Annotated in this window: 52 protein-coding genes and 1 pseudogene (2 of these 53 only partly in view); 44 read left to right on the top strand and 9 right to left on the bottom strand. The window is 60.6% G+C overall.

The genetic code is table 11. From position 1 onward, the window contains the following. The 19 genes and pseudogenes from QWI75_RS19780 to QWI75_RS19695 all read left to right on the top strand — a co-directional run. A protein-coding gene (locus QWI75_RS19780; protein ID WP_289271034.1) for a PilW family protein crosses the window boundary here: on the top strand, positions 1-291 show its final stretch. The gene continues 456 nt to the left of window position 1, outside the view; 291 of the gene's 747 nt are visible here — the last part of the coding sequence; its start codon lies off the left edge, out of view; its stop codon occupies positions 289-291. 27 nt (positions 292-318) lie between these two features. Beyond that, positions 319-1800, top strand: a complete 1482-nt coding sequence (locus QWI75_RS19775) for a hypothetical protein (protein ID WP_289271032.1) — start codon at positions 319-321, stop codon at positions 1798-1800. 200 nt (positions 1801-2000) lie between these two features. Then, positions 2001-3686 carry a GspE/PulE family protein gene (locus QWI75_RS19770; RefSeq protein WP_289271031.1) on the top strand — a complete coding sequence of 562 codons (1686 nt, stop codon included), beginning with the start codon at positions 2001-2003 and terminating at the stop codon, positions 3684-3686. 456 nt (positions 3687-4142) lie between these two features. Continuing rightward, complete coding sequence (locus QWI75_RS19765) at positions 4143-4616, top strand: prepilin-type N-terminal cleavage/methylation domain-containing protein (RefSeq protein ID WP_289271029.1); 474 nt, start codon at positions 4143-4145, stop codon at positions 4614-4616. Further along, the gene (locus QWI75_RS19760; RefSeq protein WP_289271027.1) at positions 4589-5146 is read left to right on the top strand and encodes a type IV pilus modification PilV family protein; all 558 of its coding nucleotides are present in this window, start codon (positions 4589-4591) and stop codon (positions 5144-5146) included. Before QWI75_RS19765 ends, QWI75_RS19760 begins: the two co-directional genes overlap by 28 nt. Positions 5147-5205: 59 nt before the next feature. Further along, positions 5206-6198 (top strand): PilW family protein, encoded by a 993-nt coding sequence (locus QWI75_RS19755; RefSeq protein ID WP_289271026.1) that lies wholly within the window; start codon positions 5206-5208, stop codon positions 6196-6198. Positions 6199-6256: 58 nt separating this feature from the next. Continuing rightward, positions 6257-6847: a pilus assembly PilX family protein gene (locus tag QWI75_RS19750; RefSeq protein WP_289271023.1), complete on the top strand. Its 591-nt coding sequence runs from the start codon at positions 6257-6259 to the stop codon at positions 6845-6847. Positions 6848-6858: 11 nt separating this feature from the next. Next, entirely contained in the window at positions 6859-7227 is a 369-nt protein-coding gene (locus QWI75_RS19745) for a hypothetical protein (RefSeq protein ID WP_289271022.1), read from the top strand. 46 nt (positions 7228-7273) lie between these two features. Beyond that, on the top strand, positions 7274-11497 hold the full coding sequence (locus QWI75_RS19740) for a pilus assembly protein (protein ID WP_289271020.1): 4224 nt from the start codon (positions 7274-7276) through the stop codon (positions 11495-11497). Between the two features lie 502 nt (positions 11498-11999). Beyond that, positions 12000-12584 carry a putative Ig domain-containing protein gene (locus QWI75_RS19735; RefSeq protein WP_289271018.1) on the top strand — a complete coding sequence of 195 codons (585 nt, stop codon included), beginning with the start codon at positions 12000-12002 and terminating at the stop codon, positions 12582-12584. A 136-nt stretch (positions 12585-12720) separates the two neighbouring features. Beyond that, positions 12721-12900 (top strand): annotated as a pseudogene (locus QWI75_RS22960) (transposase); the annotation flags it as partial. 113 nt (positions 12901-13013) lie between these two features. Then, on the top strand, positions 13014-13529 hold the full coding sequence (locus QWI75_RS19730) for an IS5 family transposase (RefSeq protein WP_289271017.1): 516 nt from the start codon (positions 13014-13016) through the stop codon (positions 13527-13529). A gap of 80 nt (positions 13530-13609) precedes the next feature. Then, positions 13610-14677: a PhoH family protein gene (locus QWI75_RS19725; protein WP_370693592.1), complete on the top strand. Its 1068-nt coding sequence runs from the start codon at positions 13610-13612 to the stop codon at positions 14675-14677. Further along, on the top strand, positions 14677-15135 hold the full coding sequence (ybeY, locus tag QWI75_RS19720) for an rRNA maturation RNase YbeY (RefSeq protein WP_289271013.1): 459 nt from the start codon (positions 14677-14679) through the stop codon (positions 15133-15135). Before QWI75_RS19725 ends, ybeY begins: the two co-directional genes overlap by 1 nt. Positions 15136-15142: 7 nt before the next feature. Then, the gene (gene ftsY, locus QWI75_RS19715) at positions 15143-16084 is read left to right on the top strand and encodes a signal recognition particle-docking protein FtsY (RefSeq protein WP_289271011.1); all 942 of its coding nucleotides are present in this window, start codon (positions 15143-15145) and stop codon (positions 16082-16084) included. Between the two features lie 123 nt (positions 16085-16207). Next, entirely contained in the window at positions 16208-16993 is a 786-nt protein-coding gene (locus QWI75_RS19710; RefSeq protein WP_289271009.1) for a response regulator, read from the top strand. A gap of 62 nt (positions 16994-17055) precedes the next feature. Beyond that, positions 17056-19284 carry a M1 family metallopeptidase gene (locus QWI75_RS19705; RefSeq protein ID WP_289271007.1) on the top strand — a complete coding sequence of 743 codons (2229 nt, stop codon included), beginning with the start codon at positions 17056-17058 and terminating at the stop codon, positions 19282-19284. Further along, entirely contained in the window at positions 19256-20410 is a 1155-nt protein-coding gene (locus tag QWI75_RS19700) for a TolB family protein (protein WP_289271005.1), read from the top strand. Before QWI75_RS19705 ends, QWI75_RS19700 begins: the two co-directional genes overlap by 29 nt. Then, the gene (locus QWI75_RS19695; RefSeq protein ID WP_289271003.1) at positions 20407-21519 is read left to right on the top strand and encodes a phosphatase PAP2 family protein; all 1113 of its coding nucleotides are present in this window, start codon (positions 20407-20409) and stop codon (positions 21517-21519) included. The genes QWI75_RS19700 and QWI75_RS19695 overlap by 4 nt, the downstream gene beginning before the upstream one ends. Positions 21520-21544: 25 nt before the next feature. Here the strand turns inward: QWI75_RS19695 and QWI75_RS19690 are convergent, their stop codons facing one another. The 4 genes from QWI75_RS19690 to QWI75_RS19675 all read right to left on the bottom strand — a co-directional run bounded on the left by QWI75_RS19690 (position 21545) and on the right by QWI75_RS19675 (position 25104). Further along, entirely contained in the window at positions 21545-23290 is a 1746-nt protein-coding gene (locus tag QWI75_RS19690; protein WP_289271001.1) for an ArnT family glycosyltransferase, read from the bottom strand. Between the two features lie 48 nt (positions 23291-23338). Beyond that, positions 23339-23647: a lipid-A-disaccharide synthase N-terminal domain-containing protein gene (locus QWI75_RS19685; RefSeq protein WP_289271000.1), complete on the bottom strand. Its 309-nt coding sequence runs from the start codon at positions 23645-23647 to the stop codon at positions 23339-23341. 9 nt (positions 23648-23656) lie between these two features. Beyond that, the gene (locus QWI75_RS19680; protein WP_289270998.1) at positions 23657-24412 is read right to left on the bottom strand and encodes a glycosyltransferase family 2 protein; all 756 of its coding nucleotides are present in this window, start codon (positions 24410-24412) and stop codon (positions 23657-23659) included. 131 nt (positions 24413-24543) lie between these two features. Then, positions 24544-25104: a hypothetical protein gene (locus tag QWI75_RS19675; protein ID WP_289270996.1), complete on the bottom strand. Its 561-nt coding sequence runs from the start codon at positions 25102-25104 to the stop codon at positions 24544-24546. Between the two features lie 249 nt (positions 25105-25353). Between QWI75_RS19675 and QWI75_RS19670 the strand changes: the two genes are divergently transcribed. From QWI75_RS19670 to QWI75_RS19645, 6 genes are all read left to right on the top strand, one after another. Further along, positions 25354-26769 carry an SAM-dependent methyltransferase gene (locus QWI75_RS19670; protein ID WP_289270994.1) on the top strand — a complete coding sequence of 472 codons (1416 nt, stop codon included), beginning with the start codon at positions 25354-25356 and terminating at the stop codon, positions 26767-26769. 221 nt (positions 26770-26990) lie between these two features. Then, complete coding sequence (tatA, locus tag QWI75_RS19665) at positions 26991-27257, top strand: twin-arginine translocase TatA/TatE family subunit (protein ID WP_289270993.1); 267 nt, start codon at positions 26991-26993, stop codon at positions 27255-27257. Positions 27258-27314: 57 nt separating this feature from the next. Continuing rightward, positions 27315-27605 carry a twin-arginine translocase TatA/TatE family subunit gene (tatA, locus tag QWI75_RS19660; protein ID WP_289270991.1) on the top strand — a complete coding sequence of 97 codons (291 nt, stop codon included), beginning with the start codon at positions 27315-27317 and terminating at the stop codon, positions 27603-27605. A gap of 338 nt (positions 27606-27943) precedes the next feature. Beyond that, positions 27944-29581 carry an alginate export family protein gene (locus QWI75_RS19655; protein WP_289270989.1) on the top strand — a complete coding sequence of 546 codons (1638 nt, stop codon included), beginning with the start codon at positions 27944-27946 and terminating at the stop codon, positions 29579-29581. Between the two features lie 278 nt (positions 29582-29859). Next, a complete protein-coding gene (locus QWI75_RS19650) occupies positions 29860-30210 on the top strand; it encodes a hypothetical protein (protein ID WP_289270987.1) in 351 nt (116 codons plus the stop codon). Further along, complete coding sequence (locus QWI75_RS19645; protein WP_289270985.1) at positions 30207-30389, top strand: hypothetical protein; 183 nt, start codon at positions 30207-30209, stop codon at positions 30387-30389. Before QWI75_RS19650 ends, QWI75_RS19645 begins: the two co-directional genes overlap by 4 nt. 148 nt (positions 30390-30537) lie before the next feature. Here the strand turns inward: QWI75_RS19645 and QWI75_RS19640 are convergent, their stop codons facing one another. After that, a complete protein-coding gene (locus QWI75_RS19640; protein WP_289270983.1) occupies positions 30538-32409 on the bottom strand; it encodes a caspase family protein in 1872 nt (623 codons plus the stop codon). Positions 32410-32561: 152 nt separating this feature from the next. Here QWI75_RS19640 and QWI75_RS19635 point away from each other — a divergent pair, with 152 nt between their 5' ends. Further along, a complete protein-coding gene (locus tag QWI75_RS19635) occupies positions 32562-33320 on the top strand; it encodes a hypothetical protein (protein ID WP_289270981.1) in 759 nt (252 codons plus the stop codon). A 108-nt stretch (positions 33321-33428) separates the two neighbouring features. Beyond that, positions 33429-33683, top strand: a complete 255-nt coding sequence (locus tag QWI75_RS19630) for a hypothetical protein (protein WP_289270979.1) — start codon at positions 33429-33431, stop codon at positions 33681-33683. A 152-nt stretch (positions 33684-33835) separates the two neighbouring features. Here QWI75_RS19630 and thrH read toward each other — a convergent pair whose 3' ends face one another. Then, positions 33836-34456 carry a bifunctional phosphoserine phosphatase/homoserine phosphotransferase ThrH gene (gene thrH, locus QWI75_RS19625; RefSeq protein ID WP_370693653.1) on the bottom strand — a complete coding sequence of 207 codons (621 nt, stop codon included), beginning with the start codon at positions 34454-34456 and terminating at the stop codon, positions 33836-33838. Between the two features lie 253 nt (positions 34457-34709). Between thrH and QWI75_RS19620 the strand changes: the two genes are divergently transcribed. Both QWI75_RS19620 and QWI75_RS19615 read left to right on the top strand, forming a co-directional pair. Beyond that, the gene (locus QWI75_RS19620) at positions 34710-35093 is read left to right on the top strand and encodes a hypothetical protein (protein WP_289270976.1); all 384 of its coding nucleotides are present in this window, start codon (positions 34710-34712) and stop codon (positions 35091-35093) included. Continuing rightward, positions 35090-36331 carry a PQQ-dependent sugar dehydrogenase gene (locus QWI75_RS19615; protein WP_289270973.1) on the top strand — a complete coding sequence of 414 codons (1242 nt, stop codon included), beginning with the start codon at positions 35090-35092 and terminating at the stop codon, positions 36329-36331. Before QWI75_RS19620 ends, QWI75_RS19615 begins: the two co-directional genes overlap by 4 nt. Before the next feature lie 27 nt (positions 36332-36358). On the opposite strand, the gene QWI75_RS19610 is transcribed toward QWI75_RS19615, so the two are convergent. Continuing rightward, a complete protein-coding gene (locus QWI75_RS19610; RefSeq protein ID WP_289270972.1) occupies positions 36359-37171 on the bottom strand; it encodes a YdcF family protein in 813 nt (270 codons plus the stop codon). Between the two features lie 164 nt (positions 37172-37335). Here QWI75_RS19610 and QWI75_RS19605 point away from each other — a divergent pair, with 164 nt between their 5' ends. Continuing rightward, positions 37336-37809: an EVE domain-containing protein gene (locus QWI75_RS19605; RefSeq protein WP_289270970.1), complete on the top strand. Its 474-nt coding sequence runs from the start codon at positions 37336-37338 to the stop codon at positions 37807-37809. A gap of 84 nt (positions 37810-37893) precedes the next feature. Here QWI75_RS19605 and QWI75_RS19600 read toward each other — a convergent pair whose 3' ends face one another. After that, on the bottom strand, positions 37894-38142 hold the full coding sequence (locus QWI75_RS19600; protein WP_289270968.1) for an ImmA/IrrE family metallo-endopeptidase: 249 nt from the start codon (positions 38140-38142) through the stop codon (positions 37894-37896). A gap of 432 nt (positions 38143-38574) precedes the next feature. Here QWI75_RS19600 and QWI75_RS19595 point away from each other — a divergent pair, with 432 nt between their 5' ends. The 3 genes from QWI75_RS19595 (at position 38575) to QWI75_RS19585 (ending at position 41951) form a co-directional block, all read left to right on the top strand. Continuing rightward, positions 38575-39663 (top strand): saccharopine dehydrogenase family protein, encoded by a 1089-nt coding sequence (locus tag QWI75_RS19595; protein WP_289270966.1) that lies wholly within the window; start codon positions 38575-38577, stop codon positions 39661-39663. A gap of 46 nt (positions 39664-39709) precedes the next feature. Next, entirely contained in the window at positions 39710-41236 is a 1527-nt protein-coding gene (gene amaB / locus QWI75_RS19590) for an L-piperidine-6-carboxylate dehydrogenase (RefSeq protein ID WP_289270964.1), read from the top strand. A 115-nt stretch (positions 41237-41351) separates the two neighbouring features. Further along, entirely contained in the window at positions 41352-41951 is a 600-nt protein-coding gene (locus tag QWI75_RS19585; RefSeq protein ID WP_289270962.1) for a VOC family protein, read from the top strand. A gap of 37 nt (positions 41952-41988) precedes the next feature. Here the strand turns inward: QWI75_RS19585 and QWI75_RS19580 are convergent, their stop codons facing one another. Continuing rightward, positions 41989-42912, bottom strand: coding sequence for a substrate-binding domain-containing protein (locus tag QWI75_RS19580; protein ID WP_289270960.1), 924 nt, complete (start codon positions 42910-42912; stop codon positions 41989-41991). Between the two features lie 362 nt (positions 42913-43274). Between QWI75_RS19580 and QWI75_RS19575 the strand changes: the two genes are divergently transcribed. The 11 genes from QWI75_RS19575 to QWI75_RS19525 all read left to right on the top strand — a co-directional run. Next, the gene (locus QWI75_RS19575) at positions 43275-44627 is read left to right on the top strand and encodes a class I SAM-dependent methyltransferase (protein WP_289270958.1); all 1353 of its coding nucleotides are present in this window, start codon (positions 43275-43277) and stop codon (positions 44625-44627) included. A 424-nt stretch (positions 44628-45051) separates the two neighbouring features. Beyond that, positions 45052-46134: a cytochrome-c peroxidase gene (locus tag QWI75_RS19570; protein WP_289270956.1), complete on the top strand. Its 1083-nt coding sequence runs from the start codon at positions 45052-45054 to the stop codon at positions 46132-46134. Between the two features lie 79 nt (positions 46135-46213). After that, on the top strand, positions 46214-47404 hold the full coding sequence (locus QWI75_RS19565) for a class I SAM-dependent rRNA methyltransferase (RefSeq protein WP_289270954.1): 1191 nt from the start codon (positions 46214-46216) through the stop codon (positions 47402-47404). 217 nt (positions 47405-47621) lie between these two features. After that, complete coding sequence (locus tag QWI75_RS19560) at positions 47622-48464, top strand: caspase family protein (RefSeq protein WP_289270952.1); 843 nt, start codon at positions 47622-47624, stop codon at positions 48462-48464. Between the two features lie 95 nt (positions 48465-48559). Next, on the top strand, positions 48560-51676 hold the full coding sequence (locus tag QWI75_RS19555; protein ID WP_289270950.1) for an alpha/beta fold hydrolase: 3117 nt from the start codon (positions 48560-48562) through the stop codon (positions 51674-51676). A gap of 647 nt (positions 51677-52323) precedes the next feature. Beyond that, positions 52324-52761, top strand: coding sequence for a response regulator (locus tag QWI75_RS19550; RefSeq protein WP_289270948.1), 438 nt, complete (start codon positions 52324-52326; stop codon positions 52759-52761). 95 nt (positions 52762-52856) lie between these two features. Beyond that, positions 52857-54455 (top strand): phage tail sheath subtilisin-like domain-containing protein, encoded by a 1599-nt coding sequence (locus QWI75_RS19545; protein ID WP_289270946.1) that lies wholly within the window; start codon positions 52857-52859, stop codon positions 54453-54455. Positions 54456-54467: 12 nt separating this feature from the next. Continuing rightward, entirely contained in the window at positions 54468-54995 is a 528-nt protein-coding gene (locus QWI75_RS19540; RefSeq protein WP_289270944.1) for a phage tail protein, read from the top strand. Between the two features lie 6 nt (positions 54996-55001). After that, positions 55002-55742 (top strand): T4 family baseplate hub assembly chaperone, encoded by a 741-nt coding sequence (locus QWI75_RS19535; RefSeq protein ID WP_289270942.1) that lies wholly within the window; start codon positions 55002-55004, stop codon positions 55740-55742. Beyond that, positions 55739-56629, top strand: coding sequence for a hypothetical protein (locus QWI75_RS19530; RefSeq protein WP_289270940.1), 891 nt, complete (start codon positions 55739-55741; stop codon positions 56627-56629). The genes QWI75_RS19535 and QWI75_RS19530 overlap by 4 nt, the downstream gene beginning before the upstream one ends. Continuing rightward, a protein-coding gene (locus QWI75_RS19525; RefSeq protein ID WP_289270938.1) for a Pvc16 family protein crosses the window boundary here: on the top strand, positions 56626-57671 show its 5' portion. The gene runs 265 nt beyond the window's last position; the window shows 1046 of its 1311 coding nt (coding positions 1-1046); its start codon is at positions 56626-56628; its stop codon lies beyond the right edge, outside the window. The genes QWI75_RS19530 and QWI75_RS19525 overlap by 4 nt, the downstream gene beginning before the upstream one ends.

Genomic DNA, 57671 nt, shown 5'->3' with positions numbered 1-57671 from the left:
GCCCAACCACTGACGGACGCCTTTCCCGCTGGAACCGACATCAGCGTTCTGAACCGTGTGCGATATTATGTCTTGCCCAACCAGGCGGGAACCGTGCGGTTGATGCGCATGGTGGATGGTGGAGCCAACGCGCTGATCGGCAATCTGAAGGCCGCGCGATTCTCCTATTTCGCACGGAGCGGGGCGCCGGCGATCGATTCAGCATCGGTTGCGCTCGTCCGTATCGAAGCTGAATCCGCCGCCACCCATCTTTCGGTGACCAAAGATATTGCGATCCGATCTCAATTATGACCTTGCCTAGAAAGGAGCAACAGCCCCATGCGGACAGATACACGACCGAACGTGAATCAGCGAAGTGGCGAGCAAGGGGTGGCCATGCTGACGGCCCTCTTCCTCGTGTTGGCGCTGGCCCTGCTGGGGCTGACGTCCTTGCACCTGGCCGGTCAGGAGTTGCAGGCCTCCTGGGCGGTGCGGGATCAGGCGGCGTTGCTGCATCTGGCCGAAGCGGGAGCGGACTTGATCATGGCGCGGATCCATGCGGCGGCAGGAACCGGGGCGGATCCCGTGGCTGCGGTTCTTGCCCGGCGGAATGAAACACCCGAGCGCGGTCCGTCGTATTTTGATGCTCAAGGGCGTTCCCAATTCGTAGGAACGGCAGACCATCCTGACCTCCTTCTCGACGCCGCCGATCCACGGCACGATGCGTGGTTGAACGATCTTGCTTCCGGAACAGGCCCTTCACTGCGGTCGCTCGGCCGAATCCTGCGACTCAAACTGTATGGCCCGCTTCGGCCCGGCTTGGTCTGTACCGTAGAGGTGACGGCGGCGAGGTCTCATGAGATTCTCTCGCCGAGCAGCAGCGTACAGGTGCAGCTCGGCGCGGTGGAAATTCCGCCTCTTCGTGCAGGCGTCCAGGCGGAGGAAATCGCCGCGAGGTCCAATCCACAATTGCCCGTGTTGGTTCACTGGGGCGATCTCAAGGTTCGAGGAAACGCGTGGATCGGAACGATGGACGAGATTCCTCAGAAAACGGTTCTGGCCCCGATTTCCGGACAATCCTATGCCGAGATGGGAACGCCTGAAGATCGGTGGCACGAAATGCGGGTTGGAGGTGAGCTGCTCTCTGTTCGTCCTTCGGTTCGCGTCGCGTCGCCGTCATCGTTATTAAATATGTATCAACGACAGGAACCGGTTCCTGGGATTGCATTCGACCAATGGAACTATGAGGCACTCAAACAGGTCGCCAAGTCCTTCGGCGCCTATTACGCGGTTGACCGTGAAGGATTGCTGTATCCGGGAGGAGTGATCGAATCGGGGCGAGGAGTAACGATTGACCAAGTTATGAGGTCTGAGTTTGTGGGTGATCATAAGGGTCTGGTCTTCGTGGACACCTTGGATCAGCAGGCTCCGCGCGCCGACAACCTGCCAACCTTCATCGTGCCCACGTCGTATGCGGAAGGCGTATTCATCGTAAACGGACATCTCCTCCTCAAGCCTGCGGCAGGAGGAAAATCGATCCCCGCACTGGCTCCGCCCGCGGCGGGGCAAACATCTCTCGTGACTCGAACGCCCGTGCAGTTGGGAGGAATTAACCTCAACGGCGTGCTTTATGCGGCGGGAAACGTGTTCGTTCACGCGACTTCTCGAGTATATGGCGCCGTGGTCGTTCAGGGAACCGTGAAGGCAGACGACTCTCCAAATAGCGTGTTGGAGGTATGGTACAACCACGACTTGCGACAGGGGTTCTACCGGGGCGTACCCGTCGTTCACGTGGCGCCAGGTACGTGGAAGACTTTATGACTGGGCAGGGACATGCAAGAGAGGACGCATTTGATGGTCGCGATGGGAGCAACATGAGCACACTACCTGAACGCCAGGGTGAGTTGAAAGTCGGCGAGGATGCGCCAAACGCATCACCGCGGGCGGATTCGGGCATCGCCGCTGATACAGTGGTTCAATCGAGCTGCAGCAGGCTATCGTGCCGGCGCGTTACGAGGGGGATGGCTTCGCGGCAAGCGTTGCTGTCAGCTATCAAACAGGCATCCGCAAGAGGTGTTGGAATAGAAGAGATGCTCGATGCGGAAATTCCGTTGGCGGAAGTCGGGCAGGCGCTCAGTGAATTCTACGGGTGCCCGTTTGTCAGTTTCGAGACGCGTCAACTCATCGCTCCAGAGCTCTTTAGAAACCTCAAATTGGACTATCTGCGTCGGCATCACTGGGTTCCCATTCGCAAGGAAGGCAACGTCGTACAGGTGGCTATGGATAACCCGGCTGACTTGAGGCGAATCCTGGACATTCGATATGCCTTCCCCGGTTGTACGGTCCAACCGGCTGTTGCGCTGCGCCGCGATATTGAACGGGTCCTTGATCGCCTGGCCGGGCAAGGTACGGAACAATCAATTCCCGATATTCTGGGGGAACTCGTCCGGGAGATCGATCAAGAGAAGAAGCCCGACTCCGGTGGCGACGCGATCGATGAAAATAACTCGGCCATCGTCCGGCTAACCAATCAGATCATTGCTGAAGCCTATCGCATGGGTGCGTCCGACATTCATCTCGAACCGTACGGTGATCGAAAAGAAACCGTGGTGCGTTTTCGAGTGGAAGGGACATGCGCGACGTTTATGAAAATCCCGGCGGCTTATCGCCGAGCCGTTGTGTCGCGGATCAAGATCATGGCCAACTTGGATATCGCCGAGCGCCGAAAACCGCAGGATGGAAAGATTCGATTTAAGAACGGGCAGGGAAATGAAATCGAATTGCGAGTCGCCACCTTACCGACGACATCCGGCAACGAAGATGTTGTCATGCGAATCCTGACCGCAAAGAGTCCCCTGCCGCTGACCGCCATGGATCTTCCAGATCCATTGATCTCATCCCTCAAGCAGGCCGTCGAAAAGCCCTATGGGATCGTGCTCTGTGTCGGACCAACTGGATCGGGGAAGACCACCACGCTCCATGCGTTGCTGGCTGAGATCAATACGGATCAACGTAAGATCTGGACCGTTGAAGATCCTGTCGAAATTACTCAGGAAGGGCTTCGTCAGCTCCAGGTTCAACCCAAAATTGGGTTGACCTTTGCCACGGCGCTCCGCGCGTTTCTGCGGGCAGACCCGGATGTCATTATGGTGGGAGAGATGCGAGACAAGGAGACAGCGGATATCGCTATCGAGGCCTCCCTGACCGGTCATTTGGTGCTCAGTACCTTGCACACAAACAGTGCAGTCGAGACCGTCACGCGGATTCTGGATATGGGATGCGATTCCTTCAATTTTGCGGATGCGGTCTTGGCCGTGCTGGCCAAGCGCCTCTGTAAAAGATTGTGTCTAGCGTGTAAGGAAGCATATGAGCCGATGGATGAGGAGCGGCAAGCATTGGTCCATGCGTATGGCCTTGAGGATTGGGTGGGTCGTATGGAACGGCATGGGGGATCCGTGTCGATATTGTGGAGGCCCCGAGGGTGTGAGGAATGCAATGGGACTGGTTTTAAGGGACGAGTAGGTTTGTATGAGCTTCTGCTGGGTTCGGATACGATGAAACGGCTTATCCAGTCCCATGCGCGAACCCACGAATTGCGTCAATGTGCCAAAGCCGAAGGGATGATAAGCCTTGTTCAGGATGGAATTGACAAGGTTCTACGGGGGGATACGACTCTTCAAGAGGTTAAAAAGGTGGCAATAAGATAAGACAGTAACGCGAGCTACTCCAATGGTCTGCAGGGCTGACCATCCAAGATCTCTTATTGAGCGTGGGTTTTCCAAGATCGGTCTCACATATCTGTAGTCTTATCCGTCCCAATACTTGCTCGATCACTGACCGCCGTGGCGCGACCCTTCCTTCGTGTTCATAGAGGAGCAGCTAGGAAAACGACTTTCTAGGCAGGTGCTATGCTTCCTTAGTGGAGGTCGCAAGCCAGTCTGTCAGGTGGAGTTCGGAATCTCTTTCTGGTGGCTCGAGAAAGGGAGTCCTTCGTACAAATTATGTCGAATTGAATGCCGAGAAATGGCCGAAGATGACCATGGCAAACAGTAAGGAACTTCTGAAAATGCAATGAGTTGAGGAGAACGTCGAAGGTTTCTCTGCGCCGGCACACGCCTTGCCAGCCATATTGAGGGCCGATCTCACCGTACGGGTGCGCGGCTATGAGCCCATTCACAATGCGGAATCAAGAAGCAGGCTTCACACTGGTCGAATTGGTCACGGTCACCGCCATTGTCGGTATTCTGACAGGGCTGGCCGTGCCTGCCTACAACCAGTGGATAACGCAGTATCAACTCAGGCAAGCCGCATCGGAGATTCAAAGTCAGATGACCCATGCTCGCTGGATTGCGATGAACCGCAACACCACCGTCCGTGTGGCGTTGAGCACGGTATCCGGCAAGGTCCAACTGAACGTAACAGATGCAACGGGGGCTCAGCAATTTCTTCCTCCATCCACCATGATGGGAACAATCAATGGCGTAACAGGTGGGCCGGTTCTATTTTCCTCCTTGGGATTGCTGGCGAGTGGGTCGAGTGCGCTCGTTCAGGTATCCAATGTCAAGAATCAAACCTATTCGGTGTGGGTCAATGCCGGTGGAAAGGCCACATGGTGCCCGAAGAGCACATGCCCGTGAGTATAACGAAGGAAGCGGGTCGGCAAATGTCTCAGCGGGAAGGCGGGTTCACATTGATAGAAGGCATGCTGGCCGCCGTGGTGTTGGCGGTAGGACTTCTCGCGCTCTCCGGCATGCAAGCCATTTCTCTGGGAAGCAATGTAGATGCGAATGAACTCACGAGGGCGACGACATTGGCTTCGGACATGATCGAACGAATCCAGTTCAACCGATTTAACGTGACGGCCTACCACGGGATTGACACGGCGGCCGCGACGCCCTGTACGCAAAGTGCGACTGCCCAACCCATGGCGCGCGGCGACTGTCTCCAATGGCAGACGATGTTGAATAACGCAGGATTGGCCGGCACGACGGGGACTGTCGTATTGGCCCCAATTCCTCCCGCTATCGATCCGCTGAATCTCAATCGGACGACTGTGCAGGTGCGAGTGAGTTGGACAGGCGGCATGGTGACATCAACGGGTCAAGGCTTGACAAAGATCAGCCGTCAAAAATCGGTCACCCTGACCACTGTAATAGCCCGGGAGTAATGCAAGTGAACGTGCGACGCGCGCAAGTGATTACCGTTACTCTCGGCGGGCAGCGTGGGATGACTTTGATCGAACTCGTCGTTGCAATTCTCATCAGCATCGTAATTCTCGCTGCCGGGTTTACGGCGCTTGTCACTACAGAGAAGGCGTCGCGTGCGAATGAGCAGACCGTGGATACGCAACAAAACGCCCGGATTGCGATGGATCTTATTGCCAGAGATATCAGGGGTGCCGGGATGGGGATGATCGGAGTCATCGGTGCGTGTCCCACCGCGGTTGTCCCCGCGGATCAGACGCCGGCCGGTGCGGATACGGGACCGGATACCATCTCCCTCGTCACCCCCACCGGCAGTGGCACCTGGACATTGGCTGGAGCGGTTGGAGCCAGTGGAGCAGGATTCAATCAACTTGTGCTTTCCAGTGGGGCGGCCGGGGCGGTAGCCAATCTGCAATCGATGGGGATGGGAAACGGATCGATTTTAAATATTGGAGGAGCTGTCAGCGGCACCGTGTCGGCGTTCGACGTCAACGCGGGCACCATCAATTTAAGCAACTCAGTGCCGCCGCCGGCAACGTTTCCTGCAGGGACGCCTGTCTATTTACTACAGTGTATTACTTACTCAATCGGAACAACTTCAGCTGCCTGTAGTGGGGGATCGAGCCCATGCCTTCTTCGAAACGGGGTCCCGGTCGTTGATGGGATCGAAAACATTCAGTTTGCCTATGGTTGCGACGGATGCGTGGCGGCAATCAACGGAGGGGTCCCAGATGGAGTGATTGACGATCAGAACGGCAACAACAGTTTCGATCAGGCCGATTTTGTGACAAACAGCCTTTGGACGACAGGAGCGAGTACCATCAAGCTTGTGCAGGTTTCGATTGTGGCAAGGCAGTTGGGGGGCGAGCAAGGGTTCGGCGAAGGTAGACAAGCTGGGCTCTATTCTCCTCCCTCCTTACAGGTGAGTGACCACACGATGAATCTGGCAGGTACACAGCAGTTTCGGAGACGTCTTTTGACGCGGACTATTGAATTACGGAACGCTCGACTCTGAGTGATTAGTGATTGTTGGTGAGGGAACGATGAATCGACCGTGCACTGGACGGGTGAAGATGTTCACAGTACTCGGCGGGCAGAATGGCGTGGCCTTCTTGACCGTCATGATGTTGCTGCTGATTCTCACTGTGCTTGGCATTGCAGCAATTACCGTCACGGGATTTGAGAATCGAGTTGCCGGGCTGTCTCGGAATGCCGAGGCTGCAACCAGCGCGATAGAGTCCTGTATCCAGACAGCGGTCAATGTCATCCAGCAGACGATTGATCAAGCCGATGTTCCCAGCACCTTCGTGCCGGACCCTGTGCCAACGACAGCGATGCGCACACAGCTTGCACAGGAAATCTTAGGACAGTCTGATAATAACCCTGATACCCCGACCACTGGTTCTGCCAATCTGGTGCAGTCGGTTGGCGGGTATACAGTCAATGGCGATATCGACCGGCTCTATATTCGTGCACCTGGTGGAGGCGCGTTGCAGTTTGCGGCTGGCTATGAGGGCATGGGAGCGGGTGCAGCCGGCGGGGGGGTTGAGATTCTGTACAGCATCGCCTGTTCCACGACCAATGCAGCAACTGGGACCACAGCCAGGACCAGCGCGGTCTATGCCTGTACGGCAACGGGTGAGAGTTGCCAGAGAAAGATTTAGGGGGCACCCTCATGAGAAATACAAGTCGGTTTGATCTATCCATACACAACCCCGGAAGGTATTGGAGCGGGTCTCTCTGGGCTCGAGTTGTTGTGGAGGTCTTCGTGTGGAGTTTGTGTGTCACATGTCTGGACGTGCGCACGACTTTTAGTAGTGAAGAAGTCGACCCCCACCGGGGTTTTATAGACGGGACTGTGACGGCGATAAGGGACAAAGCTATCTACGTCGACGAGCGGCCATATGCCGTCAAGAGTTCGGTAGAAGTTAAGGATCAGTCCGGGCAGCCGGTGGAGTACCGCAAAATCGAAGCCGGCGACCGCATCAGGTATCTGGTTCAGGATGGGATGATCGTAAAGATTATCGTCATCCAGCCAAGTTGACCTTCGCGGTTGGGGAATGGTTATGCATGGATGGGAGGGGATCACGATGGGACGTCAGATGCTTGCGACACGTGTGAGTGCCGCCCTTCTGTTCGTCATCGCTTTGGGGGCTGCACCGGAGACAAGGGCTCAATCCATGAGTGATTACACATCCGTGCCCGCTTTTATTGCGAGTGCGGTGCCGCCGAACGTGCTGATGCTCATGGATAATTCCGGGAGCATGAACGAATCGGCCTATCACATGAACAGCGAAGCCTATGACCCTGCCAAGACCTACTACGGCTACTTCGAGCCGACAAAGTGCTACAACTATGCGTCGTCTAAATTCAACGCGGGCGCCAATCGAGCGGCCAGTGATCCCCGCTGCAGCAATCCTGATCCGTGGGACGGCAACTTTCTCAACTACATGACCATGACCCGGTTCGAGATCACCAAGTGGGTCATGATGGGCGGGAAGTGCGCGCCACGGGCAGTTAATGGGACCTGCTATCCAGGGGGAAAGCTGGTAGCTGAAACGCTCGAGCGGGTGACGAGCGTGAACAACGTCACCGCCGACGGCCTCGCGCCTTATGCCGGCACGAAATGTTTTTCTCGGGATGGCGACAACCTCCTCGTCTATGACAGCGGCTGTGGAACCAATAAAGATACTTATAAGATCAACCTTGAGATTTATGCCGAACCTGCTGGGGTTTTTCAGCAGGTAGGTGCCGACAAGGCGCGTTTCGGGTTAATGGTTTTCAACAAACAGACCGGTGGTGGATCAGTTCAAGGTGGTGATGTGACGGCGCCGCTCGGCGGCAATATGACCAGCATGGTCAATGCAATTGAAAATACCAACGCGACCGAATGGACGCCATTGAGCGAATCGCTCTACGAGGCGACAAGGTACTTTGCTCAGGTTGCACCAGCTTATGCCAACTCCAACTATCCCAATAACAACCAGAACGATGATCCGTATTACTACAGGTCGCCCTGGGCCTCTCCTGATCAGTACGTAAAATGTTGCAAAAGCTTCGTGATCATTTTTACCGACGGACAGCCAACGTACGATACTTCAGTGCCGTCGACGGTGTACGACTATGCCCATTCGACCGGAGCGCACGCCCTCATCAATGTAAATGGACCAGGACACTGTGATACGCCTGCCGGCTGTACAGTCCCCCACTCAAATGCAATTCACAGCAACCATGGGGGTGGGTTGACAGACCACAGTGCCGGGGCGAGTCAAGTCGACCATCACGACAACTGCTCCTCCTACTATGGAGGGCTGAACGCGGATTCATGTGTAAGTAACGGGTCGCACTATCTGGATGACGTGGCGTACTGGGCACATACGGCGGATCTCCGTCCCTGCAACGGTGCCGCGAACGGGACGATCGCAGGCATTAATGAGACTGGAAAATGTCTGGATGGAAATCAGAACCTGATTATCTACACATTCTATGCCTTTGGAACCGGTGCGAACATCCTCAAGGATGCGGCGAAATTCGGAGGATTCGAAGACAGGAACAACAACAATGCCTTCGATCCAGGAGTCGATGTCTTCGATCGGGTGAATAACTATACTGGTGCAGCCGGAGCCGATGGGCTGCCGGATACGTACTTCGAATCCGCCAACGCGGATGATATGCGGGACAAGCTGGTCTCGACGATTAATAGTATCTTGGCTCGGAGCGCGTCGGGAACATCGGCTTCGGTGTTGGCCAACTCATCAACTGGTGAAGGGTCGCTGTACCAGGCCTACTTTTTTCCGAAGTCGATCGAGAATCCGAATGTCACGTGGGTGGGATACACACACGGCCTATGGGTCGATAGCTTCGGCAATGTTCGCGAAGACACGGTGCATGACGGCAAGCTGATCTATAATCAGGATTACATCATCAAGCCCTACTACGACGTCAATAATGGAAAGGTCAAGGCGGATCGTTATGTCGATAGTGACAACGACGGTAAGGCGGATTCACTGGTTGATACGGTTGATCTGGAGTTGGTGAACAGCATTTGGGAGGCTGGGAGACGTCTGGCCCTGAAGCCCCACACCAGTCGCAGGATACTCACATGGATCGATAAGAATGGAGACGGCATCGTTGATGGTGGAAAGGATAATGGTATTCACACTGATATCACGGCTGGCGAAGTGATCCCATTCGGGACAAACGCGACCAACAAGGCTGAATTGGCCAAATACTTGAGAGGGGAGGCCTCTCCATCGGTCTATACGACGGACAACCTCATTGACTTTGTTCTGGGATGCGAGCCTGCTACCTGTGCGGCGCAGGCAAGCCTTCGAGAGCGTCGTTTGTCGGTGAAGGACGACACGAATGCCACCGTCACCAAGGTCTGGAAGTATGGAGACCCCATTCACTCGACGCCCACGGTCGTGGCATCACCGCGGGAGCGGTATGACGTAGTCTACGGCGACGGGACCTATATAGACTTTTTCAAGCAGTATCGAAACCGGCGGCAGATGATCTATGTCGGCGCCAACGATGGGATGCTGCATGCCTTCGACGGCGGCTTCTATCATCGAGCGGATGGAGCGCACCGTGGCTGTTTCACGGCCAATCTGAACGATCTGTGCTCCTCACAAACGACCACCCCGACTCAACTCGGCGAGGAGAGATGGGCTTTCATTCCCTATCAACTCTTGCCGCATCTCAAATGGTTGGCGCAGGGAGACTATTCGCATGTCTACTATGTTGATCTAAAACCAAAAATCACCGATGCTCGTATTTTCACGCCTGATGCCGACCATCCTCAGGGCTGGGGAACCATCCTCATCGGCGGATTCCGTATGGGGGGGAGCTGTAACTGCGCAATCGGACAAAAAGGCCGGAAGATGAGTGTGACCGCGGACTTCACCGGTTCGGGTACCACAACCAGAGATTTTTACAGTGCCTATTTCGTCTTGGATATCACCAATCCGGCACAGGATCCCAAGTTGCTCTGGTCATTTTCTACCTCGGATCTCGGCATGACCACAAGTTACCCGACCGTCGTCAGGGTGAAGCCGAGTGGAGGAAGTAAGACGGATAATACAAATGCCAAGTGGTTTGTCGTATTCGGGTCTGGTCCGAATGGCGACCCATATGCTGGCGAACCGTCGGTCTATGAAGGAGGGGTCAGTCAAAAGGGAAAGATGTGGGCGGTGAATCTGGCCACAGGACCCACATCCGGGAACGTGGTGTCCTTTAATGTAAACAGTGCAAATTCAACTCAGAAAGAGTTCTTTGGAGATTTGATCTCGATGGATCGGGATCTCGATTATCGGGCCGACGTCGTATACGGGGGGTCCGTTATCGATGATGGATCCGCCCCCTGGCGCGGCAAGATGTACCGATTGACCACTGGTGATATCTCTGTATCACCCACGCCTGTGGCATTCGGCATGAGCACAGATCCTACCAAGTGGGGGAAACTGCAGGAACCGACCGAGGTCATCGATACATTCATTCTTGATGGGACGACCCCTGTAACAAAAGAAACGGGTCCGATAGTGGCTGCTCCGACGATCACACTGGACGATGCCAATAAAGTGTGGGTCTTCTTCGGAACGGGTCGATACTATAGTGCCTCGGATAAGACCGATAACAGCACCCAGTATTTCTTTGGCATCAAGGATTCTGTTCTCAGTTATGACTGTACGCAATCCTCCACGACAAATTGCTTGGATAATGATCTGGTGAATGTCAGCGGCGCGACCATCTGTACAACCTGCGCAGCCAATGGCAATGTCACGGGTGTGACAGCAACGGTTGGGGCTGGGTCTGTGACCGTCACTGATTTTGACAATTCTTCGGCCAACACGTCCTTAGTTCAGTTAGTCAAGACCAAAGACGGTTGGGTGACCACCATGCCAGACAGTCGTGAGCGGGTGCTTGCGGCTCCGGCGTTGTTGGGCGGTGTGGTGTTCTTTCCGAGTTTCACGCCGGTAAACGACATTTGCACTGGAATCGGCACCTCACAACTTTACGGCCTGTTTTATAAAACAGGCACCGCGCATAAGGACCCGATTCTCGGGGTCACCACATCGGCAGGCAATAACTATGCCAATCGGCGTGTCAGCATGGGCGAGGGCATGATGTCTCAGGCCGCCATCCATATTGGAGCGCAGGGGAGCGGTTCATCCGGCACCTCGAGCGGTACCGGTTGCCAAGGGAGAGTCTCCGTCATTATGCAGTCCAGTATGGGCGCGCTGAGTGGTCGCTGCACGACGCCGGTGAGTCCGGTGTACAGCCGCTACATTTCTTGGGTCAACAATCGAGACTAAAATGCCAGCTCCGGTCATTTCTCGAGGGCGTTGGACTCCAACATCAGCGCCCTCACGCCATCCACAATTTGTGAAGCTTCCGGATGACTCCGACGGGAAGCAGCCACCAGCAGACGCACTCCCTCGAAAAATAATTGGCATTAGTCTTGTTGGCACTTGTGTGATCGGAGCCGTCGCGTTTCTTTGGTCCAGTTTCGGCGCTCTCATTACCACCCCGTCGGCTGTGTCCAGCACAAGGACAGATAACCATCTGCCCGTTATTCGAACCGGAGGTATCCTCCCAAGTCCGTTGACAAGGGAAAACCCTTTATCATTACGGCTTGAGGCAGATGATCCGGACAATGATGCGGTGTCCTTCCGTTACCAGTGGATTATCAATGGACGTCCTCTGACCGACCAGCGGGGCCCCACCCTCGACCAAACTCTTCTGAAGGCAGGTGATACGGTAAGCGCGGAAGTCATTCCATTGGACGGGAAGGGCCAAGGACCACTGCATCGAATCATGCCAGTTGTCGTCCGCAATACTCCCCCAAGAGTGAGCCAAATGGCCCTACAGCCCGATCCCCTTCGTGCAGGTGATCAGGTCCGAGTTGTTGCCGAAGTGGCAGATCCGGATGGCGATGAAACGCGGATCTTCTATCGCTGGTGGAAGAATGATATGCCGGTTGCGGAGACCGACTCCGATGTACTTTCCCATCTGCCAATCGCGCGCGGGGACAAGGTTGTTGTGGAGGTGGTTCCACATGATGCGGAAGGCCCAGGTAAAGGGATGAGGACAGCCCCCGTGGAAGTATTAAATGGATTACCTCGTATTACTTCCACTCCCACATCGGTCATCAACGACGGACGGTATGTCTACACGTTCAGTGCGATTGATCCGGATGGAGATACCATGACCTATGCTTTGACGGTTGGACCTCCCGGCATGGTGATTGATGAACACTCCGGGCGAATAGAATGGACGCTCCGTGCCGAGGACAAGGGAATTCACCATGTGCGAATCGAAGTACGTGATGGCCATGGAGGCACCGCCTACCAAGAGTTTGACGTCACTGTTCCAGCCTTGCCTGCTATGCCAGGCGCGTAGGCTGTGCCACTGCGTGGCCTGCCGTATCGTTCCTTCCTCCCTTGCCAGCGCCGTGCTTTTAAGCCAGAAGTTATTTCAAAACCTCGGAAAAGGAGTAGAATCCGCGCCATGACGGCCTTCAAGGAAAGGAGGACACATGGCGTGGCGCCAGCTGACCGATGCGCAATGGGACCAGATTCGTCCCCATTTACCCCCGGCCCCGCGCCGACCGAAGGGCGGCCGACCGCCTGCCGACGCTCGGCGCTGCTTCGAAGGGATACTCTGGATTCTGTGGACCGGCGCACCGTGGAGCGAACTGCCCAAGCGGTATGGCAGCCCGAGCACCTGTTGGCGACGGCTGCGGCAGTGGGAAGCCAGCGGGGTCTTGCTGACGCTGTGGCGGGCCTTGCTGGCCCACTTGAATGACGCGCAGAAACTGCGCTGGAACGAGTGCTTCCTCGATGGGAGCTTCGCGCCGGCGAAAACGGGGGCGCCAACGTCGGGCCGACCAAGCGCGGCAAGGGCACAAAATGGATGGTATTGGTCGATGGCGCGGGTACTCCGTTGGGAGCATACCTGGATTCGGCGTCCCCGGCGGAGGTCCGGCTCCTCGACGCGACGCTCGACACGATCGCCGTGACACGCCCGCATCGGCCGGGGCGGCCCCGCAAGCGGCCGGAGCGGCTGATTGCGGACCGGGGATATGACAGCAATGCCGCCCGGGCCCTGTTGGTCCGTCGCGGGATTGAGCCGATCATTCCGGCCAGGGCCAATAACCAGCGGGCCACCCCTCAGGACGGGCGCAAGTTGCGCCGCTACCGGCGCCGCTGGATCGTGGAGCGCACGATCGGCTGGCTGGGCAACTTCCGGCGACTGACCGTCCGGTATGATCGCCTGATGGACACTTATGGGGGCTTCTTTCATCTGGCCTGTACCCTGATCACGCTTCGGAAGGTTTTGAAATGACTTCCAATCTCTTGTGAGAGAGGAAGTCGCTTTGTTAGAATTCCTCCTAGCAGCGGTAAAAGAGGCGAATAAGCCACGGCGTGCGAAAACTGAAGCTCCGAGACGGTACGAATATCCCAGCACTGTTCGGTCACCACGATCGGCATCTCAAGCTGGTCGAGGCCGAACTGAGCGTTCGGATCTCAGCTCGCGGCGATGAGCTCCTGATCGCCGGCCCATCCGAAGCGGAACGCAAGGCAGAGCAAATCCTTGGCGACCTTGCGGCGCTGACCACGGAGGGATACGATCTTCGATTGGAGGATGTCAGTTTTGCTCTTTCCGCTCTCCGTCAGGGGAGCGACACTTCTCTGCGCGATCTCCTTGCTGCTCCCATCGCTGTCGCGACGAATAAACGCGCGGTCGTGCCCAAAACGCCGACTCAAAAAATCTACATTGAAGCGATCGAGAAGTTCGATGTCGTGATCGGCATCGGCCCTGCAGGGACGGGGAAAACCTATCTGGCCATGGCGATGGCGGTTCAGGCGCTCACACGGAAAGAAGTGAGCCGGATCATTCTTGCGCGGCCGGCCGTGGAGGCGGGGGAAAAGTTGGGTTTCCTTCCCGGAGACATGTACGCAAAAGTGAATCCGTATCTCCGTCCTCTGTATGATGCCTTGTATGACATGATGGATCTTGATCGGGCGAATCGCCTGATTGAACGGGGCGAGATCGAAATCGCTCCACTGGCGTTTATGCGTGGACGGACATTAAATGACTCGTTTGTGATCCTTGATGAGGCGCAAAACGCGACCGCAGAGCAGATGAAGATGTTCTTAACCCGTCTGGGAAACAATTCCAAAGCCGTCGTGACCGGCGATATTACCCAGGTGGACCTGCCGTCGGATCGCGTGTCCGGTCTCATCGAAATTTGCAATATTCTGAAAAATATCGACGGCATTCAGTTTGTGTATTTTGACGAGAAGGATGTGGTGCGGCATCGGTTGGTTCAAGAGATCATCCGCGCCTATGACCGCCACCAAACAGGAAAACAACAACATTCCGACCGTGCGAATCAGCCAGCAGGCTCCAGCCACGCGTCTCGCCGCCAGGCTTCCGGAAGGTTCCCCGACTTTCCTCATCAGGGATCATCGGGGAGCCAACCCCATTAATGCCGGTTATCGTGGCTTCCCGACTCGGTCGGGCTCGGATCAAGCGAGCGGTGTGGGAGAGGCTTGGCCAGGACATTCTGCGTCTGATCCGGAAACCGCATGCTGAGGTAAGTGTGCTCCTTGTCGGCGATCGGCGCATGCGCCGGTTGAACAAGCAATATCGGAAGCGAGACAAGAGCACCGATGTGTTGGCGTTTCCACTGCAGGAAGGACCCGGGCCTCGGACGGTGTTGTTGGGGGACGTTGTAATCTCCGTGCCGATGGCGCGGCGACAGGCCAGGGAGTCCAATCGCTCGCTCGATCGGGAATTGACGGTGTTGTTGGTTCATGGGATTTTGCATCTCTGCGGGTACGACCATGAGCGTGGGATCGAGGAAGCCCGGCGGATGCAGCGGCGCGAGCGTGCGATTCTGCGGCGGGTGCCGATAGGGAAACTCGTGCCGACCGGAGCGAGATGAGACTACGATGGGATGGTTTGACCGGCTCAGCCAGGGATTAGCCAAGACTCGCCAGGCCATGCAGAGTTCTTTGGATCGGCTGCTCGGCAGAGGGCCGGATCCGGAAACCTTGGAAGAGCTGGAAGTCGCCCTCCTTGGCGCCGATTTGGGAGTCCGTACCGTCGATCACCTCATGGAACGGTTGCGCCAAGGGGTGACGCGAAGCAGCGGGGAGGGTGAGCACGGGGTTCGTGCCGTTTTGCAGCATGAGATCCTGCAAGTCCTGTCAGCCTGTCAGGGAGAAGACTTGCTGACGTTGATTGAGCGATCTCCGCGACCTTTTGTGCTGCTCGCGGTCGGGGTGAACGGCGTCGGCAAAACCACTACCATGGCGAAGATCGCGCAACGGCTCAAGGAAAGCGGAAAGATCCCCTTGCTGGTCGCGGCCGACACGTTCCGCGCCGCCGCAATCGAGCAATTACAGGTCTGGGCCCAGCGAATCGGCGTCGAGCTTATTCATCAGCGGCAAGGGGCCGATCCTGCCGCTGTTGTCTTTGACGGTCTTGCCGCAGCCAAGGCTCGCTCCGTCGATGTCGTGTTGATCGACACGGCTGGGCGGCTCCATACAAAGGCGAATCTGATGGATGAATTGCGAAAAGTGCAGCGCGTCATTTCGCGCGAAATTCCAGGAGCACCCCATGAAGTGCTGCTCGTGCTGGACGCCACGGTCGGACAGAACGCCGTCTCCCAGGCTAGGCAATTTCAGGAGGCTGTGGGGGTAACAGGCTTGGCGCTGACCAAACTGGATGGGACGGCCCGCGGCGGAGTCGTGGTGGCCATCGCGCAAGAGTTGAAGATCCCAGTGCGGCTGATCGGCGTCGGCGAGCGGGTGGAAGATCTGCAAGACTTTCGCGCACCAGAGTTCGTACAGGCCTTATTCGGGGATGTCGTAACCTCCTCAAGGCCCTGATCCTTCCCAGCGTTCCTAAGCTGTTGGAAAAGAAGTCTTTCTTCTCATGTAATTGGGCGTATGTTAATCTGCCGGTGAATCGAACCGGATTCAGTGCAGTCCTGCCGGAGGAGGGAAACCTCGATGCCGACCATGCTGGTGATCGACGACGATCGGCTGAATTGCGACATGTTGCAGGTCATCTTCGCTCGCCATGGCTTCCAAGTCGTCACGGCGCAAAGCGGGCGCGAAGGGTTGGGACGTTTTCAAACCCTTCAACCGGACGTGACCCTGTTGGATCTACGGATGCCCGAGGTGGATGGGCTGGCCGTGCTCAAGGAGATACGCGCCCGAGATCCCTTGGCGCCGGTCGTCATGCTCGGGGCCGGTGCGACGGACATTCACGAGAACCTTGCGCGGGAACTCGGCGTAACCGACTTCTTGAGGAAGGGCTTGTCGCTCGACGTGCTGATCCGAACGGTCAACCGGGTCGCTCGTCCCGCCGCGCAGGCCCAGGAGTCGCGGTACTTTTCGACCGCCCCGTCGACGGAAGGGGCCCAATCCGAACGCATCCTGGTCGTCGACGACGAACCGCTGGTTCGCGAGCTGCTCGTGCAATTCCTGGAGATGCGCGGCTATGCGGTCCAAGGCGCCGCCTCCGGAGAGGAATGCCTTGCGCTGGTTGAAAGGGACCCCCCCGATGTGATTCTGTTAGACATCATCATGCCGGGGTTGGACGGCGTGGAAGTCATCAAAGCCTTACAGCCGCGGGGATTCGCCGGCGGCATCATCGTCTTGACCGGCAGCCAGAGCGAGGAATTGCTTCGAACCGCATGGGATCTCGGCATCCAAGAAGTCCTCTACAAGCCGGTCGATCTCGACCGCCTGCTGATGGCGGTTCAGTTGGTGCTGGTCTGTCGGGAGGGATGACCCTCAGCGGCCGTCCCTCCGTTCGCAGACTCTGTAGGATTCTCGTCTCGGTTGGAGCAATCGTGTGGGGCTCGCTGCCGGTGGCGGCCTGGGCCGTCGGCGACAGCGATGCGCCTTCGACTCTCGCGGCCCAAGAGACAGCTTCATTCAAGTCCAATCAGTCGGGTTCGATCTCGCAGCATCGCCTCACCGTCGAACTCACTCCTCAGTCACACCGGTTGAAAGCGTCCGATCAGATGACCGTGCAACTATCCGGATCGGCGATCGATCGGCTCGAATTTGAGCTGGCTCCCACGTTGAACGTTACGAAAGTGTCTGCTCGGGGGAACGGGCACGGACTGCCGCTGAAGGTCACCCGCCGCCAGGAACTTTCCCGGGAGCTGGCCGGGGAACCGACCCAAATCGTCACCATCGAGTTCCGGGAGCCGATCGGCAGCCAAGCCGTCACCATGGACTGGGAATATGACGGCGTGATCCATGATCCGCCGAAAGAACCGCGCCATCTCCGGTTCGTCACGCCCAGCGACACATCGGGCTACATCGGGCTGGAAGGAGTCTACCTGAGCAGCGAATCCCGTTGGTACCCTGATCGTGCCGGCTCCATCGCCACATTCGCCCTGCGCGTGACGCTGCCTTCCGGCTGGACGGCGGTCACCCATGGCCGGCGGCTCACGCCGTTGGATTCGGAGGCCGGGCCCGCCGAAGCGCCGGTCACGGAATGGGAGGTCAACGAGCCGACCGAAGCCCTGACGCTGGTCGCCAACCAATTCGTCCGCACGGCGCGCGAGTGGAAAGGGGAGCACGGCGATCCGGTGCTGATTGAAACCTATTTGTTCCCGGAGGAAGCCGCGCTGGCACAGGACTATCTCGATGCGGCCGGTCGATACCTGGACGTCTACAGCCGATTGCTGGGCCCCTATCCGTTCCCGAAATTCGCTGTCGTGGAGAATTTTTTCCCGGCCGGTCTCGGGATGCCGTCCTTCACCCTCCTGGGCAGCGGGGTCATCAAACGGCGGTACGTGCAGCCGTACGCCTTGGGCCATGAAATCGTGCACTCCTGGATCGGCAATTATGTGTTCAATCGGCCGGAGACGGGAAATTGGGTCGAAGGACTGACAACCTATCTGGCCAATTACTATTACGAGGAGCTGACGGGAACGCCGGAGCAGGCGCGTGAACAACGGCGGCTCATGCTGGCCGGCTATGCGGTCTATGTCCCGGCGGAAGATGATTACGCCGTCGCGAAGTTCATGCGTAAGACGGACCAGAAGGATAACGCCATCGGGTATCAGAAGGCGGCCATGGTCTTTCATATGCTGCGCCAGGAGGTGGGGGAGGAGCAGTTTTGGAAGGGTCTGCGAACGTTGGTCCGGGAATACGGCGGCCGCTACCTGGACTGGCGCGGGATCGAGCGGCTCTACGCCGCTTTGACCGGGCGGGACCTGCGCCGGTTTTTCGCCCAGTGGATCGAGCAACCAGGCGCGCCACAATTGAGCCTGGTCCAGGCCGTTCTAGCCCGTGATCCACAGGGCGCAGGCAGATCGCAACATCGTCTTGATGTGACCATCGTCCAGCGCGGAGAACCCTATGGGCTGACCCTCCCGTTGGCGGTGAGCGGCGAAGAGGGGCACCAGGAAACCATCTCCGTGAAGGTCGGATCGTCATCCGATCGCGTTCAAGTCCCGCTGTCGTTCATGCCTGCATCGGTCCAGTTGGACCCTGACTACATGGTGTTTCGACGGATCGACCGGGCGGTCCTGCCGCCGATGCTGAACCTGTTCGTCACTGACCGGACGCGAACGGTCATTGTCCCGCCGACGACAGCCCGGGAGGAGTCCAGTATCTACCGGCGCGTGGTCGAACGGCTCACGACGCAGGAGGCCGCTGATTCACAGAAAGTGACCACGGCGGTCTTGCCTCCGGAAGGGGCGGACCTCGGCCGGTCGGGAGGATCCGTGCTATTCCTCGGTCCAACTCAACGCGATGCCTGGCGGCACGCCTCGGACCCACACTGTGCAGCGCGGGTGCAATTGGACGAGGCGCGGGTGGCCATTGATCAATCGGTCGTCGAAGGAACGAATCTGGCGGTCCTCGTATCCTGTCCGGTCAAGCAGGCGCCGGGGCATGTGGCCACGCTGTTTTACGGCATGACGCCGGAGGCCGCAGGGCGGGTCACGCGCCTCTTGTTCTTTTACGGATGGCAGAGCTACCTTATTTTTCGGGACGGGGCCGTCGTGGCTCGAGGTGATTTCGGAGGAGACCGTGAGTCTGAACGTCTATCGGTTCGGTAAGGGGCTGGCCGGGGTGATCGGGGTAGGGGTCTTGTCGTTGATCCTGGCGCAGGCGTTGGCCTATGGCGCGGGCGAGCCTGCGGCGCCGGGCGGATCATCCATGGCCCCGGCGAAAACGGGCGTGGAACGACACCTCGCCAATATTCGCCAACTCACCGTGGGGCGGCAGAATGCGGAAGCGTATTTTTCCTTTGAAGGCTCGAAACTGGTGTTTCAATCCACCAACGATTGGCGCGATGCGAAGGGCGACATGTTGCCGACGGCCAAGACGAAGGCGGAGCGGGGCTTGGGGTGCTATCAAATCTATGTGATGGATCTGGAGAGCGAATCAATCCGACTGGTCAGCACCGGGGTCGGCGCCACCACCTGCGGCTATTTCTTCCCCGGCGGGCGACGGGTGCTATATTCATCGACCCATCATGTGGCGCCGAGCTGCCCTCCCAAGCCGAGCCGCGAAGAGGGATACCGGTGGGCCTTGGACGACTATGACATCTACTCGGTCAGGCTGGACGGCCAGCAAATGCAGCGGTTGACCCACACGCCCGGCTATGATGCGGAGGCGACCATCTCTCCGGACGGCAAGACGATCGTCTGGACCTCCTTGCGGGACGGTGACCTGGACATTTATGCGATGAACATCGACGGCACCCATGTCCGCCGCCTGACCACGGAGGTGGGTTATGATGGCGGGCCGTTTTTTTCTCCCGACAGCCGGCGCATCGTCTACCGTGCGCAACACCCACAGACCTTGGAGGAGGTCGACGAGTATCAAGCCCTGCTCAAGCAAAAACTCGTGAAACCCAACCGGTTGGAGATTTTCGTCATGAATGCGGACGGCAGCGGACGCCGCCAGGTGACGTCCAATGGCGCCTCCAATTTCTCGCCCTATTTTCACCCTGATGGGCGCCGGATCATTTTTGCGTCGAACGCTCGTCCCGGAGAACGGGCCTTCCACCTGTATCTCATCAACGACGACGGCACCGACCTTGAGCAACTCACGTTCGAAGGGCAGTTCAACAGTTTCCCGATGTTCTCGCCGGACGGCAAGCGTCTTGTCTGGGTGTCGGATCGACAGGCCGAACAGCCCGGTGAGTTCAATGTGTTCCTGGCCGACTGGATTCCATGACTGCGCTCGCTGACTCCGCTGACAGCCGGCCACCGCGTTTCGGCCTCTCGGTCGGACGGCTGCTGATCAGTCTAGCTCTGCTCCTGCTCTTCTTTGGGCTGTTTCAAGTGGATGTCCCGCTCGCGCGCTTCATTCGGTCGCTTGAACATCCGATCGGCTATTTCCCCAACCCGTGGTTGTTCTGGACCAATTGGATCGGCAATTGGGTGGGCGACGGGCTCTATCTGGCGCTGTTCAGCGCAGGGCTGCTGGCCGGCGGATGGTGGCTCGGCAGACGAAACGTGATGGAGGCTGGATGGCAAAGCCTGATCGCCCACGGGGCCGTGGCGCTGCTGGTGACGCTCTTGAAGCATGTGGTCGGGAGGCCCAGGCCGAAGTTCAATCATGCCGGCGGATTTCAGCTCTGGCCTTCGATGGACAACGGGTTTGACTCGTTTCCCTCCGGTCACGCTGCTGCCGCGTTCACGGTCGCGGCCGTCTTGGCCCGGCGCTATCCCTCGGCCAGATGGATCTGGTACGGAACCGCAGCGTTGGTGACATTCAGCCGGATATTGAGAGGGTCGCATTTCGTCACGGATGTGATGGCCGGTGCAATTCTAGGGCTCGTGGCCGGGTGGATCATCAGCCGTCCGCTGGAGCGGTGGCGAACGTCCGTCTGGGAAGCGGTGTCGGCTGCCACAGCCTTGACTCTGGTTATCTTCGCCCTGCTCTGGACAGGCAGCCACCCGTCGCAGTTCGACTGGGTCATGGCCGCCACATTTGTGACGGGAACCTGCGTGGCGCTGTGCGGCACGCTGGCACGGCTGTTGGTGAAGCCGCCCAACGGCCGGACAGATGGTCGGGGGGTGTGGCCGTTTCTTCGCCTTCAGAGCGGGTACCTGGTCGGAATTGGACTGCTGTTGGCGACCGGGTCTCCCGCCGTGATCGGGATTGGAGCCCTGGTCCTGTCTGGGTTATGGCTCAGTCACCAGACCCAACAAGACAGGGGGCCTGACGTAATCGCGGCCTCTCCCCGCTGGCGCCTCGTCTCTGAGGCGGCGCTGGCCGCTTCGGTCTTGGTCTCTCTGGTCGTCATCAAGGGCCTGCAGGGCCTGATTCCTCCGCAATAATCCGTCCCCTTCATCTCCCCCTCGCTCAATGACCCGGCGGCATGCGCGGCGGCTCACTCTCTGGAGAGCGAGCCGGCAGCTTGACCATCGCTTCGTTGGCGAGGAGGCTGTATCCGCCGTGCGCCAACAGCACTTCGTAAGACTCGGTCTCCTTTGGCAGCTTGGACTTGAGTCTGGTGGGAAGCAGGATGATGGTGCGTCCCGGCAAGGACAAGTAAGGCGTTAGTTTGTCCTCTTCGCCGGGCCGAATCACGATGGTCTTGCGTCGGGCGTAGAAGATCCACGAAGGCTTGTGCGGTCCATAGGTCACGAACCGGTCGTTTGGACCCAGATTCAACCCGGCAATGGCCGCCAATTGTTGCGGAGGCCCGATGAACAACTGTTGAAAGCGAGGCCCAGTGACATGGAGCAGGATGAGGATCACCGCGCCGAGCGAGCAGGCCATCACCCAGAGCATGCCCGCCCGGCGGGTCTCCGACCGGCCGAAATAGCCGGCCAAGGACGTGCCAATCAGGAGCACGCCGCCTGCCGCCACGGGGCCAAGCCCCGGCGTCGCCGTGCCGGCCATCGGAAATTCCTTTTCGACCTGGGACAGAAAGGTTTCATACAGATAGGGAGCGGAGGCCAGCCCGATCGCGAGGAGATACCCCAGGATGGTGGTCAGGTGCATCGCGGCCTTGGCGCCGGGGCTGTCGGCCTGATCGAGCGAGCGCCGCCACAACCCGGCAGCCAGGATCGCCGCCGCGGGAAACATGGGACCGATGTAATGGGGGAGTCTTGTCGCCGAAAGGGAAAAAAAGATCACCACGGAGAGGCACCACCAGGCGGCGAAGGCTTCAAGGGAAGGAACGGAGGCAGACGGTCCCGCGTCGGCGGTCTGGTCCAAGCCCGCCCGTCGCTCTGCCCACCAGTGCTTCAGGGTCTGGATGAACGAGAGGACGAACCAGCCCGACCAGGGAAAGAAGCCGAGCAGCAACACGGGAAGATAGAAAAAGATGGTGCCGCCGTGACCGCCGATCGGGTTCAAGAACCGGCCGACCGTATCGGCCTGCGCCGAGGCGCTGTAGTTGGCGCCGTGGAGCCAGAGCATGCCGGCATACCAAGGGATCGTCAGCATGGCCGTGAGGATGAAGCCGGCAAACGGACGGCCGTGCGCCCGGTAGTCCCGCCACCGCTTCGTGGCCGTGAGAAAGGCGCCGGCGGCGACGAGGGGAACCAGCAACCCGACCGGCCCCTTCGTCAACGTCGCGAAGGCCATGCCAACGTAGAAGAGCCAGATGGCCCGCCGGGTCCGTCCCTCTCCATAGAGACCCCACCAGAACCCGTACAGCGAGAGCGTGGTGAAGAAGATGAGGACGCTGTCCGTCAGCGCCATGCGGTTGATGGCAACCATTTCAAGGTTTAACGCCAGCATCAGGGCTGCCGCCAGCCCGTTCCACCGGTCTTGGGTTCTGGCGACGAAGAGGTATTGCAGCAGGACGAGCAAAAGCCCGAACAGGGCCGCGTGCAACCGTGCCGAGAATTCATTGACGCCGAAGAGGAGGTAGGCGGTGCTCATGAGCCAATAGGTGAATGCCGGCTTGGCGAAGCGCGGCTCGTAATTGAGCGTGGGACTCATCCAATTGCCGGTTTCCACCATCTCACGGGCCGCTTCCGCGTTGCTGCCTTCGTCGCGATCGGTGAGTCCTAGAGTGCCGAGTCCCGCAAAATACAACAGACCCGCGAGGGCGATCAGGAGCAGGAGATGGGACAGGGCGGGGGTTCGGTTCATGGGGACGGGATCAGGTTGGTCCATCGGGATCTGGATCGCGCCCGGCAATCACGTTTTCGAAACGGGAGGGGGCGCGGATTCAGCCACGGGGGGGCGCGACGGCCGGTGGATCAGCATCAGATTGCGAAAATAGACAAAGCTGCCGACGCTCTGGCCGGCGATGAAGACCGGATCCCTCCGGTAGATGGCATAGGTCAGCGTGATCAGCCCTCCGATGAGGCTCATGTACCAGAAGGCGATCGGGACGCGGCTCTGCGCGCTTCGCTCCGAGGCCAGCCACTGCACGACCCATCGCATGAAGAAGAGGCCCTGGCCGAAGAAGCCGATGCCCAGCCACGTGATCTCGGTGGTCGACATGGGGTCAGGTCACGCGCGCGAGGCAGGAACGGTCGAGGCGCGCGCGCGGTAGCGGAGGACTCGGCGCTGCATCCAGCGGACGGCGATCAGATCGTACAGGCCTCGAAACAGACGGTTGCCGACGCCGTATTTGGACTGCCCGTGCGCCCGCGGATGATGGCGCACCGGGACTTCCGTCACGGTAAATCCGTACATGAGGGCCAGGGCCGGGAAGAATCGATGCATGCCGTCGAACAACTGGAGCCGCTCGATGACCGCGCGCCGGAAGATCTTCAGGGAGCAGCCTGTATCGTGGATGCGGTCGCCGGTCACCGCGCTCCGCACGATATTGGCGATACGGGACGAAACCATGCGGACCAGGTTGTCATGACGATTGGTTCGCCAGCCGCAGACCAGATCGAAGCGCTCGCTGTGCGGCAGGAGCGTCTTGATATCCTCCGGATCGTTTTGAAGGTCGCCGTCCATCGTCACGACGAGCGCGCCGGCCGCACGCTTGAAGCCGGCGTCGAAGGCCGAGGTCTGTCCGTAATTACGATCGAAGTGGAGCACCTGCACCGGCGGATACCGTTCGGCCAGTTCGTCGAGCAGCGCCGCGGTCCCGTCGGTGCTGCCGTCGTCGATGAACAGGATTTCAAAGGCCGCGGTGTGGGAGGCCTCATGGGTCTGGAGCACCTTCAACAAATGCTCCGTGAGCGGAACCACATTATCCCGCTCATCCTTGACGGGGATCACCACGGACACCCATGGAGGGGGCGATGCATTCATGGCGGACACAAAACCCTTCCGGAGAGGCGGCAAGCCGACCGGATCGGCGCATTCTATCGAATGATTCCGAGCGAGGTCAAACGGACCGGCCGCGACGCCGTGGTCGCGCCGGGCGGTTCGTTGAAGGGAAACTACTGAGCGTGGGATGCGGCCGTCGTGCTGATCGAGAACCGCACGGTTCCGAACATCGTCACGTCATTGACGGCTTCACCGGCGTAGATTTCGACCTTATACCGGCCGGGCTTCCAGCCGCCCGAAGGAGGAAGCAGTTGCAAGTAGCCGCTCTCGTCTTCGGAGACGATCTGCATCACGTCCCGGGTGACGACGGTTTTGGGATCGAGTCCCTCCACCGATTCCGGAAAGCAGAGGCCGAACACCTTGAAGAACTGATAATGCTGATGCAACTGGAAGACGATGTACACGGCCGGGGTGTCCGGAGGAAAGGTTTCGCGCGGATTCACGGGCACAATTTCATGGGTGCGCCGAAAACCCGGCTCCTCCTCGTAACCCTGGGCGGTCAGGATCGAGCGAAACATGCCCTCCGGCGGGGCATCGAAATTGTAGGGGCGGACGTCGTCGGCGCGGTTCTGAAACTCCGGAATCGGGACATTCGGGGTCAGTTGCAGGTCTTCCGTGTGGCCGGCCGTAGCGGTGCAGATGAGGAGCCCTACGGACAAGCCGAGGCTCAGCATCCTGGCTCCCGTCCCGTGAGGTGCGTCTCGGTGACCTTTCCGATTCATGCTTTCTAGGTACACTGCGCCTGGACCGGTGTCAAGGAAGCGCTCCTGTTCCCAACTTCTCCGGACCGACCGGAGGGCTGGAGCGAGCAAGGTGGCGGGCCGGAATGCGGCATGCCTGGCAATGGCCCGTTGCTGGCCGGAAAACCCGTTTGTTAGAATGGTCGCCGTTTGAAGAACTCTCAAGAGGAAGGGCACAGACATATGTTGCAGGATACCGAAGTCGTCCCCCAACCGCTCGGCGACTATCAACCGGTGGACCAGTGGCAAGCGCATGTCAACGACCTGTTTCATCAACTGCGGGGCGAGCGGGCTGGCGAGTATTTTCAGACCTTTACCTCCTCCGATTATCGACTGGCGCATGCCTTGGCGGCGGACTATGTGGAACGGGTCCGGACGCGCGATCGAACATGGACGGACGAGCGGCGAGCGGCGCCGCTGGTGGTGCATGAATGGGGCGCCAGTCACGGCAACCTCGCCGCCTGCTTCCTGTCTCACGTGAAGTCGCTGGACCGGGAGGGCACGATCTATCCGCGCATCCGGTACGTCCTGGTGGACCAGCGGCCTCAGGCCTTGGAGCGGGCACTGGCGCATCCGGATCTGGCCGGCCATCGGGAACGGGTCGAGACCATCTGCGGGAACGTCGAAGATCTCCCGGCGGTCGAGGCGGGGACGGTGGATCGCATCTTCTGTAACGAACTCTGGAACGAGATGCCGACCAAGCTCTTGACCAAGAAGGACGGCGAGGTCGAAGAGGAACACGTCCGGCCGAATCTCAGCGAAGCGAAACACGCGGCGATCGCCGATTGGTCGGGGTTCATCCGCGCCTTTGTGAAGAAAGACGCGGCGGCGCTGGCCGGGTTCCCGCCCTTCTTTGATGATGTCATTTGGGAGCGTGAATACCGCAAGGTCGAGTGGAAGGACGTGCCCTACCGGAAAACGATCATGGAATTCTTGAAACAGATCGACGAGCAGGTGCTCGTGCCGGTGAATTTAGGGGCCTTTGCCACCGTGAAGGAAGCGAAGCGCCTGTTGATGGCCGGCGCCATCGGGTTCAGCAGTTTTGATGCCGGCACCGCCGACGTAGCCGTGCTCAACAACCCGGAGAAACCCTGTTCGGGGCAATTCGGGGGACTCTACAGCGTCATGGTCAATCTGGCGTTGGTCGGAGCGGTCGCCAACCATCTGGGGATTCGCGAGGCGCTGATCGAGCCGCAGCGCGAATTCGTCGGCCGGAGCCTCGGCGTGAACGTGATCACGCTGACGGATCTGTTGGCCACGCACCCCAAGGCCAAGAATCTGGCGAAGTGGGAACAGGACCGGCTGATCGTCCAGACCATTCGCGCCTTGAACGAGTCCTACCACAGTCCCTACCGGCGAACGTTGCACTTTCCCCTGTCGCCCGATTTCCCGCCGGAGGAACGGGAAGCGGTTCAAGGCACGTTGCTGTCCATGAAGCAGGACGGGGTGCCGGACACCGTCGCCTATCTGACCGAAGAGGAAATCCTGGCCAGCCTGCGGGACCTGGAGACGCTGGGCTATGAGCGTGACGAAATCGATATTGTTTGGGGCATCCCTCCGGCCGGAGTAGACTACGCCCATTGGTCTTTCAGACCCTGATCCAGTCCCTCCGCCGACGTCTCATGCGGCCCGGAAGATGAAAACCCCTTGACTATTTGCATGAGTTTCTTTACCTTCCCGCGCCAAGAGGGAGACGCCCCCCAAACGAGGGGATGTTGGGTTGAGGAATCGGCGATCGCGGGGCGGGGTGATTCGACATAGCTGCCGACGGCAATAACGGATTCCGCATAAAACGCAGACGGAAAGACGAGTAACAGGCCATGTTCGGATCATTTGGGTGGATGGAATTACTCCTGATTCTGGTCATTGTGTTGATCATTTTCGGGGCCGGCAAGCTGCCGCAGTTGGGCGAGGGACTTGGGAAGGCCATCAAGGGCTTCAAGAAGACGGTTCACGAGCCGGACGCCATTGATGTCACGCCGGCCGGCGAACCGCCTCCACCGACAGCCCCTCCGCAAGTCACCCAGCAGGCTCAGGCAACGGCGCCCGCTGAGTCCGCCACGCAGCCTACGGTCAAGCAGGGATAGAGATCCGGATACGCAGACCTCGAGGCGTCGGGACGAAAAGGAACAAGGTCTTCCGACATGTTTGGCCTGGGGGCTGGAGAAATTCTTATCATTCTGGTGATCGCGTTCCTGCTGTTCGGCCCGAAGGAGCTGCCTGAAATCGGCCGGCAGGTCGGGAAGGCGGTCAAGGGGTTCAAGGAAACAGCGGACGATCTGCGCAAGACAGTCGAGCCGGAAATCAATCTGATTCAATCCGAAGTGAAGCTGGCCCAGCAAGACATCGAAATGTCGATCAAGGAAGCCGAGCAGGAAATCACCAACGCCACACAGGAACAAGAGCAGAGTACCGATTCGTCGAAGCACGCCTGACGGCGTCGGATTCGACGGGAGAGACCCACGCCATTCACCAAGACTCGCGATGACCAACGAAGGGGGGTGACGTTGGTTCGTTCGTAGCTGTCACGGTGTATCCTTCCCGTGACCCTGTTCTGCAGCACGAGGCTGAGGCAAGGTCACACAGAGCCTCCGTCCGTACCTTTTCCAGTTCAGCATGCGCGTCACGTCTCGCAGGAGACGGTGGATCCCGGTTATGCAAGGTCGTGTCAGGCGCAGCAGCGCCTGCAACATCGGCGGAGCGGAACTGATCTGCCGATGTCGAGCGCAGAGGTCCTATTATCATTCTATCTATCTTTTACAGGAGGAGCGCTATGTGTAAACGTGGATTGCTCTGGCTGGCGGTAGGGGCACTACTGCTGGGAGGTCCGGTCAATCTCGTCTTCGCTGATCCGCCGGTCGCCGACAAGGTGATCGACAAACCGACCAACGTCAAGCCGGTGCCGCGGGGGATGCCGGACTTGATCCCATACTGGAACTTCGATCCCCCCAAAAGCCCTCTCTTCGATCTCAAGAACTTCACCGTCAACGGTGATATGAGGGTCCGGCCGGAAATCCGGACCAATTCCAATTTCGGCGTGACGCAGAGCCTTCCTGGCCAACCGACCACCGGTCGGGTAGGTGGCGCCAATGATTGGTATGTCCAACAGTGGGTCCGCATCGGGTTGAACTATGCCCTGTCGCCCGACGTGGACTTCTTTGCACAGCCCCAATGGGCCAAAAACTGGGGCGCAGCAGATAATACAATCAACAACGGTGCCGGCTGCAGTGCCGGCGGCAGCATCTGTTCGAACGACGCGTTCAACAACGGCCAGGCGGACAGCCTGTTCCTCCGTCAGGCCTTCATCATGATCCGCAACATAGGAATCCAGGGACTCAGCCTCAAGGCCGGCCGTCAATTGATCGTCATGGGCGATCACCGGCTGTTTGGCCACTTCGACTGGGCCAATACCGGATTTTCGCATGACGGCGTGACGTTCCAGTATCAACAGCCGACCTGGGAGCTCTGGGGCGGCTGGTTGAAGCCGATGGATCAGGAGTTCAACGGGTTCGGACAGCAGAGCACCTCCTTCGGCGTGATGCCCCAGGGGGCTCCGACCAGCACGGCGTCTAAAGCAGGAGCGGATTCCGACCTGTTCTTCACGAGGCTGGCCTTCAAGCCGATGGCTGGCCTGGCGATCGAACCCTTGTGGGTCTGGCAGCGTAACGGTGCGGCGCAAGCTAACGCTGCCAGCCCGATAAACGGCGTATTAGCGGCTCACGCCAATGGCCAGAGCCGGCATACAGCCGGTATGCGGGTTGCGTTGCGCAAGAGCATCTTCGATGGATCGGCCGAAGGTTACTATCAGTTCGGTTCAATGGATATTGGGCAGTCAGGTCAACGTGCCCACATCAATGCCTACGCCTTTGCGGCGGAGGGCGGCGTGACCTTGCCGATTCCCTGGGCGCCTCGGATCGGTCTCGAGTTCAACATGGCTTCCGGCGACGGCGATGCCGGGAATTGCACCAGCGCCAATCCGGCCGGTTGCGGCGGCACCGCCAACACCTTCGAGAACCTCTATCCGACAAACCACATCGTGATGGGCTACGCGGATATCATGGCCTGGCGGAACATGGTGGCCTACAGCGCCAGCCTGCAATTCATTCCATTCGACTATGCGGCCAACCACTTTGAGTTCCGCTACTGGAACTTCCGCAGGCAGACGGCCGGAGACTGTTGGTACCGGGCGGCGCAGAACTGCTACTACGCACCAACCGCCACCAATACCGCCAACCATCTGGCGGACGAAATCGATTTCATCTACACGCTGTTCTTCAAGAACAACAAGGTGGCTTGGCAACTTGGTGCCAGCTACATGTTTGCGGGGGGCTTCCTCGACAATCAGGCCGGCGCAGGGAATCAACCGGTCAATCAGACCTGGGCCTACACCCAACTGCACATCAACTTCTAACCTGCAGGGTTCTTGCTGTTCCCGCCGGGGAGTCATCTCCCCGGCGGGATTTTTTTTGGCCCGCCACGACGCAGTTTGCCCGCAGACGGACATGCGTCACGCGTCATTCGTCAAACGTAAAGAAGTCACAACCGATGCAGTCAGTCCTCTTCATCGCTGTTCGAATGTGGATAATGGGGATATGGGGTCAGGCATGAGTATTGACTTATTAACACCTCCGGCAATGCAAGCGCCCGCTGTCCATGAGCCTCGGACTTCTGCCTTGACCTGAGCCACGTGTGTTCCCGGAAGCTCTAACCCAGGCTGTTGAACGCCTCGACAAGGCGCGAGAGAAACGTCTGCTGCAATCCTATGCGCTGGTCGGCGGTTTCGCCGCGTCCGTGTGGGGCCTCGCACGAGCCACGCAGGATATCGATCTTGCCGTTGCACTCGGAACAGCGGAGCCGAAGGCGCTCGCCGCTCACCTCGACGCGATGTATCAGCCTGGCGGTACCGATGATCCCTTGCGTGGCGTGTTCCGGCTTGTCCTGAAGTGCGCAGGGCAAGATGTGCCGGTTCAGCTCATCGTCCTCCAGCCGAAGTGGGCTGATGTCGCGCTCAGGGGAGTGGTTGTGCGGTGCCAGTGGTGAACTGGCAAGCGCTGGTGCTCCTGAAAGTTTATGCGGGGGGACCCATCGATCTCCGGGACGCCAGAAGCATTGTCGCCGTGCAACAACCGAGCCCAGCAGATCGGGAAAATTTGATCGCCCAGGCCGAGGCGTTGGGAGTCGGGCAAGAAGTGCGGACACTCCTCGACCTTCATTCCTAGACTGGGACCCTCCTTCCAAGGCAGGGCTCTACTCGCGTATGGATGACCAGCCTATGGCCGGCGGTTCCGAAGGGAAACACGGGCGCGTGGCTCATCCATCGTTCTCGGTGGGACGTCAAGATCCAAAAACAAGACCTCCTCTTGCGGGTCAGCGCGACAGGACGATGCTGAGTTCCGGCGAAGAGGCGGAAATCAGCGGCACCGTGACGGCCTGGCCCTTGAGAGAACGGAGGAGTTCGCCGACTGTCACCTGGCCGTCCTGATCGAGATCGGACTGTCCGTCGAACCCTGCCAGGAAATGTTCGGCCTGGAAAGGCTGTTGAGACTCTCGGCGCGCAAACTGGATGATTAGACCCTTGCCGTTCGATACCCTGTCGAGGGCCCCCTGCCAGTTGGGCGAAGCCGCTGTGGCCGCTTTCTTGGATTTGGACGGAGTAGTCGAGGCCGAGGTTGAATTGACGCGGGACATCGAACCGTCGATAAACACCAGCGACAGTTTCGCGTCGAGCTGGTTCAGATGACTATGAAGCCGGCGAAGCGGCAGAAACCGGTAGAGCGGCGCATCGGGCGCGGCGTCATAAGGGACGAGATAGACCTCGCCCGTTTGCGCATCGACGATCGTGTGGCCGACGAAATACACGAACAGGACGGTCTCGCGTCCGGCCCGCTCCGGAAGCCAGCGGGTCAGGGCTTCTTCAATATCGAGCCGGTTGGCCAGCTCATCCTCCAGCAGCATGAGACGGTCCTTCGAGACGCCGAGTTTTTGCTGCAAGGAGGCGGCGAGCCGGGCGGGATCGGCGGCCGGTTTGGCGTCCCCCCCCGGCCAGGGATCGCGATAATGCCGGACGGCCACGACGAGCGCGAGGCGATTGTGGTCGGCGGGGGAGACGGATGCCCTGCCGCCCACATTCTGACCTTCCGCAATTGTGCTCCCTCCCGATCTGATCGCCGCCACCAGCGTCTGTCCGACCGGCGCGGACGCGAGAGCCGTGCCCCGTTGATCGATCCACGAAGGAGTCACTGAGACGGTGAGTTCCCCGCGATCGGCTGAGAGGGACGAGGGCATTCTCCCCCAGAGCACCGTGCTCTTGGTGGCGCCGGGATTGATCGGACCGAGGTCCTGCGATCCGGCGCCGGATTGGGCGAAGGCGTCGATCAGAGACGGAGTCCCACCCAAGGACAACGGTGCGTGGGTGATGACGCCGGCCCCTGTGTTGGTCGCGTCCACCCTGAGCCCGATCTTCTCGCCCGGCTCCAGGATGTGATTCTGGTTGTCGTCCAACAGACTCACGCGAAGAATCATTGGCGCGGCGCCGGGCGGTTGAGGCACAGCCATGGCTCCGACCGGACTCGAAGCTGCCCCTGCTACAGCCGTGGAGGTGGGGCCTCCTGCCGGCAACTGCGCCACGACGGCAAAAAGTTGGTCCGTCAGCGCACGGGAGGCCTTAGCGAGCGTCCCATCCAACCCACCGGTCAAACAGCGTCCTCCGGCCTGTCCGACGCGAGGCGTGAAGATGCTGACATTATCGGAGTACCGGAGCGGCCCTTCCCCCATCGTTCGCACGGTCCCATCCGGGAGCACGGCCTGGTAGGTCGCTGCCAAATCCAAGTCGATGCGCGCCATATACTGATCGGTGGAGCCGGTCCGGTCCTTGCCGACGAAGTCCTTGTTCACCAGCCGCAACAGGACTTGATAGTCGGCCGGGAACTGTGACGACGCGGCGGTCTCGGAGGCGGCGACGACCTGTGTAGATTTGAACCTGGTCCGCCCCGCATCTCGAATGTTCTGCGCCAACGCCTCTGCGATCCGGCCTTCCCACAGTTGGTTATCGCAAACCGGTTGGGTGAAGATCGCATTCTCCAACTGTTGGTCCAAGACTACCCGGACCGAAATCGGAGCGACCGGTCCTCCGACCGGATCATGGCTGAACCGAGGCACGTTGAACTTGTCGCACGCGGTGCTCAGCGCCCAGACGATCGATGTTGCTGCAAGGAGCCGAATCTGTCTTTGAGAAAGCATGGTCGGGGTACGGTACCGGAATGGGCAGCCCGGTGCAACAGGGTGCGACCGGAAGCGCCGCCGAGTGGGTCCGCTTGACTCCTCCGCAAAGGGGCGAGGATCATACAGGCAGGTGGGTTTGGCTGCACCGAACTCAAAGAGGAGGGGTCGCAATGCGCCGCATCACAGGGGCTTTGCTGGTGTCGGTCTGTCTGCTTGTCGCCTGTACAACCAAACCGGTCTCTCGAATGGATGCCTATGTGGAGCCTCCGCCCGATGGGGGCAAGACGCTTTCAGAGGAGTTGATGAAACGGGCCGGTGGTCCGCTTGAAGCAGGGGTGCTGGTGGTAAACGACACATCGGATCGCGACTCCGCGCCTGCGCTGACTGAAGAAGGGACGGCGTTCTTGACGGACCAAGTGAAGCAGCGTGTGGAAGAAGCGTTGCCGATTCGAATCATCAAGCGGTTCACTCCGTTCCGCATTTCCGATGGACAGCAGCCTCCCGAAGTGGCGCGTCTTGGCCGAGAACAGGCGCTGCCCTATGTGCTCTTGGTCGTGTTCTCCAACGCCGAATCGGAGGTGCCGATGCGCCTGCCCTTGACCGGTGATCTGGAACAGGGAGGCACCCGTCCCGGTGTGCCGGGATTTGAGATGAGGACGAATGCGTTGGCGGAATTGGCCCTGATCGAGGTCGAGACGGGACGGGTGCTGGCCCGATCGGATGGGCGGGCCTGGACCAGGTTGAATCGGCTGTATGTGCCGGTGCAGTCGAATTCCTACCCGGTCATCCATCGGTCGCTGCGGGTGGCGCCAATCTATCCGAAGGAGGAGAACGCGAAAGATATCACCCGGAGCATCGCCGGTGATGAAGCGTTGGAGCAGGCGGTGATGCACCTGCAGGAGATCTGGCCTACACGAGTTCGGTCTTGATTCGAGGGAGAACGGTGAACTTGGGACCAACCAGGCTTGACCGCTTGAAGGAAACTGGACTATTCTCCGTGACCCGTCTGGCATGGAATCCGGGTCACGGAGGCGTTGATGTGGAGTATCCGTCTACTGCCGGTGCTTGCGGTCTGCCTGTTGTCTTCCGCCTGCGAGACGACCACGTGGGTTCATCCGACGAAGAAGGAAGAACATCTCACCTACGACTGGAACGCCTGTGAACGGGAGTTTCTCACGTTGATGCAGACCAATCCGGGCGTGGCCTCCATGCACACCAACCAAACGATTCAGAAGCAGCGCATCGCCGCCTGCCTGCAAAAAAAAGGCTGGAAGCAGGTCGAGAACAAGTAAACGACCGCCGGCCGCGTCGCGTCACTGGATCGTCTCTCTCCCCACTCTAACCGATCGACTTTGCATCCCCCTCTCTCTTGCCCTCTCCCATGGCCCGTTGCAATGGCAGAGCAACGGGCACCCCGGAGAGGAGGCGGTAAGGGGACACGACATTAGGCCCGCAGCCCGCCTTTCTGAACGAGATGCGCTTGCAGCTCCTCATAGGTGTGGGTGACCGGAAACTGCGGGAACTCCTTGGCGATCTTGTCCGGTGGGCGAAAGAACAGGCCGACGTGGGCCTCTCCGAGCATCGGCGTGTCGTTGTAGGCGTCGCCTGCTGCCATCACGAAAAAGTTCAAGGCCTTGAGCGCCTTCACCGATTGGCGCTTTTGGTCCGGCAGGCGCAGGCAGTAATTCGTGATGCAATTTGCCTGGTCGACTTCGAGCTGGTTACAGAAGAGGGTCGGATAGTCAAGCTGCCGCATCAGCGGCAGCGCAAACTGATAAAAGGTGTCGGACAGGATGATGAACTGGCACCGTTCGCGCAGCCAGTTGAGAAAGGCCGGAGCGCCTTCCAGCGGGTTCATGGTGCCAATCACCTCCTGGATATCCGTCAAGGTCAACTTGTGGGCATCCAGGATGCTCAGCCGGCGCTTCATCAGTGCGTCATAGTCGGGCATCTCGCGGGTGGTGATCTTGAGGTCCTCAATGCCGGTCCTGACGGCCACGTTGATCCAGATTTCCGGGACCAGGACGCCTTCCAGGTCTAAACACACCATGACGGGGTTCTGCATCGTCCTGCCTTTCGTGACCTGTGAATGGTGGTTGCGGCTCGCTGGTTGATTCATCCGCGCGACCGCGCGGGCGCTCATCATAAGTGAGGCTTCGCGGCAGGGTCAAGAAACGGCACGAATCGGAGCGGCGGTCGCCAACCGTGCGTTCATCCAGGCCGTCCACCTCCGGAGTGCAACAGTCCGCGATCAGCGGGCGGCGTGGCTTGCCCCGCCTGACGGATTCGCACATAATCGCGAAAGCGGAGAACTGGCGATGGCGCTCACCGGTCATCAAATCGGCGTGCTGCGCTCCTACATGCAGGATCTGGTCGATCAAGCGGCGCAGGAAGACGAAGCTGTCCGATCGTTCGGCTTTCGCTCCGATCCCTACCGGCCGGATCAGGCCATTTCCGATTTACTGGCCATTCTGGACGACCGGATCGAATCCGAAGGGCTTCAAGTCGGGCTCGAAGAAGAGTTCCTTCATCAGATGTGGACCCTGTGCAACGACGCGCAGCCGTTCATCAAGGAACAGGTCTGGCTCCAATCGAATCTCGGCCAGGCCGGTCCGGTTGGCGCGGCGAACGGTCCCGACGGCTCCCGCGCGCGGGTCAGGGAGTTGACCTATCGCGCGCTCTTGGCGTTTCTGCAACGATGACGACGGAGGGTCGCGCGAACGGGGCGGAACGGGCCGGCGCAACAGGCCGGCGGGTGGCGTGGCCCGGCCTGCTGTTGGTCATCGGAATCGGCTGGGTCGTGGCCGGATCGGCGGAGGGGGAGCGTGGCGCCGCTTCCGTGGGGTCGTCCGACCGTCCCGCCTTGCAGCTCATCCCGGTGACGCGCGGCGATCTCGAAGAGCCGTTGTATCTGACCCATGCCGGAGATAGGACCGGCTCTCTATTCATCGTTGAACAATCGGGGCGGATTCGCGTGCTGCCGACGGCCGGCAAACCCTCGCCTCCGCTGAAACGTCCCTTTCTCGATCTGACCGATCGGGTGCTGTCCGGCGGCGAACGCGGCCTGCTCGGGCTGGCCTTTCATCCGCGCTACCACACGAACGGCCGGTTCTTCGTGAACTATACCCGCAAGCCTGACGGGGCGACGGTGATCGCCGAATTTGCCCGGTCACCACACGATCCACTGATGGCGTCGCCGGACGAAGCCATCCTGATGGTGATCGATCAACCCTATGCGAACCACAATGGCGGGATGGTGTCGTTCGGCCCGGACGGATACCTCTACATCGGGCTCGGCGACGGGGGCTCCGGTGGTGATCCCCAAAATCGCGCGCAGAACAGGCAGGAACGGTTGGGCAAGATTCTGCGGATCGACGTGGATCGAGGCAGGCCGTTTGCGATTCCCCCGGATAATCCCTTCGCGAGAAGCGGAGGGCGCCCTGAGATTTATGCGTCGGGCCTCCGCAACCCCTGGCGATTTTCATTCGATCGGCAGACCGGGGATCTCTGGGCTGGCGACGTGGGGCAATATCGTTGGGAAGAGATCGACCTCGTCGCCAACGGAGGCAACTACGGCTGGCGGGTCATGGAAGGGACCCACTGTTTTTCTCCCCCCGACGGCTGCGAGGCCGATGGCTTGATCTTGCCGGTGGCCGAATATGGCCACGAATCCGGGCGCTGCTCCATCATCGGCGGCTACGTCTATCGAGGAAGTGCGATGCCGGAGTACCGCGGCGTCTATTTCTACGCGGACTATTGCAGCGGCGAGGTGTTCGACCTGGTACGGGCTGGCTCAGCTCGTTCGGCTCCGGTCTCTCAGGGACCTCACGTGGCCCTCCAGACCGGTGTTCGCATTTCCTCGTTTGGTGAGGATGAACAGGGCGAGCTGTACGTGGTGGATCACGGAGGAGGAATCTATCGGCTCGCGACCTTGCGGTAGCAGGTTCCTAGCCGGCCGCCGGCCGATTCACACCTTGCCTGCCAACCAATAGACGGCGAAGCCCATCACTTCATTGATGAGAAACTCGGCGGCCGCGAGACCGCCGAGTTGGGGCATGGCATCGAAGGGCGTGAAGGTGTCCGACAGATCCTCCGGGCGGTCCTTCGAGAGGTAGCCGCAGGGGTAGGGGGTGACCTGAAAGCCTTGTTTGCGGAAGAGTGCGACGGCCCGAGGGATATGGCCCGCGGAGGTCACGAGGAGCACGGAGCCGGGGCCCAGGAGCGCCCGTGCTTCGACTGCATTCTCGTAGGTGGTGCGCGATTTGGTTTCGGCGACGATCGCATTCCGTGGCACTCCCAAACGAGTCGCCCATTGGGCCATGACGACGGATTCGACCGGGCCGCGGCCGAACACCCGGGCGTCTCCCCCGGTGAGGACCAGTTTGGGGGCGAAGTTCCGGAGGAAGAGGTCTGCGCCGCAAGTCGTCCGCTCCAGGCTGAACTCGCTGAGGCTGTCGTCCGGACGCAGCGTGCCGTGGGCCTTGACCCCGCCGCCGAGCACGACAATGGCGTCAAACCGGCGGGAAACGGATTCGTCGAACGGCGGCGCCAAAGTTTCCCACCAGGCGAGCAATGAGCCTGACACCATGGGAGTGCCGAGCGGCAGCAGGATGAAACAGGCCGACAATCCAAACAAGCGGAGCTTGTTGTGCCGGCGCGGTGAATAGGGGAGCAGCAGGATCAGCGTGAGCCAGCCGAGGGAGAAGGCCAGCCAGGTCACGGGGTAGAGAAAGAATTTTGCGAACTTATAGAGTCCAAAGAGCAGCGGGGAGAGCTCCATGCAGCGTCCTCCTCATGACAGTCCATCGATGGGCTGCGGCCGTGATCGGGCCGAGGGGGTCCATCGAGTTGGTTCAGGCCTCGGCCTTCTCAACGTGGTGTAGAAGGGCAGCTTAACGAGTCTCTCAGCGGGCGACAAGAGAAACGCAGAAGAAGGGATGGGCCATGAAGACGAGCGGACGGTATTGGCTGATGAAATCGGAGCCCTCGGCCTTTTCAATCGATGATCTGGCCGCCTCGCCGGGGCAGCGGACTTGCTGGGACGGCGTGCGCAACTACCAAGCCCGCAACTACATGCGGGCCATGCAGGTTGGTGATCAGGTGCTGTTCTATCACAGCAACGCGGACCCGCCGGCTGTGGTCGGCATCGCCGAAGTCGTGCGCACGACCTATCCGGATGACAGCGCCTTCGACAAGAAAGACAAGCACTACGATCCGAAGAGCCATCCCTCCAAGCCGGTCTGGGAGATGGTGGACATCAAGTTCGTAAGGAAGTTTCTCCGGCCGCTCGGCCTGGACCTGCTGAGAAAACAGGCTCCGCTCAAGCGCATGGAGCTGCTCAGAAAAGGGTCGCGGCTGTCGGTCCAGCCGGTAAAGCCGGACGAGTGGAAGGCGATCCTGAAGCTCGCAGATGAATGACCGGGCGCGCTGGCGGCGAGGGCGTCAACCCAGGGTTCTGTTAGGCAGGCCAGACGGCCGGATCCCTTGCGGAGATGTTTCAGATCAGGTGCTGGCCTTGCCGTTGTCGAGGTGGCGATGTTGCCAATCCAACCAGGCATGGCCCAGTTCGTGGGCCAGGATGTAGCGCCGGCGTGTCACAGGCAACCGTTTCCGAATATAGATCGTCCTGGTATCGCTGTCCCAGATGCCGTCGGCGTCCTTGTCCCTGGCGTCCATCTCGCTGTCCGTGACTTGCTTGACCAGGATCCGATATCCGAACGGCAATATCACGTGAGCCGGGATTCGTAGCATGAGACCAATCTCCAGATGCCATATATGTGTGTGAGTGTTGAAAAGAGATGCCGCGCCCGCTCTCTCGATTGCGATTCGATTCGGGCAGTAAGAGCCTAACATATTCGGCCTTGGGCCATCCTCAGTCAAAAAACAACGTGTTATCAATGCGTTGCGGATTTCAATCAGCCTGGTTTCGCATCCCCCCATTCTTGATGATTGTTCAGAGAGCCCGACCGTCTGAGTAGCGCTCATTCAGCCAATGGGTCCTGAATCGCCGCGCCGGTTCCAGCCTTGCCTGAACAATCCCGGCGAAATCGGCTGCAAGAATAAAGTTCATGCAGAGCATGAGTGCCGGGAGACAAGGGGCTGCGCAATGAGATGTTCAATGAGAGGTTAAGGGTTTTCCTTTTCTGCCGGCACGTTATAATGAGGCGACGGAGAGTTGAATCGATGCACACCGTGCTGGTCATCGGGGCCGGAAAGATCGGGGGCTTGATCGCCTGTTTGCTCGCGAAGAGCGGCGACTATGCCGTGCATTTGGCTGACCTCGACATTGATGTCCCGCTCCAGCTCGGGAAGGATCTGGACCTCTCCCATTTCACACCCTGTAGCCTCGATGTCAACGACCGGGGCGCTCTGCTCCATTACTTGACACTGCATGCTCCGGTCGCCGTCATCTCCAGCCTCCCCTATTATTGCAACCTGGCGGTCGCCCGGGCGGCGCAGGAGGTCGGGGTCCATTATTTCGACCTGACCGAGGATGTCGGCGTCACCGACCAGATCAAGATCCTCAGCCATGGCGGGTCCACGGCCTTTGTGCCGCAATGCGGGCTGGCGCCCGGGTTCATCAGCATCGTGGCCCATGAATTGATGACGCATTTTGAATCGCTGGATACCGTCAAAATGCGGGTCGGCGCGCTGCCGGTCCATCCGAGCAATGCGTTGAAATACTCGCTGACCTGGTCCACCGACGGCCTCATCAACGAGTACGGCAACATCTGCTACGGCATCGAGGAGGGAGAAAAGGTCCCCTTACAGCCGCTGGAAGGGTACGAAACGATCGAAGTGGACGGCTTGCTCTACGAGGCCTTCAATACCTCCGGCGGCTTGGGCACGTTGGCCGATACCTACGTGGGCAAGGTCCGGACGCTCAACTACAAGACCCTGCGCTATCCCGGCCATTGCGAGAAGATCCACCTGCTGATGAAAGACCTCAAATTGAACGAGGATCGGGAGACCTTGAAACGGATTCTGGAACGGGCGGTCCCCCGTACTTTGCAGGACGTGGTGCTGATCTATGTGGCGGTCACCGGCCAGCAGCAGGGAGGGCTGTTCGAAGAGACCTACGTGAAGAAGGTCTATCCGCAAACGATCGCCGGGCGGCTCTGGTCGGCGATCCAAGTGACGACCGCTTCGGCACTCTGCGCGGTGGTGGATCTCGTGCTGCAACAGCCGGAGGCCTACAAGGGCTTTATCACCGAAGAGTCCTTCCCGCTTCAGGGTTTTCTGGAGAACCGGTTCGGAATTTATTATCGATAGGCGGTCGAGTGCCGGACGAAAATCAGGCTGACAGCGGGAAACGACGATGGTGGATGCGGCGCACATTCTGGATCGACTGGGTCTGTCGCAACTGAATCCGGGCGCCACGATCGGAGCCTGGTCGCCGGCGCCGGATCAGACCCGGACGTTTGAGTCGCTGAATCCCGCCACGGGCTTGGCGCTCGCGACGGTCTCTCGCGCGTCGATTCAGGAGTATGAGCAGGTTGTGGGCGCGGCGCAGCAGGCCTTCCTCGCCTGGCGGATGGTGCCGGCGCCCAAGCGGGGCGAGGTCATTCGCCTGATCGGCCAGGCCTTGCGGGAGAAGAAGGATCTCCTGGGCACGCTGGTTTCCCTGGAGGTCGGCAAGATCAAGGCCGAGGGAGACGGGGAGGTGCAGGAAATGATCGACATGGCCGATTTCGCGGTCGGCCAATCGCGGATGCTTTACGGGCTGACCATGCAGTCCGAGCGGCCGGCGCACCGCATGTACGAACAGTGGCACCCGCTCGGTGTGGTCGGGGTCATCACGGCCTTCAACTTTCCCGTCGCCGTCTGGGCCTGGAACGCCTTTATCGCGGCGGTGGCGGGCGACACGGTCCTGTGGAAGCCCTCTCCCAAGGCCCCCTTATGCGCGCTCGCCGTCCAGCGGATCTTCCGGGCCGTGCTGGAAGAACAGGGCTATCCCGACGTCTTCGGTCTGGTGCTCTCGGATGATGTGAGCCTGGCGGAGCGGATGGTGGAAGACGCGCGCCTTCCGTTGATCTCCTTCACCGGCTCGGTCCCGGTCGGGCGCCGGGTGGCGGAGTTGGTCGGGAAACGGCTGGGCCGCACGCTGCTGGAATTGAGCGGCAACAACGCCATCATCGTCGATGAACAGGCGGACCTTGAACTTGCCACCCGCGCGATCGTGTTCGGCGCGGTCGGCACGGCGGGGCAACGCTGCACCAGCACCCGCCGTTTGATCGTGCATGAGTCCGTGCGAAATACGTTATTGACCAAATTGATCGCCGCCTATAAGCAAGTGAGGATCGGAGATCCGCTTGAACCGGGGGTGCTCATGGGGCCGCTGATCGATCGGGCCGCCGTGGAACGGTACCGGGAGACCTTGGATGAGGTGCGGCGGGAAGGCGGAGAGGTCCTCGTCGGCGGGTCGGTGTTGGACCGGCCCGGGTTCTATGTCGAGCCGACGATCGTCTCGGCCCAGCACCGGTGGAAAGCGGTTCAACGGGAGACCTTTGCGCCGATCCTGTATTTGATGACTTACAAGACGATCGATGAAGCGATCGCCATGCACAACGACGTGCCGCAGGGCCTCTCCTCGGCCATCTTCACCGACAGTGTCCGCAGAGCCGAACGGTTTCTGTCCGCGGCCGGGAGCGATTGCGGCATCGCCAACGTGAACATCGGCACATCCGGCGCGGAGATCGGCGGCGCCTTCGGCGGGGAGAAAGAGACGGGCGGGGGGCGGGAAGCCGGCTCGGATTCCTGGAAGGCCTACATGCGGCGACAGACGAACACGATCAATTGGAGCACCGACCTGCCGCTGGCCCAGGGCATCCGATTCGGAGAATGAAGCCGTCAATCGTCATTCGTCATTCGTTCATCGGGCTTCTCGGTTGGCCGGCCCTCTTACCGTTGACGATTGACGCTTGGCGAATGAGGCCTGATTCCAAAGAGGGAGGAGGACTATGCGGGATGGGGTCAAGTTAGATGCGTTGATCGAACCGATGGTGGCGGACTATGTGGCGAAGAACCGCGCCGCTCAGGCGATCAAGGCGGATCTGGACAGCATCGCGGTGGGACTGCTGCCGGTGATCGACCATCTGACGATCCGGACGGACGATATCGATCGGCGCGCGCAGGAGTTTGTGGACCTCGGCTATGAGTATGCCGAAACCATCGAGTACAGTGACTGGTATGCGAAGGTCTATCGCGCGCCAGGCTATCCGGCGCTCTTCGTCGATCAGGCCTATGCGGATGACCGAGGCAAGACCAGCGTGATCCCGCGGTGGGTCGCGAAGTTCGGAGACCGGGTCTTTCACCATCTCGCGGTGCGGGTGGAAGACATCGACAAGTCGATCGCCCGGTTGAAGGCCAAGGGCGTGCGTTTCGCCGGTGAGATCGTCGGCGCGCCCGGCAGCGCGCTCCGACAAATTTTCACGGTTCCGGAATCGGTCGACGGCGAGCCCTTCTCGGTGCTGGAGCTGACCGAACGCCATGCCGGCTATCAGGGCTTTTCGCCTCCCCAGGCGGACGGACTCATGCGATCGACGGTGCTGCAACCATAGCGCGCCGCCGCACCTCCATGGTCGTTGCGTACCGCTGTCAGCTTGCCTGCTTGGCCTCTGGAGCGTTGGAGTCCCGGGGCTTCGCTTCCTTCGGCTGATTCGGAGGCGGGGTATAGGCCGTATACATCTTCGACAGGATGGCCTGCCCTTCGGCCGACTGCGCAAAGGCTGTGAACGAATCCACCAAAGGGTGCGCCTCCTTCCTCGACAGGAACAGCACCGGCCGCCGCAGCTTGTACCGTCCTTCCTTCACCGTCGGCTCTCCCGGCTCGACCTTGTCGATGGTCAGAATTCGGATCGGAATTCCCAATCCCTGCGCATCCAGCGCCGCCTTGAGCGAGATGTAGCTCACGGCGTTGTCCTTGCCCGACACGCTGGCCAATGTTTTTTGATCGGATCGGGCCGGTTTGGAGGATTCCGGCATTTTTCCGACGATCCCGAGGGATTCCTCAAATCCGCTGTCGATATTTTGATCCGGCGTCCGGCGGATCAATTCGACCCGCGCATCGGAGCCTTCGAATGAAGACCATCGTTGAACCTCTCCGCTGAAGAGCGCGCGGACCTGATCGGTGGTGACCTCGGACAGCGGATTCGCGAAATTCACGATGACGGCGATGCCGTCCCACGCAACCTGCGCGGCGCGCAACTCCGGATCCCGTTGGCCCGTCACGGCCAAATCGGCCTGCCCGCTCTTGACCATCGCCACCGTGTCCAACACCCGGTCCCACTCGATATCGATGACCGTTCCAGGATGGCGTTTTTCATAAGCGCGCGCGAGTTCTTGAATGACCGGCTGCTCAGGACCGTGGCCCACCACAAGAATGCGATGAGACTCAGCCGCCAGCCCGGTCGTGCCTCCGCTTGAGAACCACAGGACCGATAGGACACCCAGGGCCATCGTGAACCACGGTCTGGACTTCGCATCGATCCCACAGATCGGCTTTGATCGCTGTGTCGTCATGATGGTTCTTCACCTCCTCGGATTCATTACTCCACTGAGATCGGACCTTCCTTTATTCTATAACCAAACACTCTGGTCGTGGATTCGGACGAAATCTTTTCTAACCTGCTGGAAAGCTTTGGGATTCCCATAGACTAGGCCAATCACCAGATCCCCCTGCCACCACGTCGGTCATAGTATTCTCATTTGCGTGCGACAACAAAGGCTGGACAGGGGCGAATCAGCCCCGTTTTGCAACAGCCTGTTGCATCCCGCAACAGAGCGGATGGCGGTTACTGCGCATAAGTAGCGGGAAACTCTCTTGGCACCGACGTTGCAGTTTTCTACTGGATAATCGTAGCCACCTCAGCAGGAGGTGTCGTATGATAGTCGAATCTTGCCGGAAGAATGAGGCGTTCCGCGACGTCGCCCGCACCAAGAATGAGACGACGGACCTCAGTTTCCAATCCCTTTTGGTTCTGCAACGCCTGATCGGTACCTATCGACCAAGGAACTTCGCCGTGCGCTGTTGGGACGGACGGATCTGGGAACCGGAGGCTGGACAACCCAGATGCTTTACCCTGGTGCTCAAACATCCGGGCGCCTTACGAGCCCTCTGTTTCCGCCCCAGTCAGTTGGCGGTGGGAGAAGCCTTTGTCAATGACGACATCGATGTGGAAGGCGACTTGGAGGCCGCGACGGATCTGGGGTGGTTCCTCGCCGGCCGGCGCTGGACGTTCAAGGACTTGGCTCGATACGGCTGGTGGCTCTGGCGACTTCCGGCGAACAGGCCGGCCGCCGGAGGACGGTCGCCTGTCTCCCTGCGCGGCGCCGCGCATTCAGCCGGGCGGGACAAGCAGGCGGTGTCCTACCACTACGACACGTCCAACGAGTTTTACCGGTTGTGGCTGGATCGCCGCATGGTCTACTCCTGCGCCTACTTCGCGCGGCTGGACGAGGAGTTGGACACCGCGCAGGAGCGGAAGCTTGACTATGTCTGCCGGAAACTTCGCCTCCAGCCGGGCGAACGGCTGCTCGACATTGGATGCGGGTGGGGCGGGCTGGTTCTGCATGCGGCGCAACGGTACGGCGTCGAAGCGGTCGGCATTACCCTCAGCGAACGGCAGGCGGAGCTGGCGCAGCACCGTATCCAGGAGCAGGGCCTAGCCCATCGCTGTCGGATCGAGGTACGCGACTATCGGCATCTCCCGGAGGATCGGCCATTCGATAAAGTCGTCAGCATCGGAATGGTCGAACATGTGGGAGAACAGAAGCTCCCGGAGTATTTTGCCGCGGCCTGGCGGGCGTTGCGCGATGGGGGCGTATTCTTGAATCACGGGATCGGATGCCGCGAAGGCGATGCGGGGGGCATGGGGGCCTTCATGGAACAGTATGTCTTTCCAGACAGCCAGCTCGTTCCGCTGCATGTCACGGCCCGCGAAGCAGAACGGACCGGCTTTCATGTGCGGGACGTTGAAAGTCTTCGGGAACACTACGCCCTGACCCTCCGGCATTGGGTCCGGCGACTCGAATCGGCGCATGATCGGATCGTCACCCTGGTCGGCGAGGGCACCTATCGAGTCTGGCGTCTCTACATGGCGGCCTGTGCTCGTGGATTTCACATGGGCCTGTTCGATGTGTATCAAACCCTCCTGTCCAAACCGCGAGGCGGCCGAAGCGACCTGCCCTTGACCAGAGCCGACTGGTATCGCGCCGACCAGCCGGGCACGTCGTAAGCAAGCGGTCGCAGCGGCCGTCGCCTTCTTGACCCCTGGTAGGTAAACGCTTATAAGCATGGGCCGTGGTCTGTGACGAAGGGGCCGTGGTCCACCTGCGCTGTGCAGGGACCATTGTCGGACAAGAGAAGGAAGGCCAAAAGAACTACCGAAGATCTTTCTCCGGCGGCATCAACGAAGAGGGGCTTCGCCCGATGAGCCGCCGGTTCAAGCAAAGCTTGGTATAGAAGGAAGGCGAAGAGAATCACTGACGGCGTTTCTCCGGTGCCATCATATTCGATACAGCGAAAAAGAGGCGCCGGCTCAAGCAAAGCATAGATCGAAGGAAGCCAATCACGTGAGGGGTTCTCCGGCGGCGTCAATGAAGAGGGGCTTCGCCCGATGAGCCGCCGGTTCAAGCAAAGCTTGGTATGGAGGTGGATCGATGAGCACAGGTCCTCGCAGTGGTGCGGGCAATCTCGTCCCGGTGCTGGCCTTCGCCGCTGGGATCGGCGCGATCGCCTGCGTGGCCGCCCTCGCGCATGAGTTAGGGGAGGCCGGTTGGCCCTTGGTGACCCTCGACAGCATCACCGTTCCGGACATCGGCCCATTGCCGAATGCCGCGCCGACTCCGGGCGGCAACTTGAATTATAAGGCCAAGGTCGAACTGGGCCGGCAGCTTTATTTCGATGGCCGCTTGTCCAAGAACGGCGCGATTCCCTGCGCCTTCTGTCACATCCCCGGGGCAGGATTCGCCGATCCCCGCCAAACCTCGATCGGCATCGACGGCAAGATCGGCGGGCGACAGGCTCCCACGGTCCTGAACACCGGCTTCAATCCGGTTCAGTTCTGGGACGGCCGGGCCGGTTCGCTTGAGGAGCAGGCCATCGGTCCCATACACAATCCAGTCGAAATGGGAGAGACCCACGAGAACGTGGTCGCGAAACTGAACAAGATCCAAGGCTATCGAAACCAGTTCCGCGCGGTGTTCGGCACCGATGTCAGTTTGCAGGGGATTGCCGAGGCGATCGCCTCGTTCGAGCGGACGATCCTCTCCACGAACTCGGCCTTCGACAAGTATGTGAAGGGGGATCAGAACGCGATGAGCCAGGCCGCCGTCCGGGGCATGGACCTTTTCAAGGGCAAGGCGCGCTGCATCCTCTGTCACAACGGGCCGAACTTCACCGACAACCAGTTCCACAACCTGGGCGTGCCTCAAGTCGGCCCGCTCAAGGAAGACCTTGGCCGTTACGGCGTCACGGGCCTTGAAACCGACCGGGGCTCGTTCAAGACCCCGACGTTGCGGAGCATCACGGAAACCGCGCCCTACATGCATGACGGCGCGTTCAAGACATTGGAGGAGGTGCTGGATTTTCTCGACAAGGGGGGCGGGGCCAATCCCAACCTCGATCCCTACATCAAGCCGCTGGGGCTCTCGCCGGAAGAGAAAAGCGATCTGCTCGCCTTCCTTCAGGCCTTGACCGGCGAGCCGATCAAGATGGAACTCCCCAAGCTGCCGAAAAAGTAAGATCCTCGATCAGGGCGGAGGCGCCGCTCGTGACGCCTCCGCCGCCCGTCCATTCCCCGTAGCTCCTCGGAGGGTCTCGTTGAAAGGCAAGAGCGAGACGGCGTCCGTCCGACTCCGCGCCGGTTGCGAGCGGCGGATTCTGGCCGGCCACCTCTGGATCTACGAGGGGGACATCGATTCCATCTCGGGAGATCTGAAGCCCGGAGACCTAGTCATGGTCACCGCCCAAGACGGGCATTGGTGCGGACAGGGCCTCTATAGTCCCCAGTCGAAGCTCCGTGTGCGGCTCCTCACGTCCGGTCACGAAACCATCGACGCCTCCTTCTGGGATCACCGGATCGCCGAAGCAGTGGCGCGTCGCCGTTCTGTCATTTCCGGCACCACCGCCTATCGGCTCGTCCATTCGGAAGGGGATGGATTGCCGGGATTGATCGTCGATCGCTACGGGCTGGTCCTGGTCATGCAGACCTTGACGGTCGGCATGGATCAACGGCGCGAGGAGTTAGGAGAAGTCTTGCTCCGCCACACTGGTGCGGAGGCGATCTATCTCCGGAACGACGCGCCGGCGCGCGCTCACGAAGGGCTCCCTCTGGAACGGGGGTTTCTTCGCGGTGAAGGGCCGCTTCGCGTCGAGATCACCGAGGGGCCGGCTCGATTTCTTGTGGATATCGAGCGGGGACAGAAGACGGGTTGGTTTTGCGATCAACGCAACAACCGGCTGGCCGTCGCCGCCCTGGCCAAGGAGCGGGATGTCCTGGATGCCTTCTGTCATACCGGCGCCTTCGGTACCCATGCAGCCCTGGGAGGCGCCCGTTCCGTGTCAGGCTTGGACGTGAGCCGATCCGCCGTGGAGTCGGCCAGGTTCCATGCCGAGCTGAACGGGGTGGCGCAGATCTGTGAGTATCGCCAGGCCGACGCGCAGCAGGCATTGAAACGACTCGGCCGGTCGCGGCGGCGGTTCGATCTGGTGATTCTCGACCCGCCGGCCTTCGCCAAAAGCCGATCCGTCCGGGGCCGGGCGGTCGAGGGCTATCGACACATCAATGGGCTGGCGCTGAATCTGATCCGTCCCGGCGGGCTCCTGGTCACTTGTTCCTGCTCTCATCATGTGAGCGAAGGCGATCTCTGTGCCGCGGTGGAGGCGGCGGCCAGGCAGGCAAGGAAACGAATCGAGATCATCGAGCGGCGCGGAGCCGGCCCGGACCATCCGGTGCGCTTGTCCATGCCTGAGACCCGTTACCTGAAGTGCCTCATCATCAAGGTCAATTAGCCGGCCCCGCTCCCCACCCATAGGCCTCCGCGATACTCGGTGGCTGTGAATCCTCTCCTGACGGCTACGAAGTCTCTTCTGAGCGCCACTTCTTCGCCTGCTCTCGTGACTGTAAGGGTCAGGGGAATACACGTATTCCTGCCGAAGCAGTCGTTGACTTAGCCGGACATGAACCGTATCCTGCCGTCGCGATGCGGCCTTGCACAAGGAGGTGACCATGGCACGACGCGCCGTCCTGATCGGAATCAACAAGTATCGGGTGCCGGGAGCGGACCTACGCGGGTGCGTGAACGATGTGCGCAACCTGCAAGGGGTCCTGACGACCTATTATGGGTTTGCCGCAAAAGACATCGTGACGTTGACCGATTATGCCGCCACGAAGACGGCTATGGAAAAAGCCATTGCCAAGCTGATCTCGGGCGCGAAGAAAGGGGACGTGCTCCTGCTGCACTATTCGGGACATGGTTCCAATGTGCCGGACGATGACGGAGATGAGGCCGATAAACGGGATGAAATCCTCTGTCCGACCGACTTGGACTGGAAAGATCCCCTCCGGGACGACTGGCTCAGAAAGACTTTCAACAAGCTGCGGGCCGGTGTGGCGCTGACTGTCATCATGGATTGCTGTCACTCCGGCACGAACACCCGCGCGTTCCTGCCGCCGGATGCGCCGATCAAGGAACGGTACCTGCCCAGCCCCTGGGATCTGGTCGCGACAGAGTCCGGCCGCAGGCTGCGCGGCGCGGTCAAAGGCGAGCTTCGGGCCTCGCCACGGGCCAAGCGAAAAAAGAGCGATGTGGTGCATGCGGACATCTGCGAGCTGCTGGTCACCGGTTGCCGCGATACGCAAACCTCCGCCGATGCGTTCATCAAGGGCTCGTACAACGGTGCGCTTACGTACTATCTCGTCGAGAGCATCAAGGAGGCGAAGGGCCGGCTCAGCTACCGGGAGCTGCACAAGCGGACATCGGCCAAGCTCAAAGGAAACTACGACCAGGTGCCACAGCTCGAAGGGAACAAGGGCAAGTTCGACCGACCGTTCCTGTCGTCGGAGAGTTAAGTGAACCGCGACACCACGACCGGCGTGAGGCAGGGAACGACGCGGGCCGTCGATGGCACGGGCGATGGCCGCTTTGGCTTGGGAAGGAATGAGCGATGAAGAAGCGACAAAGGCGATCGGCTCGCTCAAGAGCCGGCGCGAAACTCCGAAAGGTGGACGGCGCTCTCGCGCAACGTGAGTTCGCCGGCTACGCGCTCGCGGACGATGCGGTCGAGCGCGCGCTGTCGACCGGAGAATATCGGGGCGCGCTGGAAGAGTACTTCGGCGAAGAGAACTACCAGGAGCTTCGCGATCTGGCCCGCCAGGCTTCCGCGCGCTCGGTTCGCGGGGGGCCTCGCGTGTTCATCTTGCCGGGAATCATGGGGTCCAAGCTGGGCCGCAAGCGGCTGTTGCTCGACGATGTGATTTGGATCGATCCGATCGGGATTCTTGCCGGAGAGCTGAACGAGCTGGCGTTGGACCAGGGCAAGGACGACGTGGTGCCGCTCGGCGTGCTCCTGTTTGCATATCTGATGATCAAGCTTTCCTTGCGCGCCGCGGGGTTTGACGCGGACTTTCACCCCTACGACTGGCGACGCGATCTCCCCTCGCTGGGAGCGAAGTTTGCCAAGCGGATCAATGACGAACAGAAACCGGTCCATCTCGTGGCCCACAGCATGGGCGGCCTCGTCGCGCGAGCGGCCCTCAAGGCCGGGGCGGCCAATGTCGAGCGCCTGATCATGCTCGGCACGCCGAACTATGGGTCGTTTGCCATCCCTCAGGCGCTTCGCGGAACGTACGACGTGGTCAAGAAAGTGGCGGCGTTCGATCTCGCGCACGGCCCCGAGGAACTGGCATCGGACGTCTTCTCGACGTTTCCCGGGCTGTACCAGATGATGCCGTGGAAAGAAAAGTTCAGCGCGGTCAATCTGTACGACGAGGCGACCTGGCCGACCACCGGCCCGCGCCCTCGCGCGGACCTGCTTCGCGCCATCGAGCCGGTCCATGCCAAGCTGGCTTCGGGCGACAAGCGGTTCGTGCTCATCGCGGGGGTGAACCAAGACACGATCACCGGCATGCGGATCGAAAACGGAGACTTCGCCTATGAAGTCTCGAGAGCCGGAGACGGGACCGTCCCCCTGGATTTCGCGAGGCTTGAGGATGTGCCGACGTACTATGTCGAGGAGAGCCACGGCAGCCTTCCGAACAACGGCATCGTGCGCGATGCGGTGGTCTCGATTCTTAACGGGACCGCGCCGCAGCGGGTGATGACGCAATGGAGCCCGCCGCGAGGAGCGGCCGTCCGGGTGCTGCGGGGCGCAGAGCTGCGGCAGAACGTCTATGAAGGGCGACGCGGCAAGCAATTGACCGCGCGTGACATCCGGGTGGCCTTGGCGGAGGTGGCGGCGCCGCCGGCGCCGATCGGCCGGCGAGCGGCCCAGGCCCAGGCGGTCCCGGAGGGCACGGCGCGGTTCGAAAACCTTGTGGTGGGGCGTCGGTACCAACGAGAGTTGGATGTCACGCTCGTGAAGGGCAATATCGCCGACGTGGACACGCGGGCCTGCGTCCTCGGCATTTTCCAGGAAGTGACTCCGACCGGGGCCGCGCGGGCTTTGGACGACCGCTTGGGCGGGATGATTCGGGAGTTTACGGAACGACGCATGTTTACCGGCGTGGTCGGGGAGACCTTCCTGATGCCGGTCAATCGAGCGAGCTTGCGAACGGAAATGATCATGCTGGCCGGCATGGGCACCTTCGACCGATTCACGCCGGATATGCAGGAACTGGTGTCCGAGAACGTCCTGCGGGTCTTCCTGCGCGCGCGGGTTGAGGAGTTCGCGACCGTGATTCTGGGCGGCAGCACCGGATCGAGCGTGGCCGCCGTGGTCAAGCAGATGTTCGCCGGCTTCCTCAAGGCGCTCCAGGATGCCGATCGCGGGCAGCGGTTCCGTCGCGTCATCCTGTGCGAACGGGACGAGGCGCGCTATGAGGAATTGAAACGCACCGTGTACGACTTGGCCAGCACGCCCCTGTTCCAGGGCGCCGAGCTGACGATCAACGAGGAGGTCTTCCCGCCGTTGGATGTGTCGGCGATGGAAGGGGCGCGAGCCTTGGTCTCCGGGCGGGGAGAAGATCCCGTCTATTTGTTCGTCCGCCAACTGCCCAGCGCGCCGGACTCGACGGTGTTTCAGGCGGCGGTGCTGACCGCGGGCGGCCGCGCCGCCATTATTACGGAGGACGCCATCCCTCCGAAGGCCGAGCTTGAAGCGCATCTCGCAGTAACGGGTGGCGGGCGGCTCAAGGTCAAGAACGAGGAGGAACTGACCGCCTACGGAAAGAAGCTGGGACAACTGGTGCTCCATCCCAAGATTCAAGAGGTCTTGGCGAGTCCCGGTCTGGAAGATCGCCATCTCGTCGTGGTGCACGACCTGGCGGCCTCCCGCATTCCCTGGGAAACCTTGGTGATCGATGGAAAGAGTCCGGCCTTATTGCAGGGGATCAGCCGTCGCTATCTCGCCTCGAATCTCTCGGTGGCCAAGTGGCGGGAGGAACAGCGGCAGGATGCCATCTTGCGGGTGCTCTTGGTGGTCAATCCGACGCAAGACCTAGCCGGCGCGGCGGCGGAAGGCAAGCTGGTTGAAGAGGTGCTGAAAGCCCAACGGGGGGTGGAGCTGACGGTCGTGAGGGAGCAGCAGGCGACCAGAGCCCGCCTGCTCGCGGAGTTGAAGGGGGGCCGATACGATGTCGTGCACTATGCGGGACATGCCTATTATGATCGTACCGACCTGAGCCAGAGCGGGATTGTGTGCCACGGCGACGAGATCCTGACCGGGCCGGACCTGATGTCGCTTCCCACGCTGCCGAGCATGGCCTTTTTCAACGCCTGTGAAGCGGGGCGGGTGCGGGTGTGGCGGCCCAAAACGCCAAGGAGAAAACGAGCGTCGAGCCGGAAGGAAGCGTCGCCGATGGCCGATCCGCTGGAAGTCTCGGTCAGCTTTGCCGAGGCGTTCCTGCGCGGAGGGGCGGCGACCTATGTGGGGACCTATTGGCCCGTGGGCGATGAACCGGCGGAGGAGTTCGCCAAGACATTGTACGGCCAACTGATCGAAGGCCAGTCGGTGGCCCGGTCTCTCTTGGCGGCGCGCCAGACCCTGAAAGAGCACCGGTTTCTCGATTGGGCGGACTACATCCATTATGGCAGTCCGGATTTCGTGCTGAAAGTCCGGAGCTAGCCCGGCACATTGCACTCGTTGCATCACGACCCATTCCAGGGAAAATGCAATGTGCTCTCGCGCATGGAGTCGAGGGGATTGGTTCCGCTGACTTGGGCGGTGCCTGTCCCAGCCCCGGAAGAGCATCCCCTATTTCGTGCCGACCATAAGTCACTGAGTAAGGGCCAATTAGGCCTATCTGCATCCTGACTTTCGTCTATCGGAAAAGCGTCGCGCACTCCTCAGAATTCAGTTCAAGCCTCCCTTTCCTAGCCCGCATTATTCATGAACGCTTCTGCTGCTTTGGCCCATTGCAACAGAGGAGCAACGGGCGCCCCGATTCGCCGCTGCGACAGAGCCTGATGGCGGGCGTGCTCGCCGCTCGGGTCCGGCCGCCTCACCAACTCGGCGGCGCGCACAGACGTGGCGCTCTTTTATTCATCGCGCCGTGCGCCCCTCGACGTACTGTTTCAAGTACGCCTTGGTTCTTCGCGGCTGTGCTTGGGGGCACCCATTGCGCTTTTCCATGCAATGGGTCCAACGCCTGGCGACTGCCGGGTACCCGTTGCGCCTCTCATGCAACGGGTGGAACGCCACGAATCGTCATGAATAATGCGGGCTAGACCTTCTTTGCCGCTCCCTCTAGACCCGAATCAGTACCAGGGTCTATGGGCTCGATCAACCAATCGCTCTATACCAAGGGGCGACGGCTTCGCCCGGAGGTAAAGGTGGAGAAGATCCGAATATTGCTGGCGAACCATCCCCTGATGCTTCCGGACGACATTCGCAATCTGGTGGAGGAACAAGAAGACATGGAGATCGTGGGCGACTGCCGGGGCCCCATGAAAATTCTGCAAGAGGCGGGGAGGACCAAGGCCGATGCCGTGATTCTCGCGCATGAGGGAACGCAAGAGCCGGGACTCTGCAGTCAGTTGCTGGCCGTGTATCCGGACCTCACGATCCTCGGCGTCACGGCCGATATGACGGCCGGGTTCGTGCGGCAGATGTGTTCGCGCCGGCATGCCCTGGCCGAGATCAAGAAACAGGATGTTATCGACAGGCTCCGCACCGCCGTGCGGGATCCCTGCAGTGAGCGGGAGGGCTGAGGCCTCGCGGGCGACCACCGGAAGCGCCCCGATCGACATGACGCATGGATGAAGCGACGGCAAGCAACCGCTAATCTCAGGAGTGGAGGAGGGCAATGCCAATCTCACCGACCTATCCAGGAGTCTATATCGAGGAAGTGCGAGGGGGCGTCCGAACGATCACTGGAGTGGCCACGTCGATCACGGCATTCATCGGACGGGCCTTGCGCGGGCCTGTGGACAAGCCGATCACGATCAACAGCTTCGCCGATTTCGAGCGGACGTTCGGCGGGCTCTGGAGCGGCTCCGCGCTGGGGTTCGCCGTGCGTGATTTCTACGCGAACGGTGGCAGCCAGGCGATCATCGTCAGACTCTATCGCGCGGAAAGCGGCACCGGCGCCAAACCGGCGGTCCCGCAACTGAACGCCAACAATCTGGTCCTGGAGGCGGCGGAGCCTGGCTCCTGGGGCAACCAGCTCCGCGCCCGGATCGAAGCGGTGGATCCTGCGATCGCCGCCGAGGTCGCGCCGGCGCTCGGCGTCGGCCCGACGGATCTCTTCACCCTGCTCCTCCGCGACATGAAAACAGGTGCCGAACAGATGTTCCGCAACGTCACCACGGTGGAGAGCGCGCGCCGGGTGGACCGGATACTCGCCAATGAATCCTTGCTGATGCGGGTGAAGACGTTGGCGGCCCCGACCGCCCACGGCGCGCCGGCGGCGGGCAAGACCGTCTGGGAGGACAACAACGCCTCCGACGGCGTAGCTGCGGCCGATCAGGCGTCCGACGGCCAGGATCTCAACGAAGAATCGTTCACGGGAGCCGGCAAGGAGGCGGCCAAGCAAGGCCTCTATGCGCTGGAGCAGGCCGATCTCTTCAACCTGCTCTGCCTGCCTCCCTACAAGAGCAGCTCCGGGATCGCCAATCAGGACGTGGACGCCACCCTGGTCGGGGCGGCAGCCGTCTATTGTGAAAAGCGCCGCGCCATGCTGATCGTCGATCCGCCCAGCAACTGGGACGACAAAGGGGACGCCAAAAGCGGCGTCGGCGCGGTCGGGACCAGGAGCAAGAACGCCGCGTTGTATTTTCCCCGGCTCGTCCAGCCGAATCCGCTGCGCAACGGACAGCTCGAACAGGTTTCTCCCTGCGGAGCGGTGGCCGGCATCCTGGCCCGCACGGACGCGACCAGAGGGCTGTGGAAGGCGCCGGCCGGGCTGGACGCGACCATCACCGGCGCGGTGGGGCTGAGCGTGAACCTCACCGACGGAGAAAACGGGGAACTGAACCCGTTGGGGATCAATTGCCTGCGCGCCATGCCGCCGAGCGGGCTCGTGGTGTGGGGCGCCCGCACGCTGCAAGGGGACGACCGCCTGGCGTCCGAATGGAAATACCTCCCCGTCCGCCGGACCGCGTTGTTCATCGAGGAGAGCCTCTACCGCGGCACGCAGTGGGTCGTCTTCGAGCCCAACGACGAGCCCTTGTGGGCGCAGATCCGGCTCAACATCGGCGCCTTCATGCAGAACCTCTTCCGGCAGGGCGCCTTCCAGGGCAAGACGCCGGCAGAGGCCTACTTCGTGAAGTGCGACAAGGAAACGACGACCCAGCACGACATCAATCTGGGCATCGTCAACATCGTGGTCGGCTTTGCGCCGCTCAAACCGGCCGAGTTCGTGATCATCAAGATTCAGCAGATGGCCGGTCAGATTCAGGCATAAGGAGGACGCGCTATGGCCCAGTTCAGCGTCAATGTTCAGCGCTTTGATCCGTACAAGAACTTCAAATTCCGCGTCAAATGGGACGGGCGCTACGTCGCCGGCGTCAGCAAGGTCGGTTCGCTGAAACGGTCGACCGAGGTTGTCGAACATCGCGAGGGCGGCGATCCCAGCACCGGCCGCAAGTCCCCGGGCCGAACGAAGTATGAGGCCATTACGCTGGAGCGCGGCGTCACGCACGACACGGAGTTCGAAAAATGGGCCAATAAGGTGTGGAACTTCGGGTCCGGCCTCGGCGCGGAAGTCTCGCTCAAGGATTTTCGCAAGGACATCATCATCGAGATGTACAACGAGGCGGGGCAATTGGCGATCGCGTACAAAGTGTATCGCTGTTGGGTCTCGGAGTATCAGGCCCTGCCTGATCTCGATGCGAACGCCAACGCCGTGGCGATTCAGACGATCAAGCTCGAGAACGAAGGCTGGGAGCGGGACTATCAGGTGACGGAGCCGAGCGAGCCGGCGTTCACGGAGCCGGCCGGATAAGCAGCCATGCGCAGGCTCGCAACCGGCGACTTGCTGGCCTTGTGGGAGCAGGGGGCGGCGCAATCGGATGTCGAGCGCGCGCTGCTGTTGTTGGCCGCGGCCTGCCCGGACCGACCCCGCGACGCGCTGGCCGATCTCAGCATCGGAGAACGAGACTGGTCCTTGCTCGAGCTTCGGGAGCGGATCTTCGGAACGACGCTCGAAGGCCTGGCGACCTGTGCCCAATGTCAGGCGATGCTGGATCTGGCCTTCACCGTGGACGACGTGCGGGGCGCCGCGTCCAACCGTTCGACGGCGGAGCCTGCGCTGTCGGTGCAAGCCGATGGCTACGACCTGCGGATCCGCCTGCCCAACAGTCGCGATCTAGAGGTGGCCGCGGCGGCGAACAGCCTGCCGGAAGCCAGGCGCAGGCTCTTCGAGCGCTGTGTGCTCGACGCGCGGCGTGACGGAGCGGTCTGCCGGGCGGATGACGTGCCGGAGGAAATCGTGCAGATGGCGGAGGCACGGATGGCGGAAGCCGATCCGCAGGGAGATTTGCAACTTTCCATCGCCTGCCCCCACTGCGGCCATCGATGGCAGGCCGGCTTCGACATTGTGTCGTTTTTCTGGAGTGAAATTCATGCCTGGGCCTTTCGCCTGCTCCAGGACGTGCATGTGCTGGCATCCGCCTATGGATGGCGTGAGGCGGAGATCCTCGCGTTGAGTCCCCGGCGGCGACAGGCGTACCTCGAATTGGTCGGACCATGAGCGGATACCTGACCCATGTGGCCGAGCGAAGTCTGAGCGGGGCGGAGACGATCCGGCCCAGGCTCGCAACGAAGTTTGAACCGGCGAGGCGCGCCGTCCCGGAGATCGAGGAGCCGGCGGTGCCATGGCAGCGTGAACCATCATCAGCCGATTCCATCTCGTTCGGGCTGTTCCGGGACATCGCGATGGAACGGCAGGGTCCGGGCTATCCTGCGGAGCAGGCCGGGCAAGTGCCGGCGGAAGTCCGGGTTCCTCCGGGGCAATCGGAACAATCGGGGAAGTCATCGCCATGGGGCGCGGCATTCAATCCAGTCCCGGCTGGGGCCGACCGCGAGTCCATCATTGCCGACAGAACGCCGGACGCTCGGATGCCCGGCAAACGACCCGATCTCGAGCCGGATATGTCGCATGTTCGCCCGCGCATGACGATCGACAGGAAAATCAAGCTCGCCAAACCGGATGGCTCTCAGGCCGCTCCAGCGATTGAATCGGCGCCGGCATGGCCGGCCGACCCGGGTAATCCAAGTGGTCACCATGTGCCGGCCGATGTGGGGAGGTTAGAAGCCAATGGTCGGCGAGCACCGTCTCAGGAGTCACTCAAAGCCGGTGCGTTCCAACCGCGAGTCGTCCAGACACGCCGTCAGGCGGAGTCGGCCTCGGTTGGGCCTCGCTCATGGATCGTCAGATCGGACGGGTTGCCCCTGTCGCAACCACGAACAGGATCGGCGACGGCGGAGCCTCAACGACCCGTCGTGCGGGTCAGCATCGGGCGCATCGACGTTCGGGCGATCATGCCGCCGCCGGTTCCCAAGCCCAAGCGCGAGCCGCCGCGCCCGTCTCGGTCGCTCCAGGAGTATCTCGCGCCACGTTCGGGTGGACCGCGATGAGCAACGCGCTGGCGATCGCAGGAGTCACGGCCGTGTTGAAGGATCTCCTCAACAACGGATTGATCGACCACAATGTGACGGGCGCCGTCGGTGGCAATGTCACGGTCACCGCGCTCCCGCCGGATCGCGTCTTTGCGGCCGGGACGCAGGAAGGCAACCAACTCAACCTGTTTCTGCATCAGGTGACGCCCAATCCCGGGTGGCGCAACGCCGGGTTGCCGTCGCGGGATGAACGGGGCGAGCGGCTGACGAATCCTCCGCTCGCGCTGGATTTGCATTACCTGCTGACCGCGTATGGCGCGGAAGATCTTCATGCCGAGATCCTGCTGGGCTATGCCATGCAACTGCTCCATGACACGCCCGTCTTGTCCCGCCAGGCGATCCGGACCGCGCTCATCCCGTCGCCGGTGAACGGGACCATCCTGCCTCCGGCGTTGCAGGCCCTGTCCGCCTCCGATCTCGCCGAGCAAGTGGAACAGATCAAGATCATCCCGGCCGCGCTCAACAGCGAGGAGATGTCGAAGCTCTGGTCGGCACTCCAAGCCCGATATCGGCCGACCGCGGCCTATCAGGTGTCGGTCGTGCTCATCGAATCGCAGAAACCAGCCAAGGCATCGTTGCCGGTGCTGACACGGGGCCCGGTGGACCCGGTCACGCAGCGAGAACAGGGGGTTTCGGTGCAGGGTGACCTGATATCCCCGTTTCCTACGATCCTCTCGGTCACCGCGCCGAACCGGCAGCCGAGCGTTCAACTCGGCGAGACCCTGACGATCGAAGGCCGTCACCTGGACGGCACGAATGCGACCGTGCGCGTGACGAATCCCCGGCTGCCGAATGCCCTGGACCTGGCTCCGCTCGAGGGTCGCACGGCGACTCGGCTCCAGGTCACAATCCCCAACGAGCCGGCACAGTGGCCGGCGGGCCTCTATGCCATGGCCGTCGTGCTTCAGCGACCGGGCGAGACGTTTCAACGGACGACGAACGAGTTGTTCTTTACCCTGGCGCCGACCGTGACGACGCCCTTGCCGCTCAGCATCGTGCG

Origin of the sequence: Nitrospira tepida (assembly GCF_947241125.1) — a bacterium.
Classification (GTDB): Bacteria; Nitrospirota; Nitrospiria; order Nitrospirales; family Nitrospiraceae; genus Nitrospira_G; species Nitrospira_G tepida.
Note: the sequence above shows the minus strand (reverse complement) of the source record. Positions and strands in the feature narration are given on the sequence as shown.

Coding starts and splice junctions, on each gene's coding strand:
- QWI75_RS19775 (WP_289271032.1), top strand. CDS start 319: ATGCGGACAGATACACGACCGAACGTGAATCAGCGAAGTGGCGAGCAA.
- QWI75_RS19770 (WP_289271031.1), top strand. CDS start 2,001: ATGGCTTCGCGGCAAGCGTTGCTGTCAGCTATCAAACAGGCATCCGCA.
- QWI75_RS19765 (WP_289271029.1), top strand. CDS start 4,143: ATGAGCCCATTCACAATGCGGAATCAAGAAGCAGGCTTCACACTGGTC.
- QWI75_RS19760 (WP_289271027.1), top strand. CDS start 4,589: ATGGTGCCCGAAGAGCACATGCCCGTGAGTATAACGAAGGAAGCGGGT.
- QWI75_RS19755 (WP_289271026.1), top strand. CDS start 5,206: ATGACTTTGATCGAACTCGTCGTTGCAATTCTCATCAGCATCGTAATT.
- QWI75_RS19750 (WP_289271023.1), top strand. CDS start 6,257: ATGTTCACAGTACTCGGCGGGCAGAATGGCGTGGCCTTCTTGACCGTC.
- QWI75_RS19745 (WP_289271022.1), top strand. CDS start 6,859: ATGAGAAATACAAGTCGGTTTGATCTATCCATACACAACCCCGGAAGG.
- QWI75_RS19740 (WP_289271020.1), top strand. CDS start 7,274: ATGGGACGTCAGATGCTTGCGACACGTGTGAGTGCCGCCCTTCTGTTC.
- QWI75_RS19735 (WP_289271018.1), top strand. CDS start 12,000: ATGCCAGTTGTCGTCCGCAATACTCCCCCAAGAGTGAGCCAAATGGCC.
- ybeY (WP_289271013.1), top strand. CDS start 14,677: ATGCCGGTTATCGTGGCTTCCCGACTCGGTCGGGCTCGGATCAAGCGA.
- ftsY (WP_289271011.1), top strand. CDS start 15,143: ATGGGATGGTTTGACCGGCTCAGCCAGGGATTAGCCAAGACTCGCCAG.
- QWI75_RS19710 (WP_289271009.1), top strand. CDS start 16,208: ATGCCGACCATGCTGGTGATCGACGACGATCGGCTGAATTGCGACATG.
- QWI75_RS19695 (WP_289271003.1), top strand. CDS start 20,407: ATGACTGCGCTCGCTGACTCCGCTGACAGCCGGCCACCGCGTTTCGGC.
- QWI75_RS19690 (WP_289271001.1), bottom strand. CDS start 23,290: ATGAACCGAACCCCCGCCCTGTCCCATCTCCTGCTCCTGATCGCCCTC.
- QWI75_RS19685 (WP_289271000.1), bottom strand. CDS start 23,647: ATGTCGACCACCGAGATCACGTGGCTGGGCATCGGCTTCTTCGGCCAG.
- QWI75_RS19680 (WP_289270998.1), bottom strand. CDS start 24,412: ATGAATGCATCGCCCCCTCCATGGGTGTCCGTGGTGATCCCCGTCAAG.
- QWI75_RS19675 (WP_289270996.1), bottom strand. CDS start 25,104: ATGCTGAGCCTCGGCTTGTCCGTAGGGCTCCTCATCTGCACCGCTACG.
- QWI75_RS19670 (WP_289270994.1), top strand. CDS start 25,354: ATGTTGCAGGATACCGAAGTCGTCCCCCAACCGCTCGGCGACTATCAA.
- tatA (WP_289270993.1), top strand. CDS start 26,991: ATGTTCGGATCATTTGGGTGGATGGAATTACTCCTGATTCTGGTCATT.
- tatA (WP_289270991.1), top strand. CDS start 27,315: ATGTTTGGCCTGGGGGCTGGAGAAATTCTTATCATTCTGGTGATCGCG.
- QWI75_RS19655 (WP_289270989.1), top strand. CDS start 27,944: ATGTGTAAACGTGGATTGCTCTGGCTGGCGGTAGGGGCACTACTGCTG.
- QWI75_RS19640 (WP_289270983.1), bottom strand. CDS start 32,409: ATGCTTTCTCAAAGACAGATTCGGCTCCTTGCAGCAACATCGATCGTC.
- QWI75_RS19635 (WP_289270981.1), top strand. CDS start 32,562: ATGCGCCGCATCACAGGGGCTTTGCTGGTGTCGGTCTGTCTGCTTGTC.
- QWI75_RS19630 (WP_289270979.1), top strand. CDS start 33,429: ATGTGGAGTATCCGTCTACTGCCGGTGCTTGCGGTCTGCCTGTTGTCT.
- thrH (WP_370693653.1), bottom strand. CDS start 34,456: ATGCAGAACCCCGTCATGGTGTGTTTAGACCTGGAAGGCGTCCTGGTC.
- QWI75_RS19620 (WP_289270976.1), top strand. CDS start 34,710: ATGGCGCTCACCGGTCATCAAATCGGCGTGCTGCGCTCCTACATGCAG.
- QWI75_RS19615 (WP_289270973.1), top strand. CDS start 35,090: ATGACGACGGAGGGTCGCGCGAACGGGGCGGAACGGGCCGGCGCAACA.
- QWI75_RS19610 (WP_289270972.1), bottom strand. CDS start 37,171: ATGGAGCTCTCCCCGCTGCTCTTTGGACTCTATAAGTTCGCAAAATTC.
- QWI75_RS19605 (WP_289270970.1), top strand. CDS start 37,336: ATGAAGACGAGCGGACGGTATTGGCTGATGAAATCGGAGCCCTCGGCC.
- QWI75_RS19600 (WP_289270968.1), bottom strand. CDS start 38,142: ATGCTACGAATCCCGGCTCACGTGATATTGCCGTTCGGATATCGGATC.
- QWI75_RS19595 (WP_289270966.1), top strand. CDS start 38,575: ATGCACACCGTGCTGGTCATCGGGGCCGGAAAGATCGGGGGCTTGATC.
- amaB (WP_289270964.1), top strand. CDS start 39,710: ATGGTGGATGCGGCGCACATTCTGGATCGACTGGGTCTGTCGCAACTG.
- QWI75_RS19585 (WP_289270962.1), top strand. CDS start 41,352: ATGCGGGATGGGGTCAAGTTAGATGCGTTGATCGAACCGATGGTGGCG.
- QWI75_RS19580 (WP_289270960.1), bottom strand. CDS start 42,912: ATGACGACACAGCGATCAAAGCCGATCTGTGGGATCGATGCGAAGTCC.
- QWI75_RS19575 (WP_289270958.1), top strand. CDS start 43,275: ATGATAGTCGAATCTTGCCGGAAGAATGAGGCGTTCCGCGACGTCGCC.
- QWI75_RS19570 (WP_289270956.1), top strand. CDS start 45,052: ATGAGCACAGGTCCTCGCAGTGGTGCGGGCAATCTCGTCCCGGTGCTG.
- QWI75_RS19560 (WP_289270952.1), top strand. CDS start 47,622: ATGGCACGACGCGCCGTCCTGATCGGAATCAACAAGTATCGGGTGCCG.
- QWI75_RS19555 (WP_289270950.1), top strand. CDS start 48,560: ATGAAGAAGCGACAAAGGCGATCGGCTCGCTCAAGAGCCGGCGCGAAA.
- QWI75_RS19550 (WP_289270948.1), top strand. CDS start 52,324: ATGGGCTCGATCAACCAATCGCTCTATACCAAGGGGCGACGGCTTCGC.
- QWI75_RS19545 (WP_289270946.1), top strand. CDS start 52,857: ATGCCAATCTCACCGACCTATCCAGGAGTCTATATCGAGGAAGTGCGA.
- QWI75_RS19540 (WP_289270944.1), top strand. CDS start 54,468: ATGGCCCAGTTCAGCGTCAATGTTCAGCGCTTTGATCCGTACAAGAAC.
- QWI75_RS19535 (WP_289270942.1), top strand. CDS start 55,002: ATGCGCAGGCTCGCAACCGGCGACTTGCTGGCCTTGTGGGAGCAGGGG.
- QWI75_RS19530 (WP_289270940.1), top strand. CDS start 55,739: ATGAGCGGATACCTGACCCATGTGGCCGAGCGAAGTCTGAGCGGGGCG.